Origin of the sequence: Vibrio rotiferianus CAIM 577 = LMG 21460 (assembly GCF_002741985.1) — a bacterium.
Classification (GTDB): Bacteria; Pseudomonadota; Gammaproteobacteria; order Enterobacterales; family Vibrionaceae; genus Vibrio; species Vibrio rotiferianus.
This window is the reverse complement of sequence record NZ_APHW01000102.1, coordinates 57,672-98,301: the sequence shown is the minus strand read 5'-3', so window position 1 is coordinate 98,301 and position 40,630 is coordinate 57,672. Positions and strand designations below refer to the sequence as shown.

The window sequence follows — 40,630 nt, the reverse complement described above, 5'->3', positions numbered from 1 at the left end:
AACCTCGTTAAAATCCAGTTAACATTCAATACCAAGACTCTTACATTCTCTAAATGTCCAATTCACTAGATCAGAATTACGGGATAAAGTTCTAATATTTGACATTTCATTTTATACCGCAATAAACAGCCGTATGCGGATCACTCTTTCCCAATAATCCGTGTGTATCATTCCGAATCAATCACTATTAGTAATGCCGACAAGGTACATATAACGATTATCGCTATCAGTCTTGGTAAAAATAGAGCTAAGACCAGCGTAAAAGCATTAGAGTTAAATCTAATATAACTGAAAGTAATATATAAAGATAATTTAGCCAACAAAGAATTTATAAATATAATTGATTATGTCTATTCACGAGAATACCACACCAGTAAATCTAATCGTGGATAATTCAATTCTAACATCATATGAATACTTTTCTGGCACTAGGAAAGCCTAACAAAGGCCGCTAATGAGTTACTTATTATGGAAACTAACTGCAAAAGTCATTACTTGGCGTCCAGACTAAAATCGGGAACACATATTGAGTTTAGCGTGTTTAATGTTTTACCTAACGTCCTCATGCTTCGGGGAGAAAACGTTTGTGTCCAATGGTCACTAAACCGCGTTGGAGTTGAGATTTCCGATTACGACAAGATGATCAAAATTGGCTTTCATTATATGCATGATGAACTGGGAGATTGTCAGTACTTCTTCTTTGACAAGGGAGAGAAGAGCGCACTGTTTAACTTTTTCAAAAGTCTGGGATTAGTCCGTATAGAGGAAAACCAAGTCGATTAGGTTCTTCGAATCTCTATTACCCAGATCTTACAACTCAACTTTTTATTTATAACTATTCCCACGCCAAAAATTACTGGGAATGGTCAATAGTTTGTTCTTGTCATTAAAAGGAACTTAAGGACTGTTAGAAACTAAAAATAACTAAAAATTCATGTATTAAACATCAGAAAAATTAAACATTAATAATTACGAGACTTAAAATGAATCTATCACTCAGAGGGAAAATAGCACTTGCCTCTATTGCTATATCCGCGACACTATCGGCATCAATAATTGGATTAAGCACATCCAAAATGACATCTCTAACCGAGAAGGAAATCAAGACAAAAATAGTATCTGTAGCTGAAGTTACTGATAAGTTAGTGGCAAAGTGGGTCGATTCAAAAATCTCCGTACTTAATGGTGTCGATATTAAAGGTGACTTTAAACAAGCCGGAGATCAGGCAATAAAGTCCGCAGACTTAAAAGATGTTTTTTATGGTGAGAGTAACGGTCATTATCGTGGGGCCGCACTAAACGAAGATGAGATGCCAGAAGATGGGTTCGATCCGAGAACAAGGCCTTGGTATAAAGGGGCGATGACAAGTGGTAAAACCATCATAACGAGCCCTTATCTTGATGATGACACTAACAAAATGGCCATTGCTATCGCTAAACCTATTACTGGCCCAACGGGGCTTGATGCCGTAATAAGTGTCGAGCTATTCGTTGAAGAGTTCTCTAAAGAAATTTCGGAAATAACGGTTGGTGATGAAGCGAACATTTACTTAGTAGATAAAAGCAACGCCACGTTTATCGCGCACTCTAAAGGTGAGTTCTTATACAAACCAACCACCGAATACACCAAAGAATTCACCACCAGCAAACTGACTGACTTCGAGTCTGATCGGAAAATCCATCATGTGAACGTTGGCGGGGAAACAAAATTGGTGTACTTCATGCCAATACAGTCGACAAACTGGATCATTGCTGTTGAATTAGATGAGGCTACCGAAATGGCCTCGCTTCACGCCATTATTTTACAAAATGTCCTGTTATCTATCGTGCTGATTATCGCTTCAGCCCTATTTATCATTTGGTTATCGAAAGTATTACTAAAAGATTTGCATACTGTCTCAGATGCTCTTGGGGAAATTGCTGACGGTGACGGCGATCTAACGCAACGTATTGATATCAAAAATCACGACGAGATCGGTGCCCTAGCGGACAACTTCAATAAGTTCGTAGGAAACATGCACGGCATAGTCACTCGATTGAGTTCGGTATCCACGAACCTAAACATCCAGGCTCATGACATGAATACTCAATCCGGTGAGAGAAGGATTCTAATTCAAAACCAACAGGGTGAAGTAAATATGGTCGCAACCGCGATTCATGAAATGGCTAGCGCAACACAGGAAATCGCGAAGAACGCCGAAGGCACAGCCAACGCATCCGATAATGCAGTTGCCAAGTGTAAAGATGGCGAGTCTCAAGTGGTACGAACCCAAGAATCCATCAACGAATTGGCGAACGAAGTTGAATCCGCAACAGAGATCATTCTCAAGCTAGAAGATCACGGAAATGCGATTAACGCCGTACTCGCAACCATTCAAGATATTGCTGAGCAAACCAATTTACTGGCGTTAAACGCAGCAATTGAGGCTGCTCGAGCGGGCGACGCTGGTCGAGGATTCGCTGTAGTGGCAGATGAAGTAAGAATATTGAGCCAGAATACGCACAAGTCGACCAAAGAAATTCAAGAAACCATCGAGACGCTAAGAACAACGACAGCGGATGCGGTTGGCATTATGGAGACAAGTAGAGAGCTTGCGTCGAAAAGCGTGAGTGAAGCAGAGTCTGCGGCTTACAACCTAAGTAAAATAAACCAAGTCGTTGTCGAGATTAGTGATATGGCATCTCAGATTGCTACAGCCGCTGAAGAGCAAGCATCTGTGACCGATGAAATTACCAAAAACACGGAGATGATCCGAGATGCGGCAGATGATTTATCGGAAAAAGCCGTGATTGCGGAAGAGCAGTCTGTCGCACTATCTGGGTTATCAGGTGACCTGAACAAAGAAATAGGTAGCTTTAAGCTATAAGCACTAACCCACCGCTCCCTTTTCAGTTTGATTTCAATCACTCTAACAAAGCAGAACATCCCTCATAAAAATGCCCGGCTTAACTCACCAGCCGGGCATACTTGAAGAAAAGGCTCTATGCAAAAACCGTTTTATAAGCGGCTGCAGCGCCATCAATGAACATCTGAGTTCCGATGACCGCCAAAATCAACCCCATCATTTTAGTGATAACGTTAAGTGCACTTGGCCCAACGACTTTCACTAACTTGTCCCCAAATAAGAACAACACATAAGTGATCACACAAAGGACGGCAAACGAAGCAATGGTAATGATGGTTTCCGTCATGCCACCAGCGGTAGCAAAGTTCATAGCCGTAGCGAGCGTACCTGGGCCCGCTAAGATTGGCATCGCCAATGGGGAAACGGCAATACTCAGAGCCGCTTGTTCTTGCTCAGGTGAATAAGCTTTTTCTTTTGTCTTTTTGTGTGTCGATTCACCTTGCAGCATGTGAAAACCGATTAGAAATACTAAGATACCGCCAGTAATGCGCAGGGCGTATAGCGTAATCCCAAACAGATCGAATATGACTTTGCCAGCAACGGCAAACACAGCGACGATAACAAAGGCGATAAAGACAGATCGAAACGCAATTGAACGAACCGTTTGTTTATCTTCATCTGCCGTTAGGCTCAGAAAGATAGGAATATTGGCGATCGGGTTCATGATGGCAAAGAAGCCCATAAACACTGTGACCGTATGAAGTATCAGCTCTTTCATGTTCTCCACACTTGGTAAGCTATTGATTATTAAAAATCAGTATATACCTTACTTTATAAATAACGTCACTTTATGTTCAGTTTGCTCGATAGAACTTTGTCAATTTTGCCCTTTGGCACAGTTTGTAGCACGTACAGGTTTACGCTCCCCGCAAATACCATTATGGTGAAGTTTCAACCAAATAAAGGCAGCCCAAGGAAGTTAGCACATCATGAACAGCACGATTGAAACCATACTCGGTCATCGCTCCATTCGAAAGTTCACCTCAGATCCGATTACGAATGAACAACGACAAACCATTCTTCAAGCGGGCTTAGCCGCATCTTCTTCAAGTATGTTGCAGGTTGTATCCGTCATCCGAGTTACAGATATCGAAAAACGTAAACTGCTGGCCCAGTACGCCGGCAACCAACCTTATGTAGAAAGCGCCGCTGAGTTCTTGGTATTTTGTATTGACTACCAACGCCATATGACAATCAACCCAGAGGTTCAAGCGGACTTTGCCGAGCTCACTCTGATAGGTGCTGTAGATGCTGGCATCATGGCACAAAACTGCTTGTTGGCGGCAGAATCAATGGGGTTAGGTGGTGTGTATATTGGCGGCCTAAGAAACAGCGCAGCCCAAGTTGATGAATTGCTTGGTTTACCACAAAACACGGCCATTTTATTTGGTATGTGTTTAGGTCATCCAGCTCAAAACCCAGAAGTAAAACCTCGCTTACCAGCTGATGTCATCGTACATGAAAACCAGTACCAACCGCTAAATCTTGAAGATATCCAAACGTATGATCAAACCATGCAAGACTATTATACGAGCCGCTCAAGCAATCAAAAACAAAGCACCTGGTCACAAGAAGTCACCAGTAAGCTCGCGGGAGAATCTCGCCCTCATATTCTGCCTTACTTAAACCACAAAGGCTTAGCAAAGCGTTAAATTATCCCCTATTTCTGTACCAGGTGATTTTGACTCCAACTTAAGGTGTAGCTTATACCCAAGTGACTTCAAGATGCAGGATTCAGAGCGTTGTCATTGATTCGAGTGCAAGGAAAACAATGAAGCGGAATAGCACGCTCTTTCCAAGTTGTTTGACGCAGCAATCGGGTCAATGACACGCTCCCGTAGGGCGAGTTGCCTTGGCTTGTATACTTTGTTGCCGATTCTTGATTTAGACCCACTAAGCCTTCAAATCGCCGCCGCGTCTACAAACCAAGTCATTCTCGCTGAACCAAGCATCTCGAGGTTACTTGGGTATAGCGTCACACCTTTTCAAATAGCTCAATCTTTTCAGTGACATCGGCAACACACGTCTTTATCCTCAACTAAATATGTAAATAGTTGTAGTGCAAGTATTATGTCAGTTGCTTTAGATACCCAATCTCTGGTCGTGGAATACGACCCTCAATCTCTTGAATCTTTACGCCAAGCCCTAAAACATTATCGAGAAGCCCTCCTGCAAGAAAATGCCTTTGATAACTATCATTGTCATGTTCGCTTCCAAGTAAATAACGGGTGTGACGATCAAATTGGTTCATTGGTTGAAAATAAAATTGCTCAAGAAGTGTTTGCTTACGTTGGCTACTCGTACAAAAGCGATATTCAACCAACTCAGTTATTAAACAGCACCTATTTAACCAGTGAAGGCGCGTTTTTTCTTCGAGCATGTCAACATCAAGCACTAGAGTCTGAATTAGAGGAAACGGCTAAATTGATTTGCCACCTCGCGAGACAATTTAATGACTCTAGTGAGATGTGGGTATCTGAAGAACAAGTATTTGGGTTGTTACCACTTTTGATTGTAGGGCTCACCTTCCCTCGCCTGGCTTTTTATCTTGGCGGTTACACCATCCCATATTGGGACAGTGAGCACGCTCCCCACGGTGAGTTTGCATTGGGGGTTCTGACAAACCATTTGGGTTATACCCACGATACACTGAAAGCATTTTGCTACTGTGATAACAGTACTGCTCGAGGATACATGTTTGATGATTCTAAACATGAGAGTGCAAGCGACCTAACGACTCATAGCCAAGTCACTGGATTACTTAAAATCTTCCGCGAAAAGCCACACGAGTTCGAAGTATTTCGATCTTTAATGAAGCAACGCTTTGCTGATCAAGACTACCTACAATATACAGATGACTCTCGCTACTATGTTGAACGCCCAGTAGACCGATTCATCTATTCCATCATGTCGCCCATTCATGGCATTGATATCGATGATCATGAAGTAGATTACCACACGGTGATGATGAGCAACTTTATTGACTCGTCAGCAGAACAAGCAGCGGTGGCACTTACCAGTGAGATCGAAGCATATCTGGGCCGTCCAATTGTTCCACCCAAAGTCATCGAAAATGAAGACGACTACTACCGTGATCACTACTATTATCGAGGCACTGGTATTGCGCAATGGAAGTCATTCATTACCGAAGGTTTTAATGAAGGGAAAACAATTTGGCATTACATCGAGAGTGGGGAAGATGCACAAGTCCTAAATGTGATTGAACCGTGTAACATTCAAATCGCCGCAAGAAAAGGTAACTTCGATATCTCCGAAAAATTCGAATATTACCTCGGCCGCTATGACTCTTACCACGAAGAGATGATGACCATTGCCGGTGACATCCTACACGATTGGCACAATGAAGACTTGGATGACGCAGCGATAGCGGAAAACAATCAAAAGATCTTGCGCTTGTTTGACGTATTACATTGTTGGAACAACAAAGCGTCTTTTCATGCCGATGTGGCTCATGGGCTTGTCCACGACTTTGAGCTCATAAGTGATGAGGATTTCACCCAACGTTATAACGGTGATTGGAAGGCTCAATTTCTAAACTATGTCAAAGAATGTGGTGCATACCGAGACAATATTCGCCAGAAAGAGACCCAGCTTGCCCATGAGTTATTGAACAAACATCGTGAAGAGGCAACTGATCTTCTCGAACAATTGCCTGACGCGTTTGATGAAGAGTTTAGCTTAGCCAGTCAACTGGCCTTCTGTGCTGGCATGCTTTACCACGATAAAAAGCACGGTATCAACGACAAGGCAACAAAAGCGTTTGAGGACAAACTTGCCTCAAGCCTAAAGTCAGAGCTTCTTCTCGCTTTGAGTGAAAACAGTCGATTCCATTGTATTGAGACTGCCGAGAAACGTTGGCGATATGTTCCTCTCACTGAGGAAGAGGAGTCCCAAGCAAAACAAGATTGGAAAATCGTCGATGCATTTCTAAACAATGAAAGCGATGATTTCGATGTCACGCTAAAATCTTTTAAAGACAACATCGAACAGCTCAGTGACAGCAGACAAATCAACAAAAATCAGCCTTACTATGAGTTTCTGCGTGACTTTGACGACAAAGCCCAGAAGCTATTAGTCGCCGCTCATGTTTGGGGCTCACTACAAAATACTCCTGAGCAAATCTATTGCCATCGCTTACTTTTACTCTGGTTGACATCAGCTCCGGCGAAAGTCACTCGCATGCTGTCTTATTTTTATTGCGATCGTTATGGAGAGTTAAGCGATCAATCACACTCATTTGTCGATGACTTAGAATACCATTCAGAGATCGATAAACTGACTGGGCGCTTGGAATTACTATTGTCTCAAATCGATCGTAGGGACGATGATGAAATCAGTTTGATGGACATGTATTTCGATCAGTTCGAAGCGCAGCAACAAACAGAACAAAACAAACAGTTCGTTCGATCAGCACTAAAAAAACTCCGTCCGGATGCTGAGCTGCGCTTCTTCGAGCTGCTGGAGCAACGAAGACCAAATATCAAAACCAGTTACTACGATGAAGCGCTCTTAGACTCTATTCGCTACACCGTAAGTGAACAAATGGGACGTCGTAACCCTAATGGTTACGCCATCACCAAAGAGCAATCCAAAACAGTAGAGTGGATCACTGCTCAGATCGCCCAAACGACATTGCTCAACTCAGAGCAATTACAAACGTTACTGGATACACTAACAACTAGCTTCATCAGTGATTTTGATACCAGTTACGGAATTCCTGGTATTGATGAACTGTATTGGAAAGCCTCACCGCACATCCAAGATAACCTCTTGCGATTATTTGCTCTTAATCCTAGTCTAGGATTGAAGCAACTTGAGAGTGAACGTGCTCTCCCTCTGCCAGACTTGTTTCAACAACTTTATGACCGAGGCGCACAACTCGCAATGTTGCTCAAGTATGCAGTTAAGCAACATTGGGTCAATGCGATGCCTTGGTTTGCCAAACAAACCGATCTAAAGCGCTATACAGACCAATTGGAGATAAGCCAACTACTTAAGCTGATTGAGTTGGTCGCTAACCTCCCAGAGTTCACAACACTCATCAGTGAATATGCGCAGCACCCATCGTTGAAAGTCCAACAGCTTGTTGCCGATATACAGGCTGGAAAATATCGTCATGCTGCGCTTTCTCCTTTTGAGTTGCTCGATTGGGGTATTTACCATATTCCAGAAGATGATGATCCAAGCGAATTAATAAAACAAACCACCCTAGTCCGTGCGGAAGATCAACGTTGTTTTGGACTTCGTATCGGCTATTTCCCAGAAGATGATGACGAGGACGGTTATGAACCTGAAGTCGCCCTAACAGTTCGCATCGATCACCCATACAGAGCTTCAATTGGAGGTTACTCACATGAATATGAGTCTTCGATTCAGCTGAATCACTCCAACTGTTTGACTTGGAACCTAGGCGAAAAAAGTTCTAACTCTACCGGCGTCTATCGATATCGAATTTATCATCCAAATGGCGACTTGCTTGCGGACAAAGTGTTCCATGTCGTCGATGATAGTCCTAGGCAAATGGCGCTACTGGAAGAAGCTCAACAAAAAGCACCATTTGAAAGCTCTCATATTGGTTCGATCTGCCTTAATCAGGGGCTTCTCGATTTTGTGGATGCGAAAACGAAGCCGTACGGAATGATCTTTGGTTGTAAGTTGCCAGAAAAACCGATGCCCGTTCACTGTCATACAAAAGAAAGCCAGTTGGAAATCGCTGAAATACACGTCACTCCTACCGAGCCGACACAGTGGTTCTATGCTTCAAACCCAACTTACGCTTTTATGGAACAGCGCGTGAAAAGCCGAGTGCTTCTCGTTGGTAGTACAAGCACCATAACCGAGACTCAATCAAAAAAATCGCTATGGAAAAATGCGGTCAAACAGAGCTCCCCCGTTGCTCTTATTCAACCAGATGAAACAAAAGCAAACAATGTTGCTGCAATTTATCTCGATAAGTGTGGAGCGAAGGTGTTTTATGGTTTTGATGAGAAAGACAACTTATGTCGTATCGCGGTAACGAACGTTAAATATGGTTTGGCTCGGCGCTTTTTCATCCGCGTCATGAACCGTATTGCGAAAAAGATAATGAAAGATGGTGGCGAGTTTATGCCTCATTAAAAATGCAAGCCCTGCGCACATCGCGGGGCTTTCTTGATATGGTTTGCTCTACGATTGTTTCTTCCATTGAAGAAAAGTAAGCATACTCAGTAATAGGAAGAAAGCAGGATCACTCCAACCAAAGCCAACAAACACCCCAGTAATACCAGCGTAAGTAGTGATCACCACGCCTAAAAGATTAGTGACCAGCAATGCTTTGAACAGTTGTTTCGCCGTGTTGCTAGGTTCCACATCACGTAGCATCAAACTGACCGCAGCAATCCCACCTAAAAAGATCGACGTATGCTGCGATAAAAACAGCGCGTACTGGTCGTTAATTTGTACGCCATACATCGGCCACATCATGGTTGGCACAAAAAATAGCGCAAAAGCGAATACCGTATATATGACACCATGAACGGTTAGAAAGGTGCGGTTAGTCATAACATTACTCTCCGATTGGACCTTGGTTGATATTACTTAGCGGTGTATTAATATCGAATATCTGACCTCTTACTTCCTCTACACCCATCTGTTTCAGACGAGCAGTGTGCATTTCGAGATAAGCTTGCGCCGTTGCTTCATCTTCAAAAAGATAGATGCCACCGCCAAGTTTGTCTTGTTCGCTTTCCGTCCAAATTTTCCAAATCATGCCCGGCTCTTGGTTAATTGATTTCGCTAAATCGATCAGAGCATTCGACATCTCTTCACCAAATGGGCCATGAAATTCAAAATCAACTTGCAGCAATTTCGCCATCTTGAGTCTCCTCTTATTATTGACTCGCTTTCGATGGGAAGATTATTACCTTTATAAAACTGACAAAAAAGTTCATAATTTTGCCATTAACTGTGGAAAAAACTGACCAATGAGACTCAAAACAACCTTAGAGCAGTGGCAAACACTAAAAGCAATTGAACAGGCGGGAAGCATTCAGTCAGCCGCAGTAACGCTCAATAAAAGCCATACCACGCTTATCTATTCGGTGAAAAAACTCGAAGACCAGCTTGGTATCAAGCTAATAGAAGTAAAAGGTCGTAAGGCGGGGTTAACCGAACACGGCAAGACGATGTTACGCCGTGCGCAATCAATGCTTGAGCAGGCTCGTGAACTTGAAATGATCAGTGAACAGCTAAATAGCGGTGTAGAGTCGCAAATTACGGTAGCTATCGATCACCTGTGCGATCCAAGTTGGCTCTATACTCCACTTAGCGAATTTCTCACACACAACAATACAACTTCAGTTCAAGTCGTAGAAACCTCTCTGAGTAAAACCACAGACATGGTGATCAATGAATTAGCGGACATAGCCATCATCAACCTTCCAATCACCAACTACCCTGCTGAAGCGTTTGGCACTACCACTATGGTCCCTGTGATCGCAGCTCAACATCCGCTAGCAAAGAAGGAACATATTTCATTGGCGGACTTTGCGACCACCAGCCAAATTGTGGTTCGAGATTTGGGGGAATCAGACAAAGAGAAGCGAGACGTAGGCTGGCTGCGTGCGCGCCAAAGAATCACGGTGGACAATTTCGACCACGCGTTTAGAGCGGTTGAGCAAGGTGTCGGATTCTGCCGCCTCCCAAAACATCTCGTTGAATACCGCCAAAATGACCGCCTCAAAGTAATTGACCTAGAGCATTCGAACCAATATCAAGTCGCTCTACATCTCACCTTACCTAAAGGGGCGAAAAGTGGGCCAGCCACTCTTGCCCTCTATCAAACACTACTTGATAGTGCCAAAGTGCGAGTGGAATAGAGCAAAAAAAAGCACGCTCAACAGCATGCGAATCTTGAGTTTTCATCATCGATGCTCTCCCGCTCCAATTTGCTCCTCGACTTAAGTTCTTGAACTGTTTTATGTGAAGTTAAGTGCAGTTTTACTTCTTTATATTATTCAAAGTTGCGATACCTGTTTCGATTACATACCATGTAAAAAGCTCAAGCCTAAAGCACCCAACACTCGCGGAAAGAACTCGGTTCACGGCAACTCAACCTCCCTGCTCTTGTTAGCAGGAACAATCTGTTTTTACCTTCTTTTAAACTTCTAATAAGGCGAGTGTGGAAGAGATAAGAAAGGTGAAAAATGCAATCTCATAATAGCTTCTCTATTAACCTCAACCAGCAAAAGTCAGTAGCCAAAAAACGCTTAAAAGCGATCCGCCAAAATGATGAGCTTGCCTTACAGCAAGTTAGGCAATTTCATACCCAGCCAGAAAAGCTTACGACAGAGTCCATTCAACTAGCAGATGTTCAACATGCCTTAGCAAGAGAACTCGGCTTACCTAGTTGGAGTAAGTTAAAGGCGCATGTAGAAGAGTTGGAATTTCACAAGGTCGCCATCCATAACCGAGAACAGCCTCTAGATGCGGAACTAAAAACTCTGCACGTTCGATGTGGGCATGACATTCAGCAGCAATTGAAAACTTGTGGCTTTGAAGGTGAATTCTTGCCCATGATTGATCCTTTGTGCATCGGCCCCATTCCAAATGATGAAACGGCTTTTGTCGCAATCCGAGCACAATATGTCGTTGATACGTTGTTACCCGTAATGGGGCGTGAAGGCTCGGTGCAAGACATCGCCCAATCAGAGCAGGACAACATCAATACCCTGCTTGATGATCAGTTTGAGCGCATCGTGTTTTGGGTTGAACATGATGCCTACGATCAATTCATGCTACTTCGAGGGCTATCTCTGCTAGATAAAACCGAAGGTAAAGTCATTGAGATCATCGAGTCCAACAAGTTTCCGGGAACCGAGCGTTTTATTGGCTTTGGGCAACTCCCTGCAGAGGCGGTTCGCTCGTGTTGGCAGCATCGAAAGCCCGTCACATCAAAGCTAAGAAGCCAAGCTAAGCGTTGTTGGCAGACTTTGACATCACAGACTCCTCAATCCCTTATCGAACTGCTTGCGCAGCATGAGTTAGATTGTTTGCCAAATATTAAAGCCGCGATGAAACGACACCTTCAAGAGTTACCTCACTCGGAGTCAGGGTTGAGCTTCACCCAACAATTGGCGCTGGAGACATTGGCCGAACACAGCACACCAATCACAGTTAAAGATTGGTTTCAGGAATACCAAGAAAAAGAGCCTCTGCCGACATTGGGTGATGTGATGTTTTATGCATTACTCCTCCCACTGACACGCAGAGACAAGCCGCTATTTAGCATCGACTCATTGCAAAAGAATTGGTGGGAGCAACAAGTCTTTATTACTGAGCACGCTCAAGCATGTCTAGAGGGAAGCCAACCCATAACTCAAAACTACTGGGTCGGAGGTATACAAGTCCGAGAATCAAACCTATGGGTTTGGGATCACAATCAACTATCCAGTTTGAGCGATAAAGCGTGGTAACAGCGCGCTCTATTTAACAACGATATCCATCTAGGAACAGCGTAAGTATATCTTCAATCGATTTCTTGCGCTGTTCAAGGTTTGGCACCTTGTGGTTGGCAATCAACTGAGGCCATAAAAAGTTACCTTTTAATAGACACATCAACATATTACTCATCATAGCCGGGTTTAGGTTTTTGACTTTCTGATCTTTAATTGCCTCAGAAAACCATTTCTCTAATTGTTCATCCTGACTCTGAAGTTGATGTAGATAGTTTTCCACAAATTCTGGTGTGCGCATAAACTCACTAATGACCATCTTAGCTAGCGGCAAGCCAAAATCCTCATACATAGAATCAAGCTTAGCGAGTAAATAAGTGCGAAGTTGAGCCTCTATGCACTCTTCAGCTGAATACTGAAACTGTAGACGTGCCCTTTGAACTTCCATCACAGCTTGAATGGACTCAATAAACAACACATCTTTGCTTTCAAAATGACGATATAGGGTCCGTTTGGAAGTGCCGGCTCGCTCGCAGACTCGGTCCATATTGGCACCTGAAAAGCCATGCTCGATAAATTCTTGTTGTGCGGCTTCAATCAGCGCAATCCGTTTTTTTTCTGAAAGCTTCATCGTTCTAAATTCACCAACCTCATGTAAGTGGCTGCAGAGTATAGCGCACAACAATATAAAGTACACTTTAAAGTTTACTTTTGTGATATTAGGAGTAAGATGCGCTCGCCGAAGTTAAGAAACTGCTCTAAATCCGTTAATAAAACAGCCGTCCTTATCTCTCGCTAACGTGCTTTTCTCCAAGATAAAGCTGTGATTTACCCGTGACGATCATTAGATGTTCATATCCAGAGCAAACCGGTTCTGGCTATAGGATGATCGCCATGCTTAATGAAGTGACTTATGAAATTACCTTCTTTGCTTGTTGCTGCTTCTTTCCTCGTTACCGGAGTCGCGAATGCGGATTCAATTTCTCTGCCGATTTGGAAAGAGAAAGCAGAAGCACTTGGCTACAACTTACCAAAGCCTTTTGGTTTAAACCTCAGCTATATGAGTATGGAACAAGGCATCAATGTCGACTCTATCGCACTAAAAGGTTTAGGCGGAATTGAAAAGTTAGTCGACATGCAAGCAGAACCAGGTAAACAAGCCACTGACGTTATGACATTGCGCGCCGATGTCTGGCTGTTCCCTTTCCTAAACGTTTATGGCTTGATTGGCACGCTTGATGGCTATTCAGAAACCGATGTAAACGTAAAAGTTAAGTTGCCGTTTGTGAAACCACAACGTATCGAAAACTTCCGCCTAGATCTCGATGGCTACACTAAAGGCCTTGGTTTTGTGCTTGCTGGCGGTTATGACCAATGGTTCGCATTGGTCGATGCAAGTTACACTCAAACCAATTTAACCGTTATTGATGGTTCAATTGATGCAGTTGTAGTTTCTCCTCGTATCGGTTACGACTTCCATCAAAATGGCGTACCGATTCGTTTTTGGGTTGGCGCTATGTATCAAGATGTCGAGCAAGAACTCTCTGGCTCACTCAAAGACCTTGGCTTACCGCCATCTTTAAGCGGATTAATGTCATCAGATGCCCGTTTTGAAGTAAAGCAGCGCTTAGAATCTGAATGGAACACCATCGCTGGCATGCAATACCAAATCAATGAAGATTGGTACCTTTTGGGTGAAGCCGGTTTTGGTGATCGTCAAAGCATCTTCTTCTCTTTAGACCGTCGTTTCTAGGGTAGCGAGAAGATGAAAGCCTCTTATACCCTTGCGCTGACAGCGCTGCTTAGTTCGTCATACGCTTTTGCTATGGAAAAAGACGAAAGTAGCTTAATGGATGACATCCTGACCAAGCTTGGTTCAAGTGAAACCGTGGATGAATCTAAATTAATCGACTGGGGCGTATTACCTGGTCCTTTTGTTAACCCAGAACAAGGGTTTGGTATTGGTGTTGCCGCAGTAGGTTTGTACACGCCTTACGACTGGCAAAAAGGCGAGCCTTACTCGACCGTCACCGTTACTTCTTATGGTTCAACCTCAGGTTCTTACGGCTTGGGGTTAAACAATCGCACCTATTTAAAAAATGACAAAGTGCGTCTTTTAGGTGAGGCATGGATAAGCCATACCCCCGGTTACTATTGGGGCATTGGTAGCCAAGCTGCTGAAAACGAGAACAACAAAGTGCAGTATGAAGGGCAACGTTTACAGTTGAGCCCAAAAATCGCCGTTGAAGTCGCCCCAAATACTTACGCCAAACTTGGTTGGCAATGGCAGTCATTCAGTAAGGTCGACGGTGTCGAAGGCGATATTCTCCCTTCAGAAGTTGCCGATTCCACTAGCAGTGGCGTCTTAGTTGGAATGGAATACGACACTCGTGATTTCGAACCGAACCCAATGCGGGGGCAGTTTCTCGATGTTGAATGGATTGCTAACCGAGATTCACTCGGTAGCGATGAAGACTACGACAACCTCGTTGCTAACTATCGTGTTTACCAACAATGGTCTGACACGACGATTATTGCAATGGAGGTATATTCACAATCGATTTTCGGTGACGCACCTTGGTTTGATTACGCCCAGCTAGGTGATGACCAGCGTATGCGTGGCTACTACCAAGGGCAATATCGCGATAAGCACCAGCTTTCTACACAAGTAGAAATTCGCCATACCATTGCAGGTCGCCATGGTGTGGTTGGGTGGCTAGGTGCTGGTAATATCGCACCAACTTATCACGAGCTCTTTGAAAATAGCTGGCTACCGACTGTCGGGGTTGGTTATCGATTTGCCTTTAAGGCACGTATTAACGTGCGCGTCGATTTGGGTGTGGGCAAAGACAGCACCGGTTTTTATTTCCAGATTAATGAAGCATTCTAGGGGTATGGTTTGAAGAAAGCAGCACTATTACTACTAAGCCTTTGTAGTGGATTCGTTCACGCGCAACAACTAAAAGCACCGGTCGGCGTTAGACCGTGTTGTGCATTTGGTGTCGATCTCAAAGCGCAATTAGGAAGCGTGCCTGTTCCTTTCTTTTCTCTTGAGAATGTCTTATCCAGCAACGAAGTGGGTACTCACCACTATAACGACGGCAGCGAGTCAGTCTCTGGCAGCTTGCTAGGGCTGAATAAAGAAGCCAACGGTATTATCTTTACCGAACTAGGCGGCTTTATTGATACTGCCCACGTCCGTGATACCGCAGACTACACCTATTATTTGTTCACTCTCAACCAACATTATTTAGGTCGCGCTGCACACCTAGATTTACCAGAAGAGCTACGTGTTCGTCGTATTCGTTGGTATGAACAAACAGAGCAACTGAGTGAAGAAGAGAAGCTAGATCGCAGTGCTCAAGCAGCAGCGTTAACGGCATTTCGCCTAGCTCAATGGCATGAAATTGCTCAGTGGTTCGGTATGGTATCCGTCAGTGGCTTTAAAGAACTGGCATCAGCATTCTCATCGGAAGATCTCTATTCCAACATGCTTGGGGCAAAGTTAGCTAAGCAAGTACTACTGGACAACCCCGAACTCGATCAAGCAAGCTTTTCGAAAGCAATGGACAGCGCTTTTAAACAAGCATTAAAGGACTTAAAAGCTCAGTCGAAAGCTGTCACTAAAGAGAAAATTCAACAACTCGATGGGGATTGGTGGGACAGCTCACGACGCCTACCGGATAAGTGGGTGGTTCGCTTCCGTGATTACCATATGGCGCTGAAATTAACGCCGAACTATTCTGGCGCGAACCATGAACTTTCACTATCGGCGACTTTTTCGGATCAGCAGCCGATCGACAAATGGATGAGCGTTGAGTTTAGAGCAAGCGACGATGAAAAAGCGTTCTCCACACTGCCTAAATCATTATCATCAAAACCCATTTGGACGCCCGCTGATTATCAACAGATTTCATATTTTGCTCGCACTATCGATAACCAAACTCGCCCGTCATTGAACTGAGGTCGAAAACAACGAGTGAATAAAACATGCCTAGTTATTCACTAGGCAATGTATTACCCCATTCTATGCAAGTCGTTTTCTACCACTCAAGAATGTAAGAAATCATTTCTATCGGTTGTATGTTCGATAAAAATGTTAATTTACAAACTTTTCAACCACGAATTTCGTTACAATTTGGTTAAAAGTCTATTTTTTATAGTGATATAGTTCACACCTATTAACCATTCAGACGATTATTCTTTCGTGTTTCCACACTCCGCTGCTAATCTGCACGCCGCCTTGAAGTGAACTTAAGGTGCATAACTATAAGGAGTGTTCTCATGAATACCAAGAAGCCGATGTCGCTTACCAGCCGAGTAATCTTAGGTATGGTAGCGGGTATCTTGACAGGATTTGCAATTCGCACACTTTTTGCCGACAACGGATTTGTCGACGCATACATTGTTAATGGATTATTCGAAGTTGGTGGACAGATCTTCGTTGCCAGCTTAAAAATGCTTGTCGTACCGCTAGTGTTTGTTTCATTAGTTTGTGGTACTAGCTCTCTAAAAGACCTATCGACATTAGGTCGCATGGGTGGCAAAACCCTAGCTTTCTACGTAGCAACTACTGCTATCGCAATCACACTTGCTCTAACCATGGGTACCCTATTCCAGCCTGGCGCTGGTGCAGACCTAACCGCAGCAAGTTCATTCAAATCAGCAGAAGCGCCATCTTTGGGTCAAGTGATCATTGATATGTTCCCGACTAACCCAATTAGCGCAATGGCAGAAGGTAAAACTCTGCAAGTTATCGTATTTGCCGTCTTGTTTGGCATCGCGATCAGTGCAGCAGGTAAGCCTGGCGAACGTATCGCAGCATTCTTCTCTGATCTGAATGAAGTGATCATGAAGCTAGTTGCGATTCTGATGAACCTAGCGCCTTACGGTGTATTCTTCCTAATGGCGAAGCTGTTTACCGGTCTTGGTCTGGGTGCAATCTTGAACCTTGCCGAGTACTTCGTAGTACTAGCTGGTACGCTATTGCTGCACGGCCTTGTGACATACAGCTTGATGCTAAAAGGCTTTACTGGTCTAAACCCAATTACGTTCCTACGTAAGATGGAAGACGCAATCATGTTTGCTTTCTCTACAGCATCATCGAACGCAACCATTCCAGTAACAATGGAAACGGCTAAGCACCGCATGGGTGTTGAGAACCGCGTATCATCGTTCACAGTACCGCTAGGTGCAACCGTGAACATGGACGGCACGGCGATCATGCAAGGTGTGGCGACAGCGTTCATCGCACAGGCATTCAACATCGACCTAACTATGGGTGACTACCTAATGGTTATCATGACGGCAACATTGGCGTCTATTGGTACCGCAGGTGTTCCTGGTGTTGGTCTAGTAATGCTAGCAATGGTATTGAACCAAGTAGGTCTACCGCTAGAAGGTATTGCACTTATCATGGGTGTTGACCGTCTGCTTGATATGATTCGTACTGCAGTTAACATCACCGGTGACAGCGCAGTGACTATCATTGTTGCTAAATCGGAAGGTGCATTGGATGAAGCTCGCTTCAATGATCCAATGGCCGGCGTAGCCGAAGAAGAAGTGCACCTGAAACGTGCTGACGCCTAAATCGTTCTACGATTAAACTATCCTGTCTAAATGAAAGCCCCGATGGAAACATCGGGGCTTTTGTTTTATCTGTCGAAGCTCAACGAAATGATAAATAAGTTCATTTTTATTCTTCGTATATTCCAGAGTCTACATAACCAGTTAACTTGCACTGACTATATACATAAGTATCATCTTCACCATTTCCAGAATAAGAAAAAGCGAAGTAGTAAACTTCATTGGTTACTTCGCAATTCAAATCTCCCATATTTTCTCTAGCAAACTCATAAGTCTCATAACCATCAATTGAAGATTCCCATATCGTCACCTCTTCTCCATTTGCTAGATGAGTTTTCAGGAAAACGAGCACGTATTTCTGATTTAGGCTCAATGTGCCTTGAGGCTTACGCTCTTCAAATGCAGGGAAAGCAAACGCTCCGCTGGCATCAGTAAGAGTTTGAAACTCATGTATGGTTCCACGCACACCAACTCGAAGGACCACTAATTGAGATGACAACGGTTTTCCGTTCAAAGTTAACATACCCCGGATATCTGGCGTATACCTGTACATGGACGGCTTCTCTTAGCTAAAAACTTGAATCCGAAAGTACACTTTCCAATAGACCAAATCTACCACGGTAAACCGTATTACGACGAGCTCGTGTACTTCGAGTAAATGTTAAAAATAACAATTTCTTATTTGAACTAAGCCAAACATTGAACATGTTTGATGGGCAGTTTCCCCACCTACTTCACCATCGAACTCAGCTTTTCTCTCGCTTGTTCTTCATGCTCGTCGGTGATGGCATTGCCGACCGAGTTCGCCGCTAGAGTCAATGCTGCCATGTCATCGGTAAAGCCGACGCCTGCTAGTACGTCTGGCACCATATCAGTGGGGAGAACAAAGTAAGCTAACGCGCCACCAAGGATCGCTTTGTGGCGAACAGAGGTATTGGAATCTGCCACCGCAAGCCATGATTTGATGCCCATAACCGCAATCTCTTCACCTACTTTCTTGACGGAGTTTTTCATTTTACGCCAGAAGGTTTTCGCATCTGGTGCTTGCATCGTTTGGTCTAAGACGTCATCGGACGCCGAATTTACAGACATGCTTGTGGTCATCGTGCCTCCTAAATTTATGACTGTGTCATAGATATTAAGACGATGAACCTGAACGTAGTATTAATAGCGAGTAATGATAATGAAGAAAGGAAGCCAATTGGCTAGATAAAAAAATCCCCAAACCGAAGTCCGGGGATTATTGCTTTGGAAACCAAAAGCTTTGGGAACCAAGCTCTAGAAAAATGCCTTATTGAGCAATCTTCTCCAGTACACGCATCAACATTTTGATACGTGGTTCGATAGACTCAAGCAACAAGTACTCTTGATCACTGTGGAAGCCTGCACCGATAGGTCCTAGACCGTCCAAAGTTGGAACGCCAAGAATTGCCGTGTTATTTGCATCAGAGCCGCCACCCACTTCTTTCCAGTTGATGTCGATAGCCAGTTCACTTGCGGCTTCTTCAACTAATGCCATCAGGCTTTCCGTTTGAGCACTTGGCACCATAGAAGGTTTGTAAGCTTCACGAACCAATTCGATACTCACACCATCAACGAATGGTGTTTCCAGCATGCCGTTTAGCTTGCTGTCGACATCATCGTATTCTTCATTGCTCCAGAAGCGCACATCCACGATCGCTTCAGCGTGCTCAGGGACGATGTTCGCACCGTTACCGCCAGAAACAATACCGACGTTCAACGTGGTACCAGATTCAAAGTTGGTCATTGCATTGACAGCCAGAATCCAGCTCGCCATCTCTGTGATTGCGCTGCGACCATTCTCTGGTTCGTTACCTGCGTGAGCAGCAACGCCGTTGAAGGTCATTTTGTAGCGAGCCATACCTTTGCGCGCTTTGACTAAACCACCGTCTGCACGTGCTGCTTCTGCAACCAGTACATTCTTCGCGTTTTTCGCTACTGACTGAATCCAGTCCACAGAATCTAGAGAGCCCGTCTCTTCATCTGGGTTCATGCAGATCGCGATAGACAGCTTATCCAACAGCGCTTGGTCTAGATTACGCATCGCGTATACGATGTTCAGCAAACCAGATTTCATGTCCGAGACGCCCGGACCGTAAGCTTTCTCTGCATCTTGAGACATTGGACGAAGCTCAGCGGTCCCCACAGGGAACACGGTATCCATGTGACCAATCAGCATCACATCAATGTGAGCAGCTTCAGGCTTGTTTCGAACTTCAAGACCAACGCCTGCTCTGCCACAGTCGATGCGTTTTACGCTCCAACCTGACATTGCTTGGTACTTCTCTTCAAATTGAGAAGCGATGAATTCGATACCATCAGTGGCGTAAGTGCCACAATCTACATTAATTAGCGGACGTAGCTCTTCTAGATATTCATTTAGAGAGAATTGCATGACTCACTCCTAGACAAACAGATTCATCACCAGCATTGCGCCAAACGCGTTCAATACTGAGATTGCAATCATAACTGGGATGTAACGACCTTCAGTACCGATTGGACCCATAATACGACCCATGTACTGAACTTGAGAACCCATTAGGTAGATAGCAGGTGCTAGAATCGCAATGTGCGTGCCGTTCAGGATGCCTTGGTCAAACAGCGTGATCACTACGCCAACCGCACCGCCCATCGACATCCACGCACCGATCAATACCGCTGCCGCTTCACCCGGAAGACCAAACACCGCCATAATTGGAGAGAACACAGTGCCCATCAGATCCAGCGCACCAGTGATTTGCAGCGCTTTAATGATAACGAACGCCATCAACACGTTAGGAACCGTAGAGGTAGTCGCAATCACCCAACCTTTCTTAGCACCTTCGACGAAGATATCCGTCACCATCGGTTTTTTCGCTTTAACGTCACCCATTATGCCGTCTCCTCTTTTAGGTTCTCTGATTTGTTTTGGTCTTGCTTGTCTTCTTTACCTTCCGTCATGTTTAGGTAGATACGGAATAGGTTCGCGCCAATGATCTTAAATGCGAACATCACCACAACCGCCAAACCAATAGAAGACGTTACTGCTAGAGAGCCGTCAGCCATCGTCAGCGTGAACAACACAGCACCCGATGAGAAGAAGTTCACGATGGTTGCACCCGCAGTGAACTGGAACATCGTAAATACGTCCGTTTCACGCTTAGTTAGGTGGCCTTCATCTTTTAGCTGACGCGTCATCGCTGCACCTGCATCGGTACTTTGTAGAGAAGCAATCAGAGCCAAACCTGAGTTACCAGGGATGCCCATTAGAGGGCGTAGAAGAGGAGTAAGAAGCTTACGAGCTGCTTCAAGTGCACCGTAGTGTTCAAGTACGTTGATCATACCTAATGCGAACATAACGGTTGGGATCAAAGTAAGCGCAAAAATGAAACCGTCACGAGCACCGCTACCGCCAGTACCGCGGAAAGAAGTGGTCGCAGCTTGTACCGCGCCATCCGCACCTTCCGTTACGCCGTAGGCCACTTTACCAAAAGAGCCATTAAGCGTTGTAAAGTCGAATACACCGTACCATTCGTTGGATTGCATCAGACCAGAAAAGAACACAACCGCAAACGCGAGTGCAATGTAACACCCAATCGTCACCTTGCGTTCAGCATGAACAGGGCTTGTCATAAATTCACCTATGTATGTGGAACAGAACACATAGATAATCCCTTGAACGACGTGCTAGAGAGATGATCAAAATCAATCCATTTACCGAACAGCCATGCCGCTTAATTATGAAGTTTTATTTTATGATTTTAATCACATTTAAAAGATAATAAATATTTATGACCAAGATAAGGTATATTTATCTGAAAACTTACCCATCCAATCCATTAACAAAGCAAGCTAAAGTTTGGAACAAGTTTGTGATTAGCCACATTCTCGACGTGCTTCATGGTTTGTTGCTTATTTGAGATTTCTTGACCAAAAACTAACAAATTTTCTGTGCAATTTAATTTAGGGTGGTTCGGTCATAATTATGAGAATTATTCAGGGTTTGCCTTTTGCTTCGATCACAATCCAACATCGCTCGATGGACACTCGCCCTTGTAGCTTGGGTTATCGTGATCTGTCTAAGTAAAAATGCGGGCCTCTATCAATCTTGCCCTCTCATTAGCGATCAAGTCGCGCCTGAGCACGCCACTGCGCAGCAAGAAAAGAGCACAAAAGGACTAAATAAGCAGTGTGAACTGTCTGAAAAGCTGATTCAGGTGTCACAAAACCATCTCGACAGCTTTATTGTGCCCTTATTTCTATTTGCGTTTGTCTTGCTTTCCATCAGTGGCGGTGAACGTAACGCTTTCCGTCATCATACCGAGCCGATACCCGAAAAAGTTCGGGTGCACCTCAAACTGTGTGTGTTTAGAGAATAAAACCCGATGGCTAGGATCTATTGACCTTAAATCGTTTATTTTATTTTTAATCACTTCGCGGCAAAACCGCAAAGAAAAAGAGTTTTAGGAAAAATCATGAAATTCACTCGCACACTATTAACTGTAGCTATCGCACTCACTCCACTGTTTTCACACGCAGCAGAAAAGACATCGCAAGAGAAGCTCGGCGAGATCAATCAACTGCTTAAAGAGAATCCACAGCTCCTAGATGCGCTGCATCAGAACTTGCAAGACTACGTCGCTTACCAAAAGACGTTTAGCACGACGCTGGATGAAGTGCGCACTTACTTAAACGATGGCAAGCACTCGTCATTCGGATCAGAGAATCCAGAACTGACCATCATCAACGTGACCGATTACAGCTGTCCTTTCTGTAAGCGTCTTGAAGGTGAGTTAGTTAAAGTCGAGAAAGAATACCCTCAGGTAAAAGTGCTGAACATGACGGTATCGTTCAAAGAACAGTACGAAAAGAACGGTTACAACTCGGCAAGTTACGCATTAAATGTTTGGCAGAACCAACATGACAAGTACAAAGAAGTGCACGACTTGTTGGTGAAGAAGCCTGGGCCACATGATGCAAGTTCACTACAAAAAATCGCTAAGAAAACAGGCACCGAAGCACAGCTTGTTGACGACAAAGAGACCAAAGCGTTGTTGGATAAAAACTACGAGTACTTCACTCGCTTAGGTCTACGAGGCACACCAGCTATCATTATCAATGACCAAGTCATTCCGGGCTATGTACCTTTCGAGGAGCTTGAGAAAGTCATCGACCAAGAGCTAAAGAAATAAATAGCGATTGATACCGATAGCTATTGAAGTAGCTAAGTAAAAACCGAAAATAACAAAGCCCTTCCTTGAGTGCTCAAGGAAGGGCTTTTTCTATCTAGGCTTAAAACGAAGTTCTAACTACTTAGCACGTCCTACAAACGCCACAACGACTTTGTCATTGCCAAGCGAACGAGAGAACACGTACGCGCCTTCTTGTTCAATTACTTGATGTTGACCTGCACCAATCGCTGGGTGCGCTTTACGGAACTGGCCAAGGGTTTGCCAGTGCTTGAGCAATGCGTGTTTGTCATCCGACAATTTCCAAACCATGTCAGAACGCGTACCTTGGTGGAAGTCATCCGCGTAAGGACCAATGTTACGACCAACTTCGTCACCGTAGTAAACCTGAACCGCACCTGGACTTAAGAGCAATGCATTTGCCGCGTTACGTTGCATACCATAGTCTTTGAAACGCGCAAAGAACAACTCCGTATCGTGAGAAGACATATAGCTCACTGGGTTGAAGTCTTTCTCGTTAGCAATGGTATCCGCGTAGCTTTGGTAGGTGTCTGCCATTTGGCTAAAACACGCCGCACCTTTATCGAGCTTCTTCTGCATATCGAAGTTAATCAACGCATCAAAGCCATCGTCAAAGTATGGGCTGCGATAAGCGGTATGCCCCCATACTTCTCCCATCATCCAGAATGGCTGACCCGATTTGCCGTTCTCTTTGCGCCACTGTTCAAGGCTGCTTGATGCCTCTTCTTTCAAGCGTTTCCACACATCACCTTCAACGTGCTTCACCGTATCAACACGGTAACCATCAATACCAAAGCGTTTCACCCAATCAGTTTGCCACTCAATCAAGTAATCCGAGACGGTGTAATTGTCACGCGCCTCTACGCGAGTACCAGGGTTATCCAATAGCCACTGCGCTGGCTTCACGGCTTTGTCTGATTCGGTGATAAAGTCAGGCAAACCCGCCAATGACATGGTGATATCACTGCTGCCCGGAGCTGGGTATCCCGGTAGACCTGTTCTTACCCAGTCACCGCCCCACCATTTCGCCCAGTTTGGACTCTGGTAATCAATATTCTGGTGGTAGCTATGCCAATTTTCACCCGCTTTTGGTTGCCAATCACCCCACTTCTTAGGTAGGTCAGCGTTTGGTTTTAACACCTCAATACCGTCAAATTGCAAATCGGCTAACGTTGAGTAGCCAGTGTGGTTGATTACTGCGTCCATCAAGACTTTGAGGCCACGTTTATGCGCCTCTTCCACCAGCACTTTAAGGTCATCTTCGTTACCAAAGTTCTCATCAATCTTGGTGAAATCACGCGTCCAGTAACCGTGATAAGCGTAGAATGGGAATGAGCCGCTATCGCCACCACCAACAAAGCCATGCACTTGCTCGACGATTGGCGATAGCCAAATAGCATCGGTACCTAGACTCTTGATGTAATCCAGTTTCTCGATCACACCTTTTAGATCACCACCGTGGAAAGTGCCGATTTCCTCTTTGCCGTCTTTCTTGCGTCCATAGCTGTTGTCATTGCTCGTATCGGCGTTGTTAAAACGGTCGACCATCACGAAGTAAATATTGGCATTACGGTAGTCGAACGGCACTGCTTCTTTGGTTTTCTTCACTGGCTCTAGTAGCACCAAACCGCCAGAACCTTTACTTGGCGTCAGCGATACTTGTTGATCTTTCACTTCCACCATCTGACCCGAATAGGCATCACGTAACTTCGTACCGTCAGGGAAGCTATTGCCCAGTGCGATGGTGACTTCCCCACCTTGGTACACTTCACATTGCACTTGTGGAATTGGACGTTTGAATTCAGTCTTTGCGGCTTTCTTGGGTTCACGCTTAAAACGCAGTGTTTTTGCTTCTGCATCAAAAGCGAAAGAGTAATCACCCGTAAAGCGGATTTTTAATGGCAGTTCCGTAGGCTTACCGCAGTTCAACGCGATAGGCTTGTTAAACTTTACCTTTTGACCATCAGGTGCAACGCAGTCGCCCTCAACGCCCGTAATTTTGAGCGTGTAGCCATCTTTGGTTAATGGCACAACCAGAGGTTGCTCAGCACTTAATGGAAAGTCTCGACTGTTGGTCGTGGTAGAAATGGTGATGTTTGGCTCGGCGATGGCACTTGCCGATGCAAGCAATAAGGTAGTCGTAATCAGATTCAGTTTCATCGTTCAGTCCATTGGTGCGCATAGGCGCAGTATTCGTGTTGTAGTTTTATTCACACTAATAGTAAATGGATGAAAAACTGAGCACATCATTCTGAAAGGCTACGCCCTAAAGCTTGTGACACTTCACATTTTGCTTTGATTGGGGCGTAGTTCTATACGAGTTGACGGGGCACATTTTAGAGTGTGTGACACATGATGGTTTGGGGGATTGGTGAACTCATAGGTTTGGGGAGTGGATTAATCGCATTCCGTTAAATAAAAGTGGTCAGTATTTTACTGACCACTTTTTGGTTTATTCGACCAAAGTGAATCCCTTGATTGTGCTTTGGTTTCTTAGGTAGGTGATAGTCGCATTTGGCAGCGTGGCTGAAGAAATGTTCACTTCTTCTAGTTTATTTTGGTTATCGATGTTCAAGTCATTGAGGCTCAGGTACCCAAGTGTAAGGTGGGTCAGATCGACGTTATTGCTGATATCAATTTGAGTGACGTTCTTGGCCCAAACGGTCAAATAGCTGAGATTGGTTAGCGCACTTACATCTAGGGTTTGCAGCTTATCGCCTTCAAGCGAAAGGTAACTAAGTTCGGGGTTGTTGCTCAAATCAACATGACTTGAAGCAGGTACCAGAGACATGAGCGTCACGTTTGGAAAGTGGGTCAATTCTAGATTTATCTCGGTATTAAATAGGCGCAGGCTATCGAGTTTCACCATGGTGGAGCTGATCATTGCGTCTAATTGAGAATCTTCTGCGGCAAAACTAAACAAGTTTGGGGCAATGGTTAGATCCATCGATCGCAGTTGGGTGTTACTGATGTTTATTCGCGACAGCTTGGTGTATTCACTGCGCCAGTCGATTCGAGTGAGTGGATTGTGCGCTGCGGTAAATTCAGTGAGATCTTTCAATCCAGTCAGATCGAGCGTGGTCAGGTCATTTTCATCAAGGTTAAGGTGCGTTAGGCGCTCACCGTCTGGCAGGCTGACTTGAGTCAATGCATTCGCTTCAACATTGAGTCGTTCTAGTTTCGACAAATTGCTCGCATCTATTTCCGTTAGTTGATTGTAGCCAAGTTCAAGCGAGGTAAGGCTGGTTAATTGGTCGAGGCCCCAAACCGAGGTGATGCCAGTCCCTGTGCAGTTCAGTTGGTGCAGATCTTCAACGTACTCAATTTCGTTGTACACCGCTTCCGTGGCGATGCATTCTGCAAATCTTACGTCGTTAAAAGAAAGGCTGATGAGTGGGGTTTTTGTCGCGTTTGGATCACCGCTGTCAGAGCCGCCACAGCCGAACAGGGCGAGGGTGATGAGTGGGAGAAGAGCATTACGCATACTATCGTTCCTTGTTGGTATTGTTGTTGAATAACGGTCAGATGGCGGCAAGAAATGGGGTTTATTTTCTGCGTTTGGCAGTCGTTAGAATACTTCGCGTACAAGTTGAACTTGATCACCTTCCTTTGGCGAAAGGAGATATGGTTTCAGTGAGTTACTATATCGATATGATGAAGTGTTTACAGTGATATTTTGCGATTCGCCGAGTCAGTTCGCAAACAGCGCCGTTAACGAAGAAGCATCCTGCCGGTTTTAGACAGGAGTCATGAATTGGCGACAGGATGCTTAATACTAGATTGCAGCGCGTGCTTTGAGCACGCGTTGCCACACGGCGATGCTCATGAGATTGATGTTCTCTTCACTGTACGTGCGGCTGATACGCTTAATGGTTGATAGCATAGCGTTGTGACCAAGCGATTGAGAAAAGCGCGTGTCGAGATAGCAATCGCGCAGGCTATCAATGTGCTGACAGTCTTCAATGACCGATTCAATTGTAACCGCTTCACGTAATGATTCTTTTGCACTAATAACGGCGTCAAGCAGCTTGTATGCGATTTGGGGAGCGAAAAGACAACTAAAGCTGCACGCTGCCTAGGTTACGCATTTGGGTCAGCGCCCAATTGGTGCGGTGTTGGGTGTAGTTAGTGTGCGGATACACTTTAATTTTGTAAGGATTCGGCAGGACCACTGCCAATCTTGCCGCTTGCCATTGGGTCAGTTGGCTTGCATGAATGCCGTAATAGTTTTGCGCTGCCGCTTCGATACCGTAGATACCGGGACCGAACTCCACCACATTCAAATACACTTCGAGAATGCGTTCTTTACTCCACATCGCTTCCATCAACAGGGCAAAGTAAAGCTCGTACGCCTTGCGCACATAAGAGTGTGAAGGGAACAGAAAGACATTCTTCGCTGTTTGTTGAGTAATCGTGCTAGCACCACGAGAAGGTCCATTCTCACCGGCTTGTGAAATAACTTTGAACAACGAATCAAAGTCCACCCCATAATGATGCGGAAACTTCTGATCTTCCGTTGCCATCACTGCCAGTTGGATGTTTTTTGAAATCTCAGACAGTGGCACCCACTCTTGTTGGCTACTTTCTGGGTACCCTTCTGGTGGCGAGATCATGCGACTGATCTTCCATCCCCACACTGGTGGATTAACGTATTTGACGAAGCCCACCAACAACACGGGAGTCAGTAACAAAACCAATGAAATTTTGAATAGAAACAACTTCAGTCTTTTCAGCATGCTTTATTTGCCTAACCAGAGTAAGGGGTACGCCACTGATGAATCTCTATTTGTGGCTGTTTAATTAAATGGGAGCGAAGATTGCCTGATTCAAGGTAGAACAACAAGTTTGCAAGGTCAAAAATTGGTTAAAAAAAGCCCGATTTACAATGTAAACCGGGCTTACTGTTTGATTAATGATAGCTATTTAATCAGTTTGTAGAATACCGTCGATAGCGGTGGCAAACGTAACTCAAGAGACTGAGGTAGCGACTCGCTTTCTACTTCTTCTGTTTCTAATCGGCTTACCACTTCAAAACCGCTGCCGTCGTATTTCGCATCGTCTGTGTTTAGAAGAAGCTCGTATGTACCTTCCATTGGTACGCCTAAACGGAAACGCTCATGCGGCACTGGCGTGAAGTTGCTGATCACTAATACGCGTTCGCCATCTTGGCTGATACGTTCGTGCGCAAGAATGCTTGCTTCCGCCTCATCCTGTAGACGCCATTCAAAGCCAGCTGGCACGCAATCTTGATCGTGCATCGCCGCTTCGTCGCGGTACAAGTGGTTCAAGTCTCGAATCAGTGCTTGCACGCCTTGGTGGCGACCAAACTCCAGCAAGAACCACTGTAGCTGGTCATCGTGGTTCCATTCTGCGGTTTGACCAAGCTCTGCACCCATGAAGTTTAGCTTCTTACCCGGTTGACCATACATGTAGCCGTAGTAAGCACGTAGGTTGGCGGTTTGTTGCCACTCATCACCTGGCATCTTGTTGTGGATCGAGCCCTTGCCGTACACCACCTCATCATGAGACAGCGACAGTACGTAGTTCTCGCTGTGTGCGTAAACAAGCGGGAACGTGATGGTATTGTGGTGGTATTTGCGATGAATAGGATCTTCTTGGATGTAAGAAAGACTGTCGTGCATCCACCCCATATTCCACTTAAAACCGAAGCCTAAGCCACCCATAAAGGTTGGCGCAGATACACCCGGGAATGCCGTCGATTCTTCCGCAATGGTCATCGCATTCGGGAAGTGTTTGTAGACCTCTTCGTTCATCCACTTCAGAGTTGCGATCGCATCATAGTTCTCATTGCCGCCATCCGCATTCGGGATCCATTGATCATGGCTGCGTGAGTAATCAAGGTAAAGCATCGAAGCCACTGCATCTACGCGAATGCCATCAATGTGGAATTGCTCGAACCAGTACAGCGCGTTAGACACAAGGAAACGACGCACATGTTCACGACCTAAATCGTAAATGTATGAGTTCCAATCTTGATGCCAACCACGACGCGGATCTGGATCGTGGAACAGTGGTGTGCCATCAAAGTTCGCTAAGCCATGATCATCCGATGGGAAGTGTGCAGGAACCCAATCCAGTACTACACCAAGACCCGCTTGGTGACACGCATCAACAAAGAATTTGAAATCATCAGGTGAGCCGTAACGACTCGTTGGCGCAAACAAACCTACTGGTTGGTAACCCCAAGAGCCAAAGAACGGGTGTTCAGAAACTGGCATTAGCTCAACGTGGGTGTAGCCCATGTCTACAAGGTAAGGTACTAATTCAGCGGCCAGTTCACGATAGTTTAAGAAATCACCATCTTCATTACGCTTCCAAGAACCTGCGTGCAGCTCGTAGAAAGACAGTGCTTCATCACGCTTTTGCGTCACTGCACGGTTCTGCCATTTCGCGTCTTGCCATTGGTAACGGTTGTGATCGTAAGTGATCGATGCGAAAGATGGGTATTGCTCTGAGTAGAAGCCCCAAGGATCTTGTTTGTGAGGAAGCCCTTCCCCATTCGGACCTTTGAGCTCAAATTTGTATTGTACGCCCTCTTCCAAACCAGGAATAAACAAGCCCCAGATACCGTAGTCTAGGCGTTGCATTGGATGACGACGGCCATCCCATTGGTTGAAGCTGCCCACTAAGCTAATTGCCGATGCGTGAGGTGCGTAAACCAAGAAGCGAACACCAGAGATGTTTTCACCACCACGCTCTAGGGTCACAAATTGCGAGCCCATATAGCGGTACATGTCTTTTGGTGTATGCAGGTGTTCATATTCTTGGTAAATGTTGTGGTACTGGTAAGGATCGTCGATCAACTGTTCAACGCCATTCCAATCCACGGCAAGTTGGTAATGAGTCAGGTTTAAGTCGTGGTTTTCTTTTAAAATAAAACCACTTTCGCCTTCGCGCTCAAGTGCAACGCGGGGTTCACCAGTGACGACTAGCTCGACGTTATTTGCACCCGGCATCCACACACGTAATGACCCTTCGCCGTCATCAATGAATGGACCAAGCGACGCAAATGGATCTGAGTAAGCCGCCTGAGATAATAGTTCGTAAGCACGTTCGTGGTTTTTCTTTACCTTAGTTTTCAAATCTTTCTCCCTAGCCCCGATATTCTCCATATATTTTCGAACATCGGTTTCCACAGCCAAACGTTGTGAATTCACATAAAAGACTCTGTTATCGAATTTAACAGCGTCAAAAAGCAAAAATGCCCGCTATTTTTGCGGGCATAATAACGGTACTTCATCCTAACGGATTGTGCCGGTTCAATGAGTGACCTAGGCTTTACTTTCGTACCTCGGTACAATTAATTTAAGTAATTGCTACATCACTCATTTCACCTTATTTGCTCGCTTTCGCGCGCACTTCAGTTAGGCGCTTAGAAATACGATTTACGTCTTCACGGCTGAAGATTTCATCTAGGTTCATCGACAGTTTACGACGCCAGTTCGGGTACTCATTTACCGTACCAGGAATGTTGACCGGTTGATCCATTTCTAGCCAGTCTTCAAGTTGAACACTCAACAGTGCAGAATCACCCGCAGCCACGTGCAACTGCAACGCTTCACTTAGGTAAGTATCCATCGGCACATATTGTGCGTCATGACCAATACCTTCTGGTAGGTAACCATGCCAACGAACGCTGTCTAGGATGCCTTGTTTGCACTTCAGACGGTCATCAAACAAGCCTTCTAGTTGCTCTTCGTCAGGGTATAGACCGATCTCACGACCCATCTTCAAGTCATCACAATGCCAGAAGCCACGTAGGGTTGGCATATCGTGCGTACACAGTGCTGACATAGACTGTTCAGCGTAATGCTTCGGAGAAATAAAGCCGCCGTCATCTTTTGATGTTTCGAAAAAGAACACTTTGTACGAGTGAACACCTGCGTCACGAAGGATACCCACGATTTCATCAGGCACTGTACCCAAATCTTCACCGATAACTGAACACTGATGACGATGTGACTCAAGTGCTAGGATTGCTAGCATGTCTTCAACTGGGTAGTACAGGTAAGCACCTTCAGTTGCCTTCTCACCTTTTGGAATCCACCACAGACGAAGTAAACCAAGTACGTGGTCAATACGAAGTGCACCACAGTGTTTCATGTTCGCACGTAGTAACTTGATGTACGCGTCGTAACCGGTCGCTTCCAACACTTGTGGGTTAAGCGGTGGTAGACCCCAGTTTTGACCAAGAGGGCCAAGGATATCTGGTGGAGCACCAATACTAGCGTCCAGAACTAGGTTGCCATCATCAGCCCAAGTTTCGCTGCCTGAATCCGCAACACCAACAGCCAGGTCACGGTACAGACCAACCGTCATACCTTTTTCTTCAGCTAGCGCTTGTGCTTCTTTAATTTGATCGTCAGCGATCCACTGCAAGTACATGTACAGGTGAACACGTTCTGCGTTGTCTTTGATGTACTTCTGAGTGGCTGCAGAATCAAATGTGCGGAACTTCTCAGGGAATACCGGCCAGCCCCAAACGCTTGAATCTTCAGCATGCAGTTCACCGTGTAGCGCATCGAATGCTGCTTGGTGAAGTAGGCTTTCGCCGCCAAGTTCTACAAACTCTAGGAATGCGCGCGCGCGATCAGTATTCTTGTCTAGATGACGTGCTTTGAACTCGCTAAACAGCAGCGGTAAAACACTCATCTTGAGTTCAGACACTTCGGTGTAGTTCACCCAGTGTGAGTCACGAGCTTTTTGCAGACGTTGCTGGAACTCTGCGCTGCCAACACGTTGCTGAGCTTCTGCACTTAACGCAAATTCAGGCACTGAACTTACGTCGATGTACATGATGTTCAACCAACGACGAGAAGACGGGCTGTATGGGCTCGCACCTTCTGGGTTCGCAGGGAACAATGAATGAATTGGGTTCAAACCAATGAAGTCACCGCCACGCGATGCGATGTCGCTTACCAACTGCTTAAGGTCGCCAAAGTCACCGATACCCCAGTTGTGCTGAGTGCGCAGTGTGTAAAGCTGAATGCTTGGACCCCATAGCTTTTTGTGTTGGTTTAAATCTTCTTGTTTGAAACACGCTTTCGGTGTGATGATCAGCGACATTTCGTAAGGAGTCTTACGACGTTTACGACTGATGATCAGTTTGTGGTAACCCCATGCCAAGTTCTTTGGCAATGCAAACACTAGAGGGCCACCCTCAGCTCGTTCATCACGAACAATTTGCGACTGAAGATAGCCTTCAAGTACCTCTCCTTGTTCTGTTTCTAAACACCAGCTAAATTCACTCTCACGAGCACTCGTACCTAGGTTTAGTTCCACTTCGACAGGATCGCCGTCGCGTAAAACAAGAACAGGGGCTAGTACGTCTTTTTTATGTTTTCGTTCAGCAGAAGCCAATAGCTTCTCATCGCTGCTAGTATCGTAGCCAAGTGAAGTGAGCAAGCGGCGTAGAGTCTCTTCAGAAACTTTTGCTTCGTCTCCCCACGCGCTGACGTAGCTGTCAGCCAATCGCGCCATGTCTGCGACTTTCTTTAATGCTGTTTGTTCTTTCATCGCTTTCTCCGAAGGTAATACCAACACCTTCCATGTAGGGTTTTATTGTTATCAATAATTTATCTTTGAAATGACCAAAGGTAGCGCTCGGCTACCTTGGTCTTAACTGGGTTCTATTAACGTTTTACCGCTTCAAGTTTCCAGATGTTGTTCACATAGTCTCGAATCGAGCGGTCTGATGTGAACTTACCAACTAGGGCGGTGTTAAGAATTGCTTTCTTAGCCCAGCCTGCTTGGTCTTTGTATTGTTTGCCCATTTCTTCATGCGCTTTCACATAAGATGCGAAGTCAGCAAGACATAGGTATGGGTCACCGCCATCTAGTAGGCTATCGAATGTAGCGCGTAGCAGGCCTGGTTGACCTGGCGTGAACTCGTCACCTGTTAGTAGGTCTAGAGACGCTTTCAGTAGGTGGTCAGCATTGTAGTAGTCGTATGGGTTGTAGCCAGCAGCTTTCGCTGCTTTTACGCCTTCAACGTCTAGACCGAAGATGTAGATGTTCTCGTCGCCCACTTCTTCACGGATTTCAACGTTCGCACCATCCATCGTACCGATAGTTAGCGCACCGTTTAGAGCCATCTTCATGTTACCAGTACCAGATGCTTCTTTACCCGCTAGCGAGATTTGTTGAGAAACGTCCGCTGCTGGGATTAGCATTTCAGCCATGCTTACACGGTAGTCAGGGATGAATACAACTTTCAGCTTGTTGCCAATGCGTGGGTCGTTGTTGATCTTATCTGCAATCTTGTTAATCGCGAAGATGATCTCTTTCGCTAGGTGGTAACCTGGCGCCGCTTTAGAGCCGAAGAAACATACGCGTGGAGTACACTCGAAGTTTGGATCGTTGATAATGCGGTGGTATAGAGACAAGATGTGTAGCAAATCAAGTTGCTGACGCTTGTACTCGTGCAGACGCTTGATCATCACATCAAAGATAGCGTTAGTATCTAGCTCGATACCCATGTTCTCTTTAACCCAATCCGCTAGGCGCTGTTTGTTTTCTTTCTTAACAGCCATGAATTCTTTTTGGAATTTCGCGTCTGTTGCGTACTTGGCAATACCTTCTAGTTGCTCAAGTTTCGCTGGCCACTCAGAACCAATCTTACCAGTGATAAGGTTAGATAGACCTGGGTTACAGAACTTCAACCAACGACGAGGTGTAATACCGTTTGTCACGTTATGTAGACGAGTTGGGTACATCTCGTGGAACTCTGGGAATAGGTCTTTCTTAACTAGCTCAGAGTGAAGTGCTGCTACGCCGTTAACTGCGTAAGAACCGATTACACATAGGTTAGCCATGCGAACCATGCGGTGGAAACCTTCTTGGATGATAGAAAGCTTAGCTTGCTTCTCACCGTCACCAGGCCACATCTTACGAACTTCTTGTAGGAAGCGGTGGTTGATTTCAAAAATGATTTCCATGTGACGTGGAAGTAGACGCTGAATTAGCGACTCAGACCAAGTCTCTAAAGCTTCTGGAAGTAGTGTGTGGTTCGTGTAAGCGAACGTGTTTGCACTGATTTCCCATGCCGCTTCCCAAGTTAGGCCTTTCTCGTCTACTAGGATGCGCATTAACTCAGGGATAGCGATAGTTGGGTGCGTATCGTTAAGCTGGATAGTCTCTTGCTTAGGTAGATCCGCTAGCGAGTAGCCTGCTGCTTCGTGGCGACGTAGAATATCGCGTACAGACGCTGCTGAGTGGAAGTACTGTTGCATTAGACGCAGTGTTTTACCTTTCTCGTGGTTATCGTTCGGGTAAAGCACTTTTGTGATGTTACCTGCGTCGATCAGCGAGTGCTGAGCTTCGAAGTAATCACCGTTGTTAAAGCTCTCTAGTGAGAATGGTGCAATTGCTTGACATTCCCAAAGGCGTAGAGGGTAAACCGTGTCTGATTCGTAACCTACGATAGGCAGATCCCAAGGCATTGCTTTTACAGACATGCCAGGAACCCATTTACGAACTTCTTTACCGTTCTCGTTTACCACTTCAACGTGACCGTAGAAGCCGATTTCTTGCGCAAGTTCTGGACGAGCCACTTCCCATGGGTAGCCTTCTACACCGCGCCATGCGTCTGGAGCTTCTTGTTGACGACCATCTTTGAACGACTGTTTAAACAGACCGTATTCGTAGTGCAGGCCGTAACCTACTGTTGGAAATTCTTGAGCGGCACATGAATCCATGAAACATGCTGCTAGACGACCAAGACCGCCGTTACCCAATGATGGGTCGCGTTCTTCTTCTAGAAGGTCTGTTAGGTTGTGACCTAGTTCAGCCATTGCTTCAGTGATCTCTTCGTAAAGACCCATGCTGATTAGGTTGTTACCAGTCAAACGACCGATAAGGAATTCTAGTGAAAGGTAGTTAACGCTTTTCGCTTTTTGGATGCGAGGGTCAGCTTCAGTAGCAAGCAAATCACAAGTAGTGAATTCAGCCAGTGCACGACCCATTGCTAGGTACCATGCGCGGCTGTCTGCGTTTTCAATAGTGTGTGCGTAAGTCACTGATAGGTGTTTCTTTACGCTTTCTTGGAACGACTTCTTGTCAAATTTTTTCTGTTGAGTAGGTTTCATTAAGAAATTCTCACGTCTTGTATTAATTCATCTGCCATACATCCTGCATTTCCCCCTGTGAATAAACATCCTCCTATTTCTCCTCCTTAACGGGAGTAGGAAGTAGGGCGTAGAGAGGGGACCATTGCGAAGTTAGTGATCCAACTCTCAACACAAGGCTCATTTAACGAGTTCTTAGTGATTAGGATCACATCACATCGTTACTAAGATTACTTTTTCAAAGTGACGATATTTATTACGTCATTTTTGCTTGTTGTAAAAACTGTCTGTTCGATCACACAAAAACAGCGAATAAAACCAAACTTCCTTTAATATGTGCGCAACTGTGCCTATACACGTTCACTACATTCGATTTTAAAGTGAGCCAAATCACAAATTAAGGGCGTAGTTGGTGGCAATTGCATCAACTCTTGAGAATTAGGAAGTGGATCAAAGTAAGAGACATTTCGGATGTCGTAACATCCACAACACATAGGAAAGTAGTATAAATATTAATCAACGCTGCCCGTTTACGTTCGTTTAAGAATTATTTTTCGCTAGCTCATGTACCTAAGTGATCTCTAGCCACATTTTTAGTCGTGCTACATCCACGAGATGAATAGGCACCTTGTGGCAATAAAAAGTAAAAACGGATTGATTGCTAGATACGCATAAACAAAGGACATATAAAATGTGGATCCCTTCTAAACTTACTCGCCCAGGACGGTTGCATAATGCCATTGTTCGCCCAAGAGTATTGGACCTACTACAACAAGCGCCCTTTTATAAGCTGGTTTTATTTCGTTCACCAGCAGGTTACGGAAAAACCACTATGGCTGCTCAGTGGCTATCAGATAAGCCAAATGTTGGCTGGTACAGCATAGATGACAGTGATAATGATGGCTTTCGTTTCGTCAATTACCTTTTGCAAGCACTGAACAAAGCAACTAATCACAACTGCTCGAACTCTCAGAAACTGGCGGAGAAGCGCCAGTTTTCATCATTGCGCTCTTTATACAGTGAAGTTTTCGCCGAAATGGCCGATTTCCAGCAAGAATGCTACATCGTTTTGGATGACTATCACCTAATCACTAATGATGAAGTCCACGAGTCCATGCGATTCTTCCTCAAGCACATGCCAGATAACCTTACTGTCGTCGTAACCAGTCGCGCAAATCCTCCTTTGGGTACCGCAAACTTACGTGTTCGCGACCTGATGATCGAAATTGGCAATGAAATGCTGGCGTTCGATATCGAAGAGACCACTCGCTTCTTCAATCAACGAATCGAGGACGGGATTGATGAGGACACCGCAAATAACCTACGTACCTATGTAGAGGGGTGGCCTTCAGCACTTCAATTGATTGCCCTCCAAGCCCAGCACCAAAATCGCACGCTGGCGCAAACAGTCGAATCAGTGTCTCAGTTTAACCATGCCCACTTATGGGATTACCTCGTTGAAGAAGTATTCGACTTGCTAGATTCAGAAACGCGTCATTTCTTAATGCAAGTATCGGTCCTTGACCACTTCAACGACGGACTAGTGTTTGCCCTAACACAACGTGAAGATGCGCTGGGGATGATCGAGTCATTAAACCGTTACGGCTTATTTATCTACCCACTCGAAGGCGAGCATAATTGGTTCCGTTTCCATAACTTGTTTGCAGAATTCTTATCTCACGAACGTTTAGCTCGCATTCCTCAACAAGAAAAAGATCTTCACCGCAATGCTGCCGTCGCGTGGCTGCAACAGAAAGCGCCTCACCAAGCGATTCATCATGCTCAAAAATCGAACGACAAAGATCTCGTTGTCGAAATTCTTAACGAGTTTGGCTGGAAGATGTTTAACCAAGGTGAGCTAAGCACGCTAGAGTCAGCAATTAATCAACTAGATAGCGACCTGCTATTTAGTCACCCTAAACTCACCATGCTAAGAGCGTGGTTGGCACAAAGTCAGCACCGTTACAATCAAGTCGGTCAGCTACTAGCGGAAGCAGAAGAAGAGCACAGTAAACGCGACATTGAACTGGATATTCATTATCAAGGACAAGCCAATGCGCTACTTGCTCAAGTTGCCATTAACAGCAACCAACCAGAACATGCGCTTGAACTCGCAGAATTGGCATTAAGTCAGTTAGACCACACCGTCTATCGTAGCCGCATTGTTGCAACCTCAGTCGTGGGTGAAGTAAACCACGTGCTCGGTAAACTCGACCGTGCTTTACCTATGATGCAGCAAACAGAAAAGCTAGCGCGTCAATATCAAGTTTACCATCAAGCACTTTGGGCTATTCTGCAACAAAGCGAAATCTTAATTGCTCAAGGCTATGTTCAAGCTGCATTTGAATTGCAAGACTCAGGTTTCCGTTTGATTGAAGATCAACAACTGCAACATGTTCCTTTGCATGAGTTCTTACTTCGTATCCGAGCACAAGTGCTGTGGTGCTGGAACCGCCTAGATGAAGCAGAAGAGTGCGCTTACAAAGGCCTACAAATCCTAGAAAGCCATTCACCGAGTAAGCACTTACACAGTTACTCAATGTTGGCACGAATCGCCATTGGCCGCGGTGAACTGGATAAGGCAGGCAAGTTCATCGAGCACATGCAGCATTTGATGAAACAATCGACTTATCACGTAGATTGGATGGCAAACGCCTCGTTATCTCTGATTTTGTTCTGGCAAGCACGTGGTAACACTGAAGCAATTCAAGAATGGTTAAACTCGGCAGTGAAGCCAGAGGCCGCATGCAACCATTTCTCTCAACTCCAGTGGCGAAACATCGTTCGTGCCCATATCAATTTAGGCCAGTATGATGACGCTCGACAAGCGCTTGATTTCCTACAAAGCGAAGCGTCTCGAGCAAATTTGATCACAGACACTAATCGCAACTTAGTGGTTGACGCGGTTTTGGCGGCTAAGCAAAAAGATGAAGAGAAAGCAAAAACGCTACTTAAAGAAGCGTTAGTCATGACCAATCAAACAGGCATGGTGGGTAATTTCCTCATTGATGGCGCAACCATTGGTGTTCTACTTGAAAAGCTCAGCCTACGTCATGAGCTAGGCGATCTAGAACGCCATCGCGCTCAGCAATTGATGAAAGACATTTCTTCAAACCAGCGCAGTCGCTCGATTCACTTTGATGAAGACTTTATTGAGAAACTGGTGAACCACCCGAACGTACCAGAGTTGGTCCGTACGAGCCCGCTGACTCAACGTGAATGGCAGGTACTTGGCCTGATTTACTCAGGGTTTAGTAATGAGCAAATCGCACAAGAACTTGATGTCGCTGGCACGACTATCAAGACTCACATTCGCAACTTGTACCAAAAGCTAAATATTGCCAACCGTAAGGAAGCAATCGTGACAGCTGAGAACTTGTTGCAACTAATGGGTTACTGATTTAGCGGATTAAATAAAGCGTAAACATAAGGGTTGGCGTAATGCGTCAGCCCTTTTTTATTACTCAATAATCTTTGAAAAGTGCAAATTGCAAAGCACGTAAGAAACGTTGTACATATATACCCAAGTAACCTCAAGATGACTAGGGATACAACAGGCAAAAAATAGCCAACCGCAATTAGTGCGATTGGCTTATATATATTGTGAACAAATTTTATTCACTAACAACGTCAGTTGGCTAGGTGACCCTCGGCTTAAGAAGGGTCGAAAAGTATTATGCATTAAGCGTGCCAACTTTTGAAGTGCTATTTTTGGGTATAAGGTCGCATATCAAATCATTTCCCCTCTCCAATAATTGCATTATGCAAAACAAAGTTGCGAAATGAAATTGCAACATGCAACAAGGCTAAAGTGATGATAATTAACTCATCAGAATTAGGCCATCTTATCTAGTTACACATCCCTACAAGAAATTGAATATGAATTCATACTTTTTTGACATCAATGTTTGTATACTCACTGCCACTTACATGACTTAGTATTTGAGAAATGAACTATTTAACTACCTTCTTTAAAGGGATAGCCATGGGTGCAGCTGATGTCGTACCAGGCGTATCAGGCGGCACCATCGCATTTATAACTGGTATTTATGACACTTTGCTCGAGAGTATCCGTCGCATTAACCCTTCTCTTTTTTCAATTTGGAGAAAAGAAGGCTTCAAAGCCGCATTTAATCACATTAATGGCTTCTTCCTAATCTCATTGTTTGCGGGCATCCTTACCAGTATTGCAACGTTGGCAAAGCTGATCACGTGGCTGCTGGAAACACACCCAATCCCAATTTGGTCATTCTTCTTCGGCCTAATCTTGGTCTCTGTATATCACATCATCCGCCAAGTAGAACAACGTGATGCGATTCGCTTTGTTGCGCTGTTGGTTGGAATTGGCTTCGCTTACTGTATCACTGTACTTAAACCACTCCACATGGAACCAACGGCGATCAACACCATTCTTGCTGGCGCTATCGCGATCTGTGCAATGATCCTACCGGGTATCTCTGGAAGCTTTATTCTGCTGTTGATCGGCATGTACACTCCCGTTTTAGGTGCGGTTAAAGGTTTCCAAATTGATATCCTTGCGCTGTTCCTTGCAGGCTGTGTTGTTGGTCTTCTGTCCTTCTCTCACCTGCTATCTTGGTTACTACGCAAGTTCCGCGATTTAACCTTGATGTTCCTAACGGGCTTGATGATCGGCACGCTACCAAAGATCTGGCCTTGGAAAGAGACGCTAACATGGCGCACCAACTCGAAAGGCGAGCAAGTACCACTACTGCAAAATAACCTGTCACCATTTGAGTTTGAGCACATCACTTCTCAACCTTCACAACTTGTGTTGGCTGTCGTGATGATGCTGGCAGCAATCGCGCTGGTACTTGGTTTAGAGAAGTTTGCAGACTCAGACAAATAACCATAATTGCACGTCAGTAATTTTAGAAGCGGAGCCAATGGCTCCGCTTTTTTATTGGTGTGGGTTCAAGTACATATCCCCGATTCAATTCAAAACTAGGTTACTGGGTATAGTGCACAGTTTGTCGAAGTCACGAGTTTTCATATATGCCATCTGTGCTAGGATGCACTCAATGTTAAGTGATAAGTACTGAATCTTAATGAAAGTGTTACAAATCGCAGGGATAGCCGTGGCACTGGTCGCCGGCTTTTACGCGCCTACCCTCATCAAAAATTTTTCCTCAGCACCCGAGCCTAAATCGCTCGATGAATACTGTTTCCTTTCTACCGACCCTTGCATCCAAAATGATGTTGCGATGACGCTCAGCGTCGATACTGCTCAACCTTTGATCCCTGCGAAGCTCGAAGTCGAATGGCAAGGCAGCGACGCCGATCAGCTTGTATTAAGCTTGGTTGGGCGAGAAATGGAAATGGGCGAGCCAAAATTCATGCTGAAGAAAGTGGCGCCAGGTAAATTCGTGGGT

29 protein-coding genes (1 of these 29 running past the window's edge) are annotated in these 40,630 nt (G+C 45.0%); 14 read left to right on the top strand and 15 right to left on the bottom strand.

The features are described 5' to 3' along the window. The first annotated feature begins 983 nt into the window (after positions 1-983). The gene (locus B853_RS18450; RefSeq protein WP_038883307.1) at positions 984-2,867 is read left to right on the top strand and encodes a methyl-accepting chemotaxis protein; all 1,884 of its coding nucleotides are present in this window, start codon (positions 984-986) and stop codon (positions 2,865-2,867) included. A gap of 115 nt (positions 2,868-2,982) precedes the next feature. Here the strand turns inward: B853_RS18450 and B853_RS18445 are convergent, their stop codons facing one another. Next, the gene (locus B853_RS18445; protein WP_038883306.1) at positions 2,983-3,624 is read right to left on the bottom strand and encodes a MarC family protein; all 642 of its coding nucleotides are present in this window, start codon (positions 3,622-3,624) and stop codon (positions 2,983-2,985) included. 211 nt (positions 3,625-3,835) lie between these two features. On the opposite strand from B853_RS18445, the gene nfsA reads away from it, so the two are divergent. Further along, complete coding sequence (gene nfsA / locus B853_RS18440; protein WP_038883303.1) at positions 3,836-4,558, top strand: oxygen-insensitive NADPH nitroreductase; 723 nt, start codon at positions 3,836-3,838, stop codon at positions 4,556-4,558. Between the two features lie 418 nt (positions 4,559-4,976). Continuing rightward, a complete protein-coding gene (locus tag B853_RS18435) occupies positions 4,977-9,044 on the top strand; it encodes a hypothetical protein (protein WP_038883302.1) in 4,068 nt (1,355 codons plus the stop codon). Between the two features lie 48 nt (positions 9,045-9,092). On the opposite strand, the gene B853_RS18430 is transcribed toward B853_RS18435, so the two are convergent. Together B853_RS18430 and B853_RS18425 are read right to left on the bottom strand one after the other, a co-directional pair. Further along, positions 9,093-9,467 carry a hypothetical protein gene (locus B853_RS18430; protein ID WP_038883300.1) on the bottom strand — a complete coding sequence of 125 codons (375 nt, stop codon included), beginning with the start codon at positions 9,465-9,467 and terminating at the stop codon, positions 9,093-9,095. Positions 9,468-9,471: 4 nt separating this feature from the next. Continuing rightward, a complete protein-coding gene (locus B853_RS18425; protein ID WP_038883298.1) occupies positions 9,472-9,780 on the bottom strand; it encodes a monooxygenase in 309 nt (102 codons plus the stop codon). Positions 9,781-9,889: 109 nt separating this feature from the next. Here B853_RS18425 and B853_RS18420 point away from each other — a divergent pair, with 109 nt between their 5' ends. After that, complete coding sequence (locus tag B853_RS18420; RefSeq protein WP_038883296.1) at positions 9,890-10,783, top strand: LysR family transcriptional regulator; 894 nt, start codon at positions 9,890-9,892, stop codon at positions 10,781-10,783. Positions 10,784-11,110: 327 nt separating this feature from the next. Beyond that, complete coding sequence (locus B853_RS18410; RefSeq protein WP_038883295.1) at positions 11,111-12,379, top strand: DUF1835 domain-containing protein; 1,269 nt, start codon at positions 11,111-11,113, stop codon at positions 12,377-12,379. A gap of 13 nt (positions 12,380-12,392) precedes the next feature. On the opposite strand, the gene B853_RS18405 is transcribed toward B853_RS18410, so the two are convergent. After that, positions 12,393-12,989 carry a TetR/AcrR family transcriptional regulator gene (locus B853_RS18405; protein ID WP_038883292.1) on the bottom strand — a complete coding sequence of 199 codons (597 nt, stop codon included), beginning with the start codon at positions 12,987-12,989 and terminating at the stop codon, positions 12,393-12,395. Positions 12,990-13,271: 282 nt separating this feature from the next. Here B853_RS18405 and B853_RS18400 point away from each other — a divergent pair, with 282 nt between their 5' ends. From B853_RS18400 to B853_RS18385, 4 genes are all read left to right on the top strand, one after another. Then, complete coding sequence (locus tag B853_RS18400; protein ID WP_038883290.1) at positions 13,272-14,111, top strand: TonB-dependent receptor; 840 nt, start codon at positions 13,272-13,274, stop codon at positions 14,109-14,111. Between the two features lie 12 nt (positions 14,112-14,123). Continuing rightward, positions 14,124-15,248: a BamA/TamA family outer membrane protein gene (locus B853_RS18395; RefSeq protein ID WP_038883288.1), complete on the top strand. Its 1,125-nt coding sequence runs from the start codon at positions 14,124-14,126 to the stop codon at positions 15,246-15,248. Positions 15,249-15,257: 9 nt separating this feature from the next. Next, positions 15,258-16,322 (top strand): DUF4056 domain-containing protein, encoded by a 1,065-nt coding sequence (locus B853_RS18390; protein ID WP_038883285.1) that lies wholly within the window; start codon positions 15,258-15,260, stop codon positions 16,320-16,322. 320 nt (positions 16,323-16,642) lie between these two features. Beyond that, on the top strand, positions 16,643-17,947 hold the full coding sequence (locus tag B853_RS18385) for a dicarboxylate/amino acid:cation symporter (RefSeq protein WP_038883284.1): 1,305 nt from the start codon (positions 16,643-16,645) through the stop codon (positions 17,945-17,947). A 106-nt stretch (positions 17,948-18,053) separates the two neighbouring features. Here the strand turns inward: B853_RS18385 and B853_RS18380 are convergent, their stop codons facing one another. The 5 genes from B853_RS18380 to B853_RS18360 form a co-directional block, all read right to left on the bottom strand. Next, entirely contained in the window at positions 18,054-18,467 is a 414-nt protein-coding gene (locus tag B853_RS18380) for a DUF6795 domain-containing protein (RefSeq protein WP_050568923.1), read from the bottom strand. Positions 18,468-18,673: 206 nt separating this feature from the next. After that, on the bottom strand, positions 18,674-19,048 hold the full coding sequence (locus B853_RS18375; protein ID WP_038883281.1) for a YkvA family protein: 375 nt from the start codon (positions 19,046-19,048) through the stop codon (positions 18,674-18,676). 187 nt (positions 19,049-19,235) lie between these two features. Then, the gene (locus B853_RS18370) at positions 19,236-20,360 is read right to left on the bottom strand and encodes a M20 family metallopeptidase (protein ID WP_038883278.1); all 1,125 of its coding nucleotides are present in this window, start codon (positions 20,358-20,360) and stop codon (positions 19,236-19,238) included. Positions 20,361-20,369: 9 nt separating this feature from the next. After that, positions 20,370-20,837 (bottom strand): YjiG family protein, encoded by a 468-nt coding sequence (locus B853_RS18365; protein WP_005374849.1) that lies wholly within the window; start codon positions 20,835-20,837, stop codon positions 20,370-20,372. Continuing rightward, on the bottom strand, positions 20,837-21,577 hold the full coding sequence (locus B853_RS18360; protein ID WP_005437881.1) for a nucleoside recognition domain-containing protein: 741 nt from the start codon (positions 21,575-21,577) through the stop codon (positions 20,837-20,839). The genes B853_RS18365 and B853_RS18360 overlap by 1 nt, the downstream gene beginning before the upstream one ends. 377 nt (positions 21,578-21,954) lie before the next feature. On the opposite strand from B853_RS18360, the gene B853_RS18355 reads away from it, so the two are divergent. Beyond that, positions 21,955-22,323 (top strand): hypothetical protein, encoded by a 369-nt coding sequence (locus B853_RS18355; protein ID WP_038883267.1) that lies wholly within the window; start codon positions 21,955-21,957, stop codon positions 22,321-22,323. A gap of 96 nt (positions 22,324-22,419) precedes the next feature. Beyond that, on the top strand, positions 22,420-23,136 hold the full coding sequence (locus B853_RS18350) for a DsbA family protein (protein ID WP_038883260.1): 717 nt from the start codon (positions 22,420-22,422) through the stop codon (positions 23,134-23,136). Positions 23,137-23,253: 117 nt separating this feature from the next. Here the strand turns inward: B853_RS18350 and B853_RS18345 are convergent, their stop codons facing one another. From B853_RS18345 to B853_RS18320, 6 genes are all read right to left on the bottom strand, one after another. Further along, on the bottom strand, positions 23,254-25,314 hold the full coding sequence (locus B853_RS18345) for an alpha-amylase (RefSeq protein WP_038883255.1): 2,061 nt from the start codon (positions 25,312-25,314) through the stop codon (positions 23,254-23,256). Positions 25,315-25,606: 292 nt separating this feature from the next. After that, complete coding sequence (locus B853_RS18340; RefSeq protein ID WP_038883253.1) at positions 25,607-26,638, bottom strand: leucine-rich repeat domain-containing protein; 1,032 nt, start codon at positions 26,636-26,638, stop codon at positions 25,607-25,609. A 574-nt stretch (positions 26,639-27,212) separates the two neighbouring features. Continuing rightward, entirely contained in the window at positions 27,213-27,890 is a 678-nt protein-coding gene (gene mtgA / locus B853_RS18335; protein WP_038883251.1) for a monofunctional biosynthetic peptidoglycan transglycosylase, read from the bottom strand. A 183-nt stretch (positions 27,891-28,073) separates the two neighbouring features. Then, a complete protein-coding gene (gene glgB, locus B853_RS18330; RefSeq protein ID WP_038883320.1) occupies positions 28,074-30,287 on the bottom strand; it encodes a 1,4-alpha-glucan branching protein GlgB in 2,214 nt (737 codons plus the stop codon). Between the two features lie 223 nt (positions 30,288-30,510). Beyond that, positions 30,511-32,691, bottom strand: a complete 2,181-nt coding sequence (gene malQ / locus B853_RS18325; protein WP_038883248.1) for a 4-alpha-glucanotransferase — start codon at positions 32,689-32,691, stop codon at positions 30,511-30,513. A gap of 116 nt (positions 32,692-32,807) precedes the next feature. Beyond that, a complete protein-coding gene (locus B853_RS18320) occupies positions 32,808-35,261 on the bottom strand; it encodes a glycogen/starch/alpha-glucan phosphorylase (RefSeq protein WP_038883247.1) in 2,454 nt (817 codons plus the stop codon). Between the two features lie 670 nt (positions 35,262-35,931). Here B853_RS18320 and malT point away from each other — a divergent pair. The 3 genes from malT to B853_RS18305 all read left to right on the top strand — a co-directional run. After that, positions 35,932-38,640, top strand: coding sequence for an HTH-type transcriptional regulator MalT (malT, locus tag B853_RS18315; protein ID WP_038883246.1), 2,709 nt, complete (start codon positions 35,932-35,934; stop codon positions 38,638-38,640). A gap of 549 nt (positions 38,641-39,189) precedes the next feature. Continuing rightward, complete coding sequence (locus tag B853_RS18310; protein WP_038883245.1) at positions 39,190-40,107, top strand: polyprenyl-phosphate transporter; 918 nt, start codon at positions 39,190-39,192, stop codon at positions 40,105-40,107. 199 nt (positions 40,108-40,306) lie between these two features. Beyond that, positions 40,307-40,630: the 5' portion of a hypothetical protein gene (locus tag B853_RS18305; protein ID WP_038883244.1), read on the top strand. It continues 102 nt past the right edge of the window; only the first 324 of its 426 coding nucleotides appear in the window; its start codon is at positions 40,307-40,309; its stop codon lies off the right edge, out of view.

What these genes read in the sequence shown, in the direction of transcription:
- B853_RS18405 (WP_038883292.1), bottom strand. Translation starts at nt 12,989, where the DNA reads ATGAAGCTTTCAGAAAAAAAACGGATTGCGCTGATTGAAGCCGCACAA.
- B853_RS18380 (WP_050568923.1), bottom strand. Translation starts at nt 18,467, where the DNA reads ATGTTAACTTTGAACGGAAAACCGTTGTCATCTCAATTAGTGGTCCTT.
- B853_RS18385 (WP_038883284.1), top strand. Translation starts at nt 16,643, where the DNA reads ATGAATACCAAGAAGCCGATGTCGCTTACCAGCCGAGTAATCTTAGGT.
- B853_RS18340 (WP_038883253.1), bottom strand. Translation starts at nt 26,638, where the DNA reads ATGCGTAATGCTCTTCTCCCACTCATCACCCTCGCCCTGTTCGGCTGT.
- B853_RS18360 (WP_005437881.1), bottom strand. Translation starts at nt 21,577, where the DNA reads ATGACAAGCCCTGTTCATGCTGAACGCAAGGTGACGATTGGGTGTTAC.
- B853_RS18420 (WP_038883296.1), top strand. Translation starts at nt 9,890, where the DNA reads ATGAGACTCAAAACAACCTTAGAGCAGTGGCAAACACTAAAAGCAATT.
- B853_RS18350 (WP_038883260.1), top strand. Translation starts at nt 22,420, where the DNA reads ATGAAATTCACTCGCACACTATTAACTGTAGCTATCGCACTCACTCCA.
- B853_RS18435 (WP_038883302.1), top strand. Translation starts at nt 4,977, where the DNA reads ATGTCAGTTGCTTTAGATACCCAATCTCTGGTCGTGGAATACGACCCT.
- B853_RS18425 (WP_038883298.1), bottom strand. Translation starts at nt 9,780, where the DNA reads ATGGCGAAATTGCTGCAAGTTGATTTTGAATTTCATGGCCCATTTGGT.
- B853_RS18365 (WP_005374849.1), bottom strand. Translation starts at nt 20,837, where the DNA reads ATGGGTGACGTTAAAGCGAAAAAACCGATGGTGACGGATATCTTCGTC.
- B853_RS18345 (WP_038883255.1), bottom strand. Translation starts at nt 25,314, where the DNA reads ATGAAACTGAATCTGATTACGACTACCTTATTGCTTGCATCGGCAAGT.
- B853_RS18320 (WP_038883247.1), bottom strand. Translation starts at nt 35,261, where the DNA reads ATGAAACCTACTCAACAGAAAAAATTTGACAAGAAGTCGTTCCAAGAA.
- B853_RS18430 (WP_038883300.1), bottom strand. Translation starts at nt 9,467, where the DNA reads ATGACTAACCGCACCTTTCTAACCGTTCATGGTGTCATATATACGGTA.
- glgB (WP_038883320.1), bottom strand. Translation starts at nt 30,287, where the DNA reads ATGGAGAATATCGGGGCTAGGGAGAAAGATTTGAAAACTAAGGTAAAG.
- B853_RS18310 (WP_038883245.1), top strand. Translation starts at nt 39,190, where the DNA reads ATGAACTATTTAACTACCTTCTTTAAAGGGATAGCCATGGGTGCAGCT.
- malQ (WP_038883248.1), bottom strand. Translation starts at nt 32,691, where the DNA reads ATGAAAGAACAAACAGCATTAAAGAAAGTCGCAGACATGGCGCGATTG.
- B853_RS18375 (WP_038883281.1), bottom strand. Translation starts at nt 19,048, where the DNA reads ATGACCACAAGCATGTCTGTAAATTCGGCGTCCGATGACGTCTTAGAC.
- B853_RS18400 (WP_038883290.1), top strand. Translation starts at nt 13,272, where the DNA reads ATGAAATTACCTTCTTTGCTTGTTGCTGCTTCTTTCCTCGTTACCGGA.
- malT (WP_038883246.1), top strand. Translation starts at nt 35,932, where the DNA reads ATGTGGATCCCTTCTAAACTTACTCGCCCAGGACGGTTGCATAATGCC.
- B853_RS18450 (WP_038883307.1), top strand. Translation starts at nt 984, where the DNA reads ATGAATCTATCACTCAGAGGGAAAATAGCACTTGCCTCTATTGCTATA.
- mtgA (WP_038883251.1), bottom strand. Translation starts at nt 27,890, where the DNA reads ATGCTGAAAAGACTGAAGTTGTTTCTATTCAAAATTTCATTGGTTTTG.
- nfsA (WP_038883303.1), top strand. Translation starts at nt 3,836, where the DNA reads ATGAACAGCACGATTGAAACCATACTCGGTCATCGCTCCATTCGAAAG.
- B853_RS18370 (WP_038883278.1), bottom strand. Translation starts at nt 20,360, where the DNA reads ATGCAATTCTCTCTAAATGAATATCTAGAAGAGCTACGTCCGCTAATT.
- B853_RS18410 (WP_038883295.1), top strand. Translation starts at nt 11,111, where the DNA reads ATGCAATCTCATAATAGCTTCTCTATTAACCTCAACCAGCAAAAGTCA.
- B853_RS18395 (WP_038883288.1), top strand. Translation starts at nt 14,124, where the DNA reads ATGAAAGCCTCTTATACCCTTGCGCTGACAGCGCTGCTTAGTTCGTCA.
- B853_RS18445 (WP_038883306.1), bottom strand. Translation starts at nt 3,624, where the DNA reads ATGAAAGAGCTGATACTTCATACGGTCACAGTGTTTATGGGCTTCTTT.